The sequence below is a fragment of the Paenibacillus sp. 4624 genome (assembly GCF_050435065.1).
In the GTDB taxonomy this organism is placed as follows: Bacteria; Bacillota; Bacilli; order Paenibacillales; family Paenibacillaceae; genus Paenibacillus; species Paenibacillus amylolyticus_D.
On the sequence record NZ_JBNDJR010000020.1, the window covers coordinates 1 to 57,671 of the forward strand.

Annotated in this window: 54 protein-coding genes, 1 rRNA gene and 1 riboswitch (1 of these 56 running past the window's edge); of the genes, 52 read left to right on the forward strand and 3 right to left on the reverse strand. The window is 46.5% G+C overall.

The genetic code is table 11. The features are described from left to right. Together rrf and ABIE27_RS28685 are read left to right on the forward strand one after the other, a co-directional pair. Positions 1-91 (forward strand): 5S ribosomal RNA (gene rrf / locus ABIE27_RS28680); the annotation flags it as partial. A gap of 231 nt (positions 92-322) precedes the next feature. Beyond that, a complete protein-coding gene (locus ABIE27_RS28685; RefSeq protein WP_123067076.1) occupies positions 323-763 on the forward strand; it encodes a hypothetical protein in 441 nt (146 codons plus the stop codon). Between the two features lie 295 nt (positions 764-1,058). Here ABIE27_RS28685 and ABIE27_RS28690 read toward each other — a convergent pair whose 3' ends face one another. Then, positions 1,059-1,583: a hypothetical protein gene (locus ABIE27_RS28690; protein WP_123067075.1), complete on the reverse strand. Its 525-nt coding sequence runs from the start codon at positions 1,581-1,583 to the stop codon at positions 1,059-1,061. Positions 1,584-1,999: 416 nt separating this feature from the next. Between ABIE27_RS28690 and ABIE27_RS28695 the strand changes: the two genes are divergently transcribed. The 10 genes from ABIE27_RS28695 (at position 2,000) to rsmI (ending at position 10,505) form a co-directional block, all read left to right on the forward strand. Continuing rightward, positions 2,000-2,185, forward strand: a complete 186-nt coding sequence (locus ABIE27_RS28695) for a sigma factor G inhibitor Gin (protein WP_123067074.1) — start codon at positions 2,000-2,002, stop codon at positions 2,183-2,185. A 189-nt stretch (positions 2,186-2,374) separates the two neighbouring features. Then, on the forward strand, positions 2,375-4,153 hold the full coding sequence (locus ABIE27_RS28700) for an aminotransferase class I/II-fold pyridoxal phosphate-dependent enzyme (RefSeq protein WP_429352075.1): 1,779 nt from the start codon (positions 2,375-2,377) through the stop codon (positions 4,151-4,153). A gap of 479 nt (positions 4,154-4,632) precedes the next feature. Next, the gene (tmk, locus tag ABIE27_RS28705) at positions 4,633-5,280 is read left to right on the forward strand and encodes a dTMP kinase (protein ID WP_123067072.1); all 648 of its coding nucleotides are present in this window, start codon (positions 4,633-4,635) and stop codon (positions 5,278-5,280) included. Positions 5,281-5,342: 62 nt separating this feature from the next. Continuing rightward, a complete protein-coding gene (locus tag ABIE27_RS28710) occupies positions 5,343-5,672 on the forward strand; it encodes a cyclic-di-AMP receptor (RefSeq protein ID WP_047914178.1) in 330 nt (109 codons plus the stop codon). 356 nt (positions 5,673-6,028) lie between these two features. Then, positions 6,029-6,472: a YaaR family protein gene (locus tag ABIE27_RS28715; RefSeq protein WP_123067071.1), complete on the forward strand. Its 444-nt coding sequence runs from the start codon at positions 6,029-6,031 to the stop codon at positions 6,470-6,472. 9 nt (positions 6,473-6,481) lie between these two features. Beyond that, positions 6,482-7,453: a DNA polymerase III subunit delta' gene (gene holB, locus ABIE27_RS28720; RefSeq protein ID WP_123067070.1), complete on the forward strand. Its 972-nt coding sequence runs from the start codon at positions 6,482-6,484 to the stop codon at positions 7,451-7,453. A gap of 114 nt (positions 7,454-7,567) precedes the next feature. Further along, entirely contained in the window at positions 7,568-8,368 is an 801-nt protein-coding gene (locus tag ABIE27_RS28725) for a PSP1 domain-containing protein (RefSeq protein ID WP_123067069.1), read from the forward strand. Positions 8,369-8,396: 28 nt separating this feature from the next. Next, positions 8,397-8,765 carry a DNA replication initiation control protein YabA gene (yabA, locus tag ABIE27_RS28730; RefSeq protein WP_123067068.1) on the forward strand — a complete coding sequence of 123 codons (369 nt, stop codon included), beginning with the start codon at positions 8,397-8,399 and terminating at the stop codon, positions 8,763-8,765. A 75-nt stretch (positions 8,766-8,840) separates the two neighbouring features. Continuing rightward, complete coding sequence (locus tag ABIE27_RS28735) at positions 8,841-9,620, forward strand: tRNA1(Val) (adenine(37)-N6)-methyltransferase (protein ID WP_123067067.1); 780 nt, start codon at positions 8,841-8,843, stop codon at positions 9,618-9,620. Further along, the gene (rsmI, locus tag ABIE27_RS28740; protein WP_429352076.1) at positions 9,621-10,505 is read left to right on the forward strand and encodes a 16S rRNA (cytidine(1402)-2'-O)-methyltransferase; all 885 of its coding nucleotides are present in this window, start codon (positions 9,621-9,623) and stop codon (positions 10,503-10,505) included. Positions 10,506-10,741: 236 nt separating this feature from the next. On the opposite strand, the gene ABIE27_RS28745 is transcribed toward rsmI, so the two are convergent. After that, positions 10,742-10,996, reverse strand: a complete 255-nt coding sequence (locus tag ABIE27_RS28745; protein WP_017691383.1) for an AbrB/MazE/SpoVT family DNA-binding domain-containing protein — start codon at positions 10,994-10,996, stop codon at positions 10,742-10,744. A gap of 328 nt (positions 10,997-11,324) precedes the next feature. Between ABIE27_RS28745 and ABIE27_RS28750 the strand changes: the two genes are divergently transcribed. The 13 genes from ABIE27_RS28750 (at position 11,325) to ABIE27_RS28810 (ending at position 24,361) form a co-directional block, all read left to right on the forward strand. Further along, positions 11,325-12,602, forward strand: a complete 1,278-nt coding sequence (locus tag ABIE27_RS28750; RefSeq protein ID WP_123067065.1) for an HD domain-containing protein — start codon at positions 11,325-11,327, stop codon at positions 12,600-12,602. A gap of 376 nt (positions 12,603-12,978) precedes the next feature. Next, a complete protein-coding gene (locus ABIE27_RS28755; RefSeq protein ID WP_429352077.1) occupies positions 12,979-13,746 on the forward strand; it encodes a TatD family hydrolase in 768 nt (255 codons plus the stop codon). A gap of 242 nt (positions 13,747-13,988) precedes the next feature. Next, a riboswitch (cyclic di-AMP (ydaO/yuaA leader) is annotated at positions 13,989-14,242 on the forward strand. 269 nt (positions 14,243-14,511) lie between these two features. Next, a complete protein-coding gene (locus ABIE27_RS28760; RefSeq protein ID WP_123067063.1) occupies positions 14,512-15,696 on the forward strand; it encodes a 3D domain-containing protein in 1,185 nt (394 codons plus the stop codon). Between the two features lie 155 nt (positions 15,697-15,851). After that, positions 15,852-16,397, forward strand: coding sequence for a ribonuclease M5 (rnmV, locus tag ABIE27_RS28765; RefSeq protein ID WP_123067062.1), 546 nt, complete (start codon positions 15,852-15,854; stop codon positions 16,395-16,397). Between the two features lie 4 nt (positions 16,398-16,401). After that, the gene (rsmA, locus tag ABIE27_RS28770) at positions 16,402-17,304 is read left to right on the forward strand and encodes a 16S rRNA (adenine(1518)-N(6)/adenine(1519)-N(6))-dimethyltransferase RsmA (protein ID WP_429352078.1); all 903 of its coding nucleotides are present in this window, start codon (positions 16,402-16,404) and stop codon (positions 17,302-17,304) included. Between the two features lie 57 nt (positions 17,305-17,361). Continuing rightward, a complete protein-coding gene (gene yabG / locus ABIE27_RS28775; RefSeq protein ID WP_123067082.1) occupies positions 17,362-18,258 on the forward strand; it encodes a sporulation peptidase YabG in 897 nt (298 codons plus the stop codon). Between the two features lie 198 nt (positions 18,259-18,456). Continuing rightward, on the forward strand, positions 18,457-18,732 hold the full coding sequence (gene veg, locus ABIE27_RS28780; RefSeq protein WP_090924605.1) for a biofilm formation stimulator Veg: 276 nt from the start codon (positions 18,457-18,459) through the stop codon (positions 18,730-18,732). A 251-nt stretch (positions 18,733-18,983) separates the two neighbouring features. After that, on the forward strand, positions 18,984-19,160 hold the full coding sequence (locus ABIE27_RS28785; protein ID WP_090924606.1) for a small, acid-soluble spore protein, alpha/beta type: 177 nt from the start codon (positions 18,984-18,986) through the stop codon (positions 19,158-19,160). A gap of 148 nt (positions 19,161-19,308) precedes the next feature. After that, on the forward strand, positions 19,309-20,163 hold the full coding sequence (gene ispE, locus ABIE27_RS28790) for a 4-(cytidine 5'-diphospho)-2-C-methyl-D-erythritol kinase (RefSeq protein ID WP_123067081.1): 855 nt from the start codon (positions 19,309-19,311) through the stop codon (positions 20,161-20,163). Positions 20,164-20,260: 97 nt separating this feature from the next. Further along, positions 20,261-21,088: a pur operon repressor gene (purR, locus tag ABIE27_RS28795; protein ID WP_090924607.1), complete on the forward strand. Its 828-nt coding sequence runs from the start codon at positions 20,261-20,263 to the stop codon at positions 21,086-21,088. A gap of 188 nt (positions 21,089-21,276) precedes the next feature. Further along, positions 21,277-21,561 carry a septation regulator SpoVG gene (spoVG, locus tag ABIE27_RS28800; protein WP_017691372.1) on the forward strand — a complete coding sequence of 95 codons (285 nt, stop codon included), beginning with the start codon at positions 21,277-21,279 and terminating at the stop codon, positions 21,559-21,561. A gap of 355 nt (positions 21,562-21,916) precedes the next feature. Next, the gene (gene glmU / locus ABIE27_RS28805) at positions 21,917-23,308 is read left to right on the forward strand and encodes a bifunctional UDP-N-acetylglucosamine diphosphorylase/glucosamine-1-phosphate N-acetyltransferase GlmU (protein ID WP_429352085.1); all 1,392 of its coding nucleotides are present in this window, start codon (positions 21,917-21,919) and stop codon (positions 23,306-23,308) included. A gap of 99 nt (positions 23,309-23,407) precedes the next feature. Continuing rightward, the gene (locus ABIE27_RS28810; RefSeq protein ID WP_017691370.1) at positions 23,408-24,361 is read left to right on the forward strand and encodes a ribose-phosphate diphosphokinase; all 954 of its coding nucleotides are present in this window, start codon (positions 23,408-23,410) and stop codon (positions 24,359-24,361) included. Between the two features lie 107 nt (positions 24,362-24,468). Here the strand turns inward: ABIE27_RS28810 and ABIE27_RS28815 are convergent, their stop codons facing one another. Continuing rightward, positions 24,469-24,669, reverse strand: a complete 201-nt coding sequence (locus ABIE27_RS28815; protein ID WP_090924609.1) for a hypothetical protein — start codon at positions 24,667-24,669, stop codon at positions 24,469-24,471. Positions 24,670-24,785: 116 nt separating this feature from the next. Between ABIE27_RS28815 and pth the strand changes: the two genes are divergently transcribed. The 27 genes from pth to ABIE27_RS28950 form a co-directional block, all read left to right on the forward strand. Continuing rightward, positions 24,786-25,346, forward strand: a complete 561-nt coding sequence (gene pth, locus ABIE27_RS28820; protein WP_123067060.1) for an aminoacyl-tRNA hydrolase — start codon at positions 24,786-24,788, stop codon at positions 25,344-25,346. A 111-nt stretch (positions 25,347-25,457) separates the two neighbouring features. Next, positions 25,458-25,688, forward strand: a complete 231-nt coding sequence (locus ABIE27_RS28825; RefSeq protein WP_123067059.1) for an anti-sigma-F factor Fin family protein — start codon at positions 25,458-25,460, stop codon at positions 25,686-25,688. Between the two features lie 333 nt (positions 25,689-26,021). Continuing rightward, entirely contained in the window at positions 26,022-29,549 is a 3,528-nt protein-coding gene (gene mfd / locus ABIE27_RS28830; RefSeq protein ID WP_429352079.1) for a transcription-repair coupling factor, read from the forward strand. Beyond that, positions 29,533-30,678: a peptidylprolyl isomerase gene (locus ABIE27_RS28835; protein ID WP_123067057.1), complete on the forward strand. Its 1,146-nt coding sequence runs from the start codon at positions 29,533-29,535 to the stop codon at positions 30,676-30,678. The genes mfd and ABIE27_RS28835 overlap by 17 nt, the downstream gene beginning before the upstream one ends. 346 nt (positions 30,679-31,024) lie before the next feature. Beyond that, positions 31,025-31,567 carry a stage V sporulation protein T gene (gene spoVT / locus ABIE27_RS28840; RefSeq protein WP_123067056.1) on the forward strand — a complete coding sequence of 181 codons (543 nt, stop codon included), beginning with the start codon at positions 31,025-31,027 and terminating at the stop codon, positions 31,565-31,567. A 434-nt stretch (positions 31,568-32,001) separates the two neighbouring features. Next, positions 32,002-33,876: a putative polysaccharide biosynthesis protein gene (locus tag ABIE27_RS28845; RefSeq protein WP_429352086.1), complete on the forward strand. Its 1,875-nt coding sequence runs from the start codon at positions 32,002-32,004 to the stop codon at positions 33,874-33,876. A gap of 315 nt (positions 33,877-34,191) precedes the next feature. Then, positions 34,192-35,685, forward strand: coding sequence for a nucleoside triphosphate pyrophosphohydrolase (gene mazG, locus ABIE27_RS28850; protein WP_429352080.1), 1,494 nt, complete (start codon positions 34,192-34,194; stop codon positions 35,683-35,685). Between the two features lie 304 nt (positions 35,686-35,989). After that, positions 35,990-36,262 carry an HU family DNA-binding protein gene (locus ABIE27_RS28855; RefSeq protein ID WP_090924617.1) on the forward strand — a complete coding sequence of 91 codons (273 nt, stop codon included), beginning with the start codon at positions 35,990-35,992 and terminating at the stop codon, positions 36,260-36,262. Then, entirely contained in the window at positions 36,262-36,540 is a 279-nt protein-coding gene (locus ABIE27_RS28860) for an RNA-binding S4 domain-containing protein (RefSeq protein WP_090924618.1), read from the forward strand. Before ABIE27_RS28855 ends, ABIE27_RS28860 begins: the two co-directional genes overlap by 1 nt. 181 nt (positions 36,541-36,721) lie before the next feature. After that, positions 36,722-37,006 carry a sporulation protein YabP gene (yabP, locus tag ABIE27_RS28865; protein WP_123067054.1) on the forward strand — a complete coding sequence of 95 codons (285 nt, stop codon included), beginning with the start codon at positions 36,722-36,724 and terminating at the stop codon, positions 37,004-37,006. Then, positions 37,003-37,596: a spore cortex biosynthesis protein YabQ gene (gene yabQ / locus ABIE27_RS28870; protein WP_123067053.1), complete on the forward strand. Its 594-nt coding sequence runs from the start codon at positions 37,003-37,005 to the stop codon at positions 37,594-37,596. Before yabP ends, yabQ begins: the two co-directional genes overlap by 4 nt. Further along, on the forward strand, positions 37,589-37,924 hold the full coding sequence (locus ABIE27_RS28875) for an FtsB family cell division protein (protein WP_123067052.1): 336 nt from the start codon (positions 37,589-37,591) through the stop codon (positions 37,922-37,924). The genes yabQ and ABIE27_RS28875 overlap by 8 nt, the downstream gene beginning before the upstream one ends. 197 nt (positions 37,925-38,121) lie before the next feature. After that, positions 38,122-38,646, forward strand: coding sequence for a S1 domain-containing RNA-binding protein (locus tag ABIE27_RS28880; protein WP_056697430.1), 525 nt, complete (start codon positions 38,122-38,124; stop codon positions 38,644-38,646). Positions 38,647-39,146: 500 nt separating this feature from the next. Further along, on the forward strand, positions 39,147-41,654 hold the full coding sequence (gene spoIIE, locus ABIE27_RS28885) for a stage II sporulation protein E (RefSeq protein WP_192895165.1): 2,508 nt from the start codon (positions 39,147-39,149) through the stop codon (positions 41,652-41,654). A gap of 147 nt (positions 41,655-41,801) precedes the next feature. Beyond that, on the forward strand, positions 41,802-42,554 hold the full coding sequence (locus tag ABIE27_RS28890) for a VWA domain-containing protein (protein ID WP_123067051.1): 753 nt from the start codon (positions 41,802-41,804) through the stop codon (positions 42,552-42,554). Continuing rightward, entirely contained in the window at positions 42,538-43,485 is a 948-nt protein-coding gene (locus ABIE27_RS28895; RefSeq protein WP_123067050.1) for a protein kinase domain-containing protein, read from the forward strand. The genes ABIE27_RS28890 and ABIE27_RS28895 overlap by 17 nt, the downstream gene beginning before the upstream one ends. A 43-nt stretch (positions 43,486-43,528) precedes the next feature. Beyond that, positions 43,529-44,968 carry a tRNA lysidine(34) synthetase TilS gene (gene tilS / locus ABIE27_RS28900; protein WP_123067049.1) on the forward strand — a complete coding sequence of 480 codons (1,440 nt, stop codon included), beginning with the start codon at positions 43,529-43,531 and terminating at the stop codon, positions 44,966-44,968. A gap of 52 nt (positions 44,969-45,020) precedes the next feature. Continuing rightward, the gene (gene hpt / locus ABIE27_RS28905) at positions 45,021-45,560 is read left to right on the forward strand and encodes a hypoxanthine phosphoribosyltransferase (protein ID WP_123067048.1); all 540 of its coding nucleotides are present in this window, start codon (positions 45,021-45,023) and stop codon (positions 45,558-45,560) included. 100 nt (positions 45,561-45,660) lie between these two features. Next, positions 45,661-47,703, forward strand: coding sequence for an ATP-dependent zinc metalloprotease FtsH (gene ftsH, locus ABIE27_RS28910; protein WP_123067047.1), 2,043 nt, complete (start codon positions 45,661-45,663; stop codon positions 47,701-47,703). Positions 47,704-47,999: 296 nt separating this feature from the next. Continuing rightward, a complete protein-coding gene (nadA, locus tag ABIE27_RS28915) occupies positions 48,000-48,938 on the forward strand; it encodes a quinolinate synthase NadA (protein WP_123067046.1) in 939 nt (312 codons plus the stop codon). Positions 48,939-48,973: 35 nt separating this feature from the next. Next, on the forward strand, positions 48,974-50,611 hold the full coding sequence (gene nadB, locus ABIE27_RS28920) for an L-aspartate oxidase (protein WP_123067045.1): 1,638 nt from the start codon (positions 48,974-48,976) through the stop codon (positions 50,609-50,611). Next, positions 50,608-51,474 carry a carboxylating nicotinate-nucleotide diphosphorylase gene (nadC, locus tag ABIE27_RS28925; protein ID WP_429352081.1) on the forward strand — a complete coding sequence of 289 codons (867 nt, stop codon included), beginning with the start codon at positions 50,608-50,610 and terminating at the stop codon, positions 51,472-51,474. Before nadB ends, nadC begins: the two co-directional genes overlap by 4 nt. Positions 51,475-51,480: 6 nt before the next feature. After that, positions 51,481-52,251 (forward strand): type III pantothenate kinase, encoded by a 771-nt coding sequence (locus ABIE27_RS28930; RefSeq protein WP_123067043.1) that lies wholly within the window; start codon positions 51,481-51,483, stop codon positions 52,249-52,251. Positions 52,252-52,328: 77 nt separating this feature from the next. Beyond that, positions 52,329-53,246, forward strand: a complete 918-nt coding sequence (hslO, locus tag ABIE27_RS28935) for an Hsp33 family molecular chaperone HslO (RefSeq protein ID WP_123067042.1) — start codon at positions 52,329-52,331, stop codon at positions 53,244-53,246. A gap of 23 nt (positions 53,247-53,269) precedes the next feature. Then, entirely contained in the window at positions 53,270-54,220 is a 951-nt protein-coding gene (locus tag ABIE27_RS28940) for a peptidylprolyl isomerase (RefSeq protein WP_123067041.1), read from the forward strand. Positions 54,221-54,847: 627 nt separating this feature from the next. Further along, positions 54,848-55,786 (forward strand): cysteine synthase A, encoded by a 939-nt coding sequence (gene cysK, locus ABIE27_RS28945; protein ID WP_123067040.1) that lies wholly within the window; start codon positions 54,848-54,850, stop codon positions 55,784-55,786. A gap of 267 nt (positions 55,787-56,053) precedes the next feature. Further along, on the forward strand, positions 56,054-57,671 hold the 5' portion of the coding sequence (locus ABIE27_RS28950; protein WP_429352082.1) for an anthranilate synthase component I family protein. Its footprint extends 26 nt past the window's final position; 1,618 of the gene's 1,644 nt are visible here — the first part of the coding sequence; it begins with the start codon at positions 56,054-56,056; the stop codon falls past the right edge of the window.

Below are 57,671 nucleotides of genomic sequence, written 5' to 3' on the forward strand. Positions count from 1 at the left end.
ACACGTACCCATCCCGAACACGACCGTTAAGCCCTCTAGCGCCGATGGTACTTGGACCGCAGGGTCCTGGGAGAGTAGGACGCCGCCAAGCAAAGAACCACTGCCGATGATGTTCGGTGGTGGTTTTTATTTTTGTTCATTTATGTGAAATTGCTAAGAATAGCTCTTTTCAAATCATAAATCGCTGACAGCTTCGTTATGGGAAGGTAACATTTTTGTTACGGATGGCAGGGATAAAACCAGTATAATAGGACTATGTTAAATATGCTAAAAGTACCTGACCGAAGAGCTGGATTGTGCAGCTGTGAAAAGGAGGGTGTGTGTGTTAAGTTGGCGGAGATTTGGACTCCACTCACTTCTGTTGCTTTGTCTGGCGATTGTTCTCGCAGGATGTGGTGAAGCTTCAGGATCTGTATGGATCTCATATGAAGGTGCAGTTAACGAAAAAAGTTTCCCTGTACCCAAAGTAGCGAATAAATCTGACCAGTCCGAAAACAATTCGGATATGGATTATGTTCGATATACGTTGTCTGGAATCAGTGAAAGCACGAGTTTGCCTGAGGTATATCTTAACGAAATTAAAAGTTGGGGTTGGACAGAAAGGCAAGCAAAGCGTTCATCAAATGCCTCAAGTAATGTACATGTTTTCTCAAAGGATGGCCATATTGTTCAGTTGGCTGTGCATGATGGTTCGTTTACGTTGATGGTTCCCAGAAATGAAACGACCCAGACCACAGTAAAGTCACTAGAAGAAGATGATTAACGGATTGATGTGAAAGCGTACGAGTTAACATTGTGATGTTCTTATAAAGTGAAGTTCTCATCGATAGCGATGAGGGCTTTTTTTGTGTTACTGCAAGTTGAAAACGGCAGCACATGCAGTCTTCAATAGATATAAGATACATTGAAGGCTAGGGTAAGTTAGCGGAGCTTAGTAACCATTCAGAACGGAGAAGGGAGAATTCCCCTATATTTGTGGATAAAAGAAGGAGGAAGCAAAAAAAGGTTATCCACAGTGGATAACCTTTTTTTGGAGAAGGATAACGAAAAGAACGATTTTACTGTAAATAATAAGAGACATCTTGATCATTTAATTTAACAAGACCGTCTTTACGTTCACGGGATAGAATGAGTATTACGTATAAGCGAGGTCCGAGTAACCACAGATGCCAGAATATCAGCGAAAGTGTGAAGGATACTGGAGACCATAACAGGCACACAGTAATGATACACAATCCAATCCAGCTCATATTCAGATGAACTCGGACAAACATGCGATAACTAAAGTGTTGATCGGGTATATAGCCAAACCAAGGCATACGCAGGTTCCAGTGCCAACGCTTGGCATACGAAGTACGAACCAGTAACAATATAGTCCTCGCAATGACATAATGGATCCAGACAGTAATTGGCCCAGCCAGTAAAAAGAAGAAGAGGCCGTTCCAGGAGAAGGCAAGTAGATTAAAGATGAGCATGATAACAGGCAGACACAGGTAGCTATATATAACGCTACGAGCGATAGGTTTTTTTTTCAGAAGGCGATACTGATAAAAGGTTGCCTTATTCTCCGGTTCGGCGATCATACGATTTTAAATCCTCCTTCAAGTTACGAGTAAGTAGTAGAGTCGTGTGTACATATGTATGGAGAGATAAAGATGATAAAGAAATAATTAATGTGGCATGCCCGACGGACTTTGTTATCGTTATCATATCTTATATATCGGCTGAAATTCCAAGTTTTTTTAAGGTTATTATATCGTAGTTTAGATCAGCGTGAACCTGCATGGGGAAATCCTGTGTTGATTCATGAAAAAGAGTGAGGCTGAAGGTTCAAGAATAAACGTGACTCGGAACAGGACATTGTATATTTTCTGTACAGACACCTATTAAGGGAGGAGCGAATATATATATTTTATAGAAAGAAAGCACTATGAAAATGTTTAAAATAATAGAAACTGTGCAATACTGATAGTAAACGTAAAACAAGGTGGGATGGTTCATGGAAGAACATGCCGAACACACATGTATCATTTGCGAGCAACGGAAGAGAGAAGGCATATTTATTGTATCTGAATTCATATGTGATGCTTGTGAAGCAGAGATGGTTCACACCGATGCGAAGGATGCGAAGTATAACTTTTTTATTCATCAGATGAAACAGATTTGGGTGCAAAAGAACGCTTAAAGGACGTTATATGCTTCACTGTGAGGTTAGAAATTTACATGATCAATATTAATGATTATATAGGGGCCCGAGAGGCCTTTTTTTGTTGGAGAGGGGATTACCTTGTCTGACTTGTGCAGAAAGCGTATGCTGAAATAAAGAGTGAAGATGCATGTTTTACGAAAATAACAGTTACAGGATGGATATCTTATGAATGAACATAATACATCAGGTATAGGAAAAAATAGGGCTCCTTTATATGAAGCATTGCTCGCATATCGTGATTCGAAGCAGCGTTCATTTCATGTGCCAGGACATAAAAATGGACAAGTCTATCATCAATGGATGCAACCGTTTGAGGGAGCGGAAGATACTCTGCAAAAAGGGATAGAAAAAAAAGTAGAAACCGGAAATGTTTTAGGAGTAGAACAAACGAAACAGGAGAAAAGGGACAAAGAGGGAGAGCAGATTTCGGCTGCTTTAGATTATTCATTGAAGGATAAAGATCAATCCAAACATGTTGTACCCGTACATGCTTATCTGGACATGATGGAGATGGATGTTACGGAGATTACAGGTACGGATGATCTGCACCATCCTGAGGGAGTGATCAAGGAAGCACAGGAACTGGCAGCGGATTGTTTCGGTGCGGAGGAAAGTTTCTTCCTAGTGGGAGGAAGTACAGCAGGAAACTTGTCTTTATTACTCACAATCTGTGATGAGCCAGGTAGTATCGTGCTGGTGCAACGTAATGTACATAAATCGGTTATTCACGGACTGATGTTAGCGGGCGCAAGGGCGGTATTTCTGGAGCCATGGGTTGACCCTGGATCTGGACTTGCTGTCGTGCCGTCCATTGAGACGGTTCAGGCTGCTGTCCAGAGGTATCCTGAGGCAAAGGGTGTATTTGTCACGTTGCCCAATTATTATGGCATGGGAGCGGATCTGACACCCATTGCCGAAGTTTGCCACGAGGCTGGCATGCCACTACTCGTGGATGAAGCGCATGGCGCGCATTATGGGCAGCATCCGGAGCTGCCTGTCTCTGCACTGTCCTGCGGAGCAGACGGTGTAGTGCAGTCGACGCATAAGATGCTGGCCGCCTTTACCATGGGAGCCATGCTGCACATTCAGGGATCGCGATTGAATCGCTCCCTGCTTCGGCAGCGTCTGGCCATGGTGCAAAGCTCAAGCCCATCCTATCCGGTGATGGCTTCGCTTGATCTTTCGCGCCGGCTATTGCATGTGCACGGCGCAGATGCCTTCACGGCAGGGCTTACTGCCGTGAAAGCATTGAAGCGCGGCCTCGCGGAGTTGCCGCGCTTCCAGTTGCTGCAGCCTGCGGACTCGCTGCAGCAAGAGCCGGCCTACGGCAATGACAATCCGGCGGCGATGCCTGACCGCAAAGGATATACCGCACAGGACCCATTCAAGGTCGTCATATATGACGACACAGGGGGACTAAGCGGTTATGGGCTGCAGCAGCAGCTGGAGGCTTGCGGCTGTGTGCCAGAGATGAGCGACGAAAGGTACGTCGTCTTGCTCTTCAGTCTTGGCTCCACAATGCAGGATGCTGAGCATGTGTTGCAGGCTTTACGGCATATTAACGTTGCCTACAAGTTGGAGCATTCACTGGAATCCACAGCGTCTGTCAGGACGGCTGCTCAAACTCAGACTGACACTCCAATCTATGTTTCCACGTGGAACAATATAGAAGAACGTGAACGCTTATCTGAGCCAGTTGCCTTCTCCCTGCAACCTATCTTAGAGATGGATATGATTGGAGTTTCAATCGAAGACTGCACAGGATATCGATCGGCGGAGATGGTTATTCCATATCCTCCAGGCATTCCGTTGGTGTATCCCGGCGAACGAATAAGTTCAAAGGTTGCCGAGCAAATTCGAATTCTACGCGATGCAGGAGCCAAGTTTCAGGGGATCTCGGATCATACGTATCAGAAGTTAAATGTCATGAAACCTGAGTCATAGGAAAAGTACTCGTGCAGCTCCCAGCAAGCAGTGTCCTGTTTCATGACAAGGGTGGTTAGCCGTTCAAAAAATCTTGTATGTGGAAATCAGTAGCTTGAGGAATTTATATATGATATAGAAATAACTAAAATGATATTGGCCATCAGCATTGTCACTTCTCTACTTCTTGTTCAGGTTACGTCGGCTTCAGGAGTAGAATCAAGTAATTACAGAATCCAGAGTACTGTTAAGCGTTGAGTTCACTTTCAAAGATGATATCGTATGGTTGAAAAAGGACTAACGTTTCATGTTGGAGGAAAAGCCACCTTATAGTATGATAGAAAGAAAAACTAGCTTGTATTATTTTTGTGTTATTAAATGCAGTTGTTGAACAATACACCTCTGGGCGAAGGAAATCATATCTTGAAGCAAGAGGGTCTAGGCACATGCATAATAGCCATGAATGGATGCAGCAATGAATACAGAAAGCAGGGAAGCATATGCAGGGCAGAGGTAAATTCATTACGCTGGAAGGAGGAGAGGGTTCAGGGAAAACAACGATGATTGGCAGGATCGGTTCTTATTTTGAAGAACGGGGTATACCTTACGTAGTTACAAGAGAGCCTGGCGGGATTGAGATCGCAGAGAAAATACGTAACATCATCCTTGACCCTCTTCATACGGCGATGGATGCACGAACCGAAGCACTGCTCTATGCTGCAGCTCGCAGTCAGCATCTAGCAGAGAAGGTAGAGCCTGCACTGCAAGCTGGCAAAACCGTGATCTGTGATCGGTTTGTAGACAGCAGTCTTGCTTATCAAGGGTATGCGCGCGGACTCGGAATGGAGAATGTGTGGGCAATCAATCGTTTTGCGATTGGAGACCTGATGCCTGACATGACACTTTATCTGGACATTGAGCCAGAACAGGGACTTGGTCGAATTGAGGCTCATGATGGACGTGAAGTCAATCGTCTTGATCTGGAGAACCTGGAGTTCCATCGAAAAGTACGTGAAGCTTACTTTCTGCTTCAGAAACAGTTTCCAGAACGCATCAAAATTATTGATGCTTCACAGACACCAGATGAGGTGGAGAAAGCGATGATTTTGTCGCTGGAAACAGGTATTATGAAGGATTTTGACGAGTAATTGTCTAATATATAGACAGGGCATTTTGTTAAAAGTGCTTAATCTAAAGGAGGTTATGCAGGATGAAACTGATTGTTGCGATTATACAGGATAAAGACAGCAACCGATTATCCAGCGCATTGGTCAAAGCGAATTTTCGGGCAACCAAGCTTGCCAGTACGGGTGGATTTTTGAAGGCAGGCAACACGACGTTTATGATCGGTGTCGATGATAGTCAAGTCGAATCCGTTATGAATGTCATTCGCAGCAGCTGTAAGGTTCGTGAACAGCTCGTAACTCCAGTTACACCGATGAGCGGAACGACCGACTCTTACCTGCCGCTACCTGTTGAAGTCCAAGTCGGTGGAGCAACCGTGTTTGTTCTTCCGGTAGATCGTTTCGAGCATTTCTAATCCGTTTGTACAGATGAAATCCGTGAGTGTTTTTCATTTATCGATAGCATGACTGCATCTTGCATGATGGTAACGAACGATGTAAAAGAACGTATTCCATATGAATTACGTGGCACTTATGGGCGCCCTTGTTGATGGAAGGAAACGGCACTCTCTCCCAAAGAAGACTCTGCTTCGCAATGATGTACTTCTTTGGGGAGAGGCGACTTCGAACAGAATCGTAGATAAGATCATTTTTATCTACTATTATATATACAGTGTATTCAAGTATATAAGGCCCATCTTACGCACAGGCGCAATGCGCACTGTGCTGATGTGCGATTGGCCTAACGATGGTATAGAAAGCAGGCGTACCCATGAAAATCAATCCCGGATTCAGACCGCTGCAGAGTGGAATCAATACGAATGATTCAGGCTCCAAGCCGGTTCAATCCAAAAGTTTCTCTGATATGATGAATCACCAGGGGGAGCGGGCTTCCCAAGCAGAACTCAACCGCCGACTAAGCGAAATCCAGCTTCAGGGTGATCGATTGGCTCGATCCATGACAATTCGTGAACTGAAAGCATATAAACAGCTTGTCAAAAGGTTTCTGGAAGAGACAGTCCGCCGCGGTGTATCGATGAAAGAGACAAGGGGTTGGGATCGCCGCGGCAGAGGTAAACGATACAAACTTATCGATGAGATTGACTCGGCTCTGTTATCTATGGCGGATGAGTTATTGGATACAGAAGAAGGAAAAATCTCTCTGTTGCAACAAGTAGGAGAAATTCGGGGAATGCTTATTAACTTAAGCTTCTGAGGAGGAAGTATGTCCTTTCAACAAATTATGGGCCAACAGGCAGCCAAGCAATTGTTGCAAAGCAGTCTGAGACGCCAGGCGATCAGTCATGCGTATTTGTTCAGCGGTCCGTCTGGCAGTGGGCAGCTACAGACAGCCATGGCGTTTGCCAAGGCAATCTTCTGCACAGAGCTTGAGGACGACGCCTGTGGGCAATGTCTTGAATGCCGCAAAGTAGAACACAGAAACCATCCAGACCTGACGATGCTTGCGCCGGATGGCAATAACATTAAAATAGATCAGATTCGGGATTTGCAACGCATTTTCTCTTACCGTTCAGAGGCGGGGCATCCCAAAGTATATATTATAGAACAGGCTGAGAAAATGACCGTTCAGGCTGCAAACAGCTTGTTAAAATTTTTAGAAGAACCTCAAGTTCCGGCGGTTGGGATTCTGATTACAGATAATGGACAGGCCATGCTGCCTACCATTCGTTCACGTGCTCAGATGGTGCCTTTCAGTGCACTAAATCCGGAGGATATGCTTCAATCGTTGATTGAGGAAGGTTTTCCCGCCAATCTGGTGAGGCCTGCTGTCCATTTGACGTCAGGACTGGAAGCATGTAGAGAAATTCTCCAGCAGAATTGGTTTGCAGAAATTAGAAACGTAATGTTACAATTAGGGAAGGAGTCCCTGGGCAGAGGAAGTACATCTTTGATCTCGGCACAGCAGAAGCTTTTCAAAACAGGACTCTCGGAACACCTGGACATGCTGCTTAGTTTGTTCCATTTGTGGTTCAGGGACATGCTGTATGTTCAGTACGGTAGGCATGAACATATCGTTTTTATAGATCAGTTAGACATGCTGTCTCAGTTGGCACATACCCGCAGCACAGAGCAGTGGGTCTCCTATATGGATTTGGCCGCGGCATGCAGAAAAAAATTGCGTTTTAATGTCAATGGCCAGCTTTGTCTGGAGCAATTTTTGATCGGTTTGGCATAAGGCTGGAGGATCGCGTGAGACCCAATCCTATGCAAACGGTTATAACTTCGGCGGGTTCCCTAAGAAGTCAGGGCTTCAGACGAAGTGGGGTTGGCTTACAAGGGGGTTAATTTTTTGTACAGTGTAGTGGGTGTCCGTTTCAAAAAGGCGGGCAAAATTTATTACTTCGATCCCCTGGACCTTCCCATTGAGAAAGAAAACTGCGTGATCGTGGAAACGGCACGAGGGGTTGAGTATGGTAAGGTTGTCGTGGGCAAGAAGGAAGTGGGCGAGGCTGATGTGGTTTTGCCGCTCAAAAAGGTTATCCGCGTTGCAGGTGATACAGATGCCCGTGTGGTGGATGAGAACAAGCGTGCAGCCAAAGAAGCATTCGGTACTTGTTTAAATAAAATCAGAGACCATGGCCTCAAAATGAAGCTGGTCGATGTAGAATTCACGTTTGATCGCAATAAAATTATTTTTTATTTTACAGCAGAAGGTAGAGTCGATTTCCGCGAGCTGGTCAAGGACCTGGCAAGCATTTTCCGGACACGAATTGAACTGAGACAGATTGGTGTTCGTGATGAAGCAAAAATGCTTGGTGGAATAGGGCCTTGCGGCCGTGTGTTGTGTTGCTCCTCCTGGCTGGGAGATTTTGAGCCTGTGTCTATTAAGATGGCTAAAGATCAGAGCTTGTCACTGAATCCGACGAAAATTTCAGGGTTGTGCGGAAGACTTATGTGCTGTCTGAAATTTGAGCATGATAATTATGAGAGCGTGAGAGAAGAGCTGCCAGCTGTAGGCAAACTGGTCGTCACCTCATTGGGTGAAGGCAAAGTTGTCGGAATTAATGCCGGTAACCGCACGGTGCATGTTCAACTGTTCGACATCAGTAAAGTCAAAGAACTTCCGCTGGATGACGTCGTTATCAAGTAAACCATAAAGGTTGCTTCGGGGTGGAAACTTGGAAAAGAAAAATCTGTTTACGCACATTCATGAAATGGAAACCCAAATGGGTCAGTTGCACGGTGATTTAGCAGAATTAAAAATGATTGTCAAAGAGTTGCTGGAAGAAAATCAGCGGCTTACCATCGAAAATGAGCAGTTACGCAAACTGCTTAAGCGTGAAGCGCCGGCAGATCTGCCGATCTCATCTGCTCTTGCTCCTGTCGCAAGACCGGCGGGTCCAGCTGCAGGTGAAGATGTAGTGGGCGAAGGTTATGACAACTTGGCTCGGCTGTATCATGAAGGATTCCATATCTGCAACGTCTATTATGGACATTTGCGGACGGAAGGCGATTGTCTGTTCTGCCTGTCTTTTTTGAATAAATGAAGTGACCGTAGGGATTCCCTACGGTTTTTTTTCAAGGTTATAAACGTTTAACGTACCGGAGGATGAGAGTACCCTATGACAGACGAAGAAGTAATTTTACAGGAATCCGAGCGGATTGATGATCTGCTCTCTCATAATTTGCGAATCATCCAAAGTGATGAAGTGTTCAGTTTTTCTATGGATGCTGTCTTGCTGGCCCGATTTGCTTCTGTTCCGAAACGCGGGCGTGTTCTGGACTTGTGCACGGGAAATGGGGTCGTGCCTATTTTACTGACAACACGTACGCAGGCAAGTCTGGAAGGCATTGAGATTCAGCCACGACTTGCAGATATGGCACGCCGGAGTGTGCAGTTGAATGAATTGGATGAGTCCATCCATATTCGTGAGGGAGATTTGCGAGATTTGGTTAAAGAAACTGGACATGCGGTATATGATGCCATTACGGTAAATCCTCCGTACATGCCGTTGAATGGAAGTGACCTCAAGATGAACACCCATCAGGCCATGGCACGTCATGAAATCGGGTGTACTCTTGAGGAAGTCATTCAAGCATGCAATCGTCTTGTGCGTAATGGTGGGAAAGTATCTATGGTTCATAGACCGCAGCGTCTCGGCGAAATTATATCATTAATGCGCGAATACAAGCTGGAACCCAAGCGCATTCGTATGGTACACCCGCGTGCTCATCTGGAGGCGAACATGGTGTTGATTGAAGCGATGAAAGACGGCAAGCCAGAGGTACGCATGTTGCCGCCACTTATTGTCTACAATGAACAGGGTAGCTACTGCGATGAGATTATGGAGATCTACTATGGTCAGCAGGATGCCGAACGATCGAAGGAAGGAGGAAACTAGATGTCTTTACAAGTCCAAAAAAGCTTTAGGGAGCAGTCCGAACCTACAGGCAAGTTATATTTGGTTGGGACACCGATTGGAAACTTGGAGGATATGACCTTCCGGGCCATTAAGACATTGCAGGCCTGTGATATTATTGCTGCTGAAGATACTCGTCAGACGCGAAAGCTGCTCACTCATTTTGAGATTACACCTTCCATGCTGTTTAGCTATCATGAGCACAATAAGGGTGCGAGTGGCCCTGAACTGATACGCTATATAATAGAAGGAAAAAATTTGGCACTTGTCAGCGATGCCGGATTACCAGCCATTTCAGACCCAGGTTCTGATCTGGTAAAGCTTGCAATCGAAGCCGGAATTACGGTCATACCGATTCCTGGTCCGAATGCAGCATTATCCGCTCTGATCGTATCCGGATTACCAACAGAACGGTTTACCTTTGGTGGTTTTTTGCCACGAGAGAAAAAGGACATGCGTAAGGTACTGGAAGCTTTCAATGAGTCGAATGGTACGTTGCTTTTCTATGAGTCCCCTCACCGGATTCGCAAAACCTTGATGTATCTGGAAGAAATTCTGGGTGAACGTTCCATTGTACTGGCTCGTGAGTTGACCAAGCGGCACGAGGAATTTGTTAGAGGTAGTCTGAAGGAATGTATAGAATGGCTCGAAGAGCACCCGCCTCTAGGTGAATATTGTTTGTTGGTTGAAGGGATCAGGGAAGAGGAACGTAAGGCTGAACGGGAAGCATGGTGGCAGGTTTTGTCGCTGGAAGAACACGTGGAACACTATGAAAATGAAGGAAACAGTCGTAAAGATGCGATGAAAAAAACAGCAGCTGATCGAGGGTTGGCAAAACGGGACGTATATAATGCTTTGATTGGGTAGCCAAAATTTTAAAAATACCAAATTTAGTTGTAATTACCTTAAAGAGAGATTAAAACAAAGCTTAATATAACCTTAAAATGTAAAAAGAGCAGCACACCAAAATGTGAAAGATATGTGTCTGCTCTTAAGGGTGAAAAAAAAGACCCTCCAACGGTGAGATTACACCGGGAAGGCCATGAGGGAATATAAAAAGGTTAGAATTAACGATTTGGATAATTCCAGTATACTTGTTTTTCTTATTTTGCTACAGGTGCAGGGATTTCAGAAATACATTCGTTACAAACGATTTTACCTTTGAAGTAAGTTACGTTCTCAGCGTTACCACAGAAGATACAAGCTGGCTCGTATTTTTTGAGCATGATGCGCTCACCATCAACGTAGATTTCCAAAGCATCTTTTTCGCCAATACCGAGTGTACGACGCAATTCGATTGGAATAACTACCCGTCCCAGTTCATCCACTTTTCTTACAATACCTGTTGATTTCATCATTATAATCAGTGCTCCTCTCAGCTAACTATCATTGTCATTATTCGACATTATTTTATGTTTTATGATACTCATCATACCAACGATTCCCAAAACAGTCAACCTTAAAATTAGCTTAAAATAAAGGGTGTTTTTCTTAAGTTTACTGGTGGTAAGGGATTAAAAGCAATTTTTCGTATTTAAACATCCATGTCAGCTTTGTCGATTTGGAAAACGACAAAAGTGCTTTGTTCGACAAAATTCGTCATTTCATGTCGAATTGTTGGTGAAAATTGAAGCTGGACGCGTTATTCTTTATGGCAAGAGAACAATTTAAAAGGAGTGAATCGAAATGGAACACCGTCTGACGGAAGAGAAAGTATTTAAAGATCCGGTACATAATTATATTCATGTGCAAGAACCGATTATATGGCAATTGATCAATACACCTGAATTTCAGAGGCTACGCCGCATTCGTCAATTAGGGACATCTTATCTAACTTTTCACGGGGCAGAGCACAGTCGTTTCTCCCATTCGCTAGGTGTATATGAAATTACCCGAAAGATCATCTCTCAGTTTGAACGAAGCCATTATTCGGACTGGCCCAAGGAAGAAAAGCTGGTGACGTTGTGTGCTGCCTTACTTCATGATCTCGGACATGGACCATTCTCTCATTCCATTGAAGAGGCTTTTGACATGAATCATGAGGATTGGACATGCCGCATTATCAAGGGTGATACCGAAGTAGGGGCGATTCTAAGACGGTATGCTCCTGATTTTGATGAAAAAGTGGCTTCCGTTATCCAGAAGACGTATGATAAACCGATTGTTGTGAATCTGGTAACCAGTCCGCTTGATGCGGACCGAATGGATTACTTGCTCAGGGATGCCTACTTTACAGGGGTAAATTATGGCACGATCGACTTGGATCGCATTCTTCGCATGCTGCGTCCATTCCATGGACGAATTGTAGTTAAAGAGTCTGGTATGCATGCTGTGGAAGATTATCTGATGTCACGATACCAGATGTATTGGCAGATTTACTTCCATCCTGTGACGCGCAGCTCCGAGATTATATTGCGACAAATCTTTAAGCGGGCAAAACAACTTGTGAAGCAAGGCTTTCCATTCCGTTTCATGGTAGAGCCACTGCCCAAACTGTTTCATGGAGAAATTTCAGTTGATGAATATCTGCAGCTTGACGAATCGTTAATTCAAACAGCCTTTATGCAGTGGCGTAAGGAGGACGATTCTGTTCTGAGTGAGTTGTGCGAACGTTTTATGGATCGCAGGTTATATAAATATGTGGAACTCGAACAGATCGACTTGGACATCATTGAAGAGATTCGGGAAGCTTTTGTACAAGCAGGATTGAATCCCGAGTATGATCTTGAAATTGATTTTCCGACGGATAATCCGTATGATGTGTTTCGTCCAGATCAATCTACCGATAAGCAAATTCTACTGCTGGATCGGCAGGACAAGTTGCATGAGCTGTCAGAAGTTTCTGATATTGTGCGTTCGATCAGTGGACTTCATCTGGGCAAACATCATTTGTACTATCCGCAAAACAAGGTGGATGCCATTCTTCATGAATTACCGTCCCATATACGCCCCTATTTTCTGTAATCTTGAGTCGATGCAGCTGGGTGAAACATTTTGATATCAAAAGACTTTCTAAGAGAGCTATTTTACATGATACAGTAATCTGCTTTAATGGCGAGGATATGTAGATCGACATAATTTTGTAATCCGAGTGAGTAATTATACAGTTTCTAACGCCTTTTCTTGCAAGATGTTGATTTGACTTTTTATTTTCCTTCTATATATAGTAGCTTGAGTGCTAAAACTGAAAATACTGAAATTGATGCTTGTCCCAATCATTTAATGATGAAAAAAATAAATTTGAAATTCAAACGCAAGAATTCCTGTACAAGAATAAGAGGAGTTCCCATGAACAAATCAGCGGCATTTGACTTTCGACATGAAGGGAGAACGAGAAAGCATGTTATTCGACACACATACTCATCTGGATGCACCACAATTCGACGAAGACCGAGAGGACATAATTCAGCGGGCCATTGAGGCGGGAGTTACTCGCATGATTAATATCGGCTTTAATCGGGAGACGATTCCAACGACGATGAAACTGGCCGAAACGTATGATTTTATCTACGCAGCTGTAGGCTGGCACCCGGTGGATGCAATTACGATGCAAGAGGGTGATCTGGAATGGATTGCATCATTGTGCAAACATGAAAAAGTGGTAGCGATTGGCGAAATCGGTCTAGACTATCATTGGGACACTTCTCCTAAGGAGGTGCAGCACCGCGTATTACGACAACAAATTGCATTGGCACGGGAATTGAATATGCCCATTGTCATCCATAATCGGGATGCTCATGAGGACATTGTACGTATTTTACGCGAGGAGAAGGCTGGAGAGGTTGGAGGTGTGATGCATTCATTCTCAGGAAGCTGGGAAACGGCGAAAATGTGTCTGGATTTGGGGTTCCATCTGTCCTTTGGAGGACCGGTCACGTTCAAAAATGCCAAGCAACCGAAAGAGGTGCTTGCGAAGGTACCGATGGATCGATTTTTCTTGGAAACGGACTCCCCGTATCTTACACCTCATCCTTATCGTGGAAAACGAAATGAGACAGCGCATGTACGTCTGGTTGCTGAAGCAGCTGCGGAAATTAAAGGCATTTCGGTAGAGGAAATTGCTGCAATTACCACCAAAAATGCCATGGAACGATTTGGGATTCGATAAGAAAACGAGTAAATCAGGTGAAAAAGGGAGATACAGAGAGTTAATTTGCTCTTTGTTTCGAATTATTGCAGAATATTACAATATTTTAACCAAATATTTAGAAAAACGTACTTGATCCGTGCTTTACAACATGCATCAAAACAGGATATCATCTTTTCAGTGAATTGTTGCGCGGAAAATTGGACAGATGTTCGGGGGATGAACAAAGGGACACTTTCCGATGAGACAACATTACTTTTCATGAATCAATCTCGCTGAGTCTCCGTTAACGGAGAGCGGGGGAACCAATAGGGCTTAAACATCGGTGATTCTAGCCGATGCGCATCGTTCGCTGACCCAAAAGCAGCGGAATGTTCTGCGAAGCCGTATTTGATTTCTTCTTTGGGTCTCGGGGTGAATTCAAGGGCGTCCGCCATGAGCGGATGACCTAAGATAGGGCGGCTCTCTTTCGCCCGAACCCGACAGCTAACCTCGCAAGCGGAAAAAGAGAGGCAACCTCGTGCATGAATTTCCGATATTCAAAATCATTCGGAAGCCACGAAAGGGTCTCTTACACTCTTTCTTTGGCTTTTTTTGTTTTGAATAAAAGAAATATTGTCATCATACGGTAGGTATTCAGGAGGATGACATCATGTTGCGAAGAGGGGTTCATGGTGCAGAACCGGTCATTATCTCTGATCTGTGTTCTGTAGAAAAATTGTTATAGTCGCGTCAAAGACATCATGCATTACTTTAGACGGCGAGGCTATGAAGGAGGACGGAGAAGTGGGCATATTCCAACCAGAAGAGACCCATGAGTCACGATCATCCAGTAAGTCTTTCGCGTTGCGGTGGAAGCATGAGAACTTGCGTCAAATGGCACTGATCGCGATATTCTCAATTGCGCTTGCAATCATGATCTTGTTAGTCGTTTACGGTCAGGCCGGAAAGCAGGTTTCACTGGTTATTGACGGCAAAGCTCAAGTGGTAGAGACTCGTACAGGAATGCTTCAGGAAATGCTGGAGGAGCAGTCAATCACAGTCAGCCCTCACGACAAGGTATCCATGCCCATGAATGGGGCGATCACCGACGGAGACCGAATCGTTATTGAGCGGGCCGTTCCAGTTAACATTACGGCAGACGGAGACACCAAGACTCTTTATACAACCGATTCATCGGTACAGGGTGTAATTCAGCAATCAGGTATTGAAGTTGCAAATCATGATAAAGTGTACCCAGCGCTCGGAACCGCAATTAAGGCGGATATGAAGATTCGTGTAGTGCGTGTAACAAAGCATACAGTGGATGTGAAACAACCGATTGCTTACAAGGTTGTGAAAACGGCAGACCCTAGTTTGTTCCAAGGGGATAACCGTGTTGTAGTGAAAGGCAAGGAAGGCACAGTTGTGCAACATATCGAAAAGGTATTTCAAGATGGAGAACTCGTCTCCAAAAAAGTGGTAGGTAAAACGGTCGCCACCAACCGTGTAGATAAAGTGATTGCGGTAGGTACGAAGGCTAAACCGGTTGTGAAGGAACCTGAGGTTCAATTGGTATCGGCCAAAACTTCAACTACCAAAAAAGCTGTAACAACGAACTCGAAGAAAACATCTGCCTCGGGCAGCAAGGTGATTACGGTCTCCGGGAACTCTTTTAAATACTCTAAAGTTTTGAAAAATGTATCGATGACAGCCTACTCTTCGGAAGAGCCGGGTATTGGTACAAAAACAGCTTCCGGTACACGTGTAACGGAGGGGCGCACCATTGCAGTTGATCCCAAGGTCATTCCAATCGGCTGGTGGGTATACATTGAGGGCCTCGGCTTCCGTCGTGCGGAAGATACAGGCGGCGCTATTAAAGGCAACAAAATTGATGTTTATTATGACAGTGTGAAGCATGCCCTGAATTTTGGACGTAAAAAAGGCAAAACGGTCTATGTGATTGGTCCGGTTAAGCCGGAGGCGAACTAAAATCGTTTTACTTTGAAATGGGAATGCTATAAAATAGTTGCATGAATGATTCATGCGGAATATGCGGCGGAGGGGTCTGAATTCAGTCTCCTCCGCCGTTTGGCAGAGAAGAGGATATTCCTCTTCTTTTTGCGTTAGAAAGGAAGAAAAGGAACATGATAAAAGAAGTCATTGTTGTGGAGGGTCGTGACGACACGGTAGCGATTCGTCGGGCAGTTGAAGCGGATACGATTGAAACCGGAGGCTCTGCGATTAATCAGCGTATTCTGAAGAGAATTGCTCTTGCTCAAGAGAGACGTGGTGTCATTATCCTGACAGACCCAGATCATGCGGGAGAGCGTATCCGTAAAATTATTGCCAATAAGATTCCTGGTTGCAAACATGCCTTCATTCCAGAGGCGGATGCAACGCGCAAAGGAGATATCGGGGTAGAGAATGCTTCTCCGGAAGCGATTCGTCATGCACTGGCTCGCGTACACACGTCCTATGAGGGGGCACCGAGTCTAATCGATTGGGAGGACCTCATTGAAGCAGGATTGATCATACACCCGCAAGCAGCCGCACGTCGTATGGAGATGGGCAACCTGCTTGGTATCGGGTATTGTAACGGCAAGCAGTTCCACAAACGGCTAAGTGTATTTCAGATTACAAGAGAAGAGTTCTCCGCTGCATTAGCGCAAATCGAACGTGAAGGAATGTGAGCATATGAAGGATATGGAGCAAACCATTGAAATAGCGACACCCAAACGTACCAAAGAAATTATTCAAAAGCATGGATTCTCCTTCAAGAAAAGTCTGGGTCAGAACTTCTTGATCGATCAAAATATATTGAACAAAATCGTAGGCGCAGCTGACTTGGACGAGTCTAAGGGAGCGCTGGAGATTGGTCCGGGTATTGGAGCACTTACGGAGCGTCTTGCGCGTATAGCGGGCCCTGTTACAGCTGTTGAGATTGACCAGCGCCTGTTACCGATTCTTGGAGAAGTGATGGAACCGTACCCTAACGTGCGCGTTCACCATGGAGATGTACTCAAGCTGGATCTGGCAGAACTATTTGCCACGGACTTTGCCTCCGTTGATAAGGTAAGCGTAGTAGCGAACTTGCCCTATTATGTAACGACTCCGATCATGATGAAGCTTTTGGAAGAAAAGTTGCCAGTGGATAGCATTGTGGTCATGATACAGAAGGAAGTAGCCGAGCGAATGGCGGCTGCACCAGGTTCCAAAGATTATGGCAGCTTGAGCATCGCCGTGCAGTACTACAGTATGCCCGAAATGGTCTGTGTGGTGCCGCCTACGGTATTTATCCCACAGCCGAATGTAGAGTCTGCAGTAATTAAGCTGAAGGTGCGTGAGCAACCCCCAGTGCAGGTTCCGAACGAAGCACACTATTTTGAGGTGGTACAGGCTTCTTTTGCCCAGCGGAGAAAAACAATCTCCAATAATCTCAAAGCTCGCTTCTTCACTAAGGAGAACAGAGAACAGGCAGATCACCTATTAGAGCAGGCAGGCATTCAGCCTTCGCGGCGTGGTGAGACATTGAGTCTACAGGAGTATGCAACCCTTAGCACCGTGATGTGGGAAGCTGGGGTTCGCGGCGAGCTTTAATTTCAATGAACCAATCAGGGTCTCTGCCCATACGATGGGGTAGAGGTGATAATGGTGATGAATATCGGAGACTTGGTCGTTCGGAAGTCATACGGCGGCGATGTGACTTTCCGGGTAGAAGGACTCCAGTCGGATGCTGCGGTCATTAAAGGGACCGAGTTCCGGTTGCTGGCAGACTCCCCGGTGAACGATTTGATACAGGTTCCTTATGAACCACAGAGCGCAAAGACACGCCAGGCACATATCAAAGCTCATCAGACGCTCTCACGCTTGCAGCAGAACCGCATGGAGCAGGCTGAGCGTAACCGGGAAGGTCTGATGCAAGAATGGACTGCACAGCAAGAACCTGCCTATTTTGAAATGCCCGGCAAGGTACTGCATTTGGACGGTGACCCGAATTATCTGAAGAAAAGCATGAACCTGTATGAACAGCTTCGTGTTCCTGCAGAAGGACAGTATGTACATGAGTCAGCGATGGCTGATACGTTATATCGCCTGTTGCCCAAAGTCCGTCCAGACATCGTTGTGATTACTGGTCATGACGGTGTGTTAAGGACACGCCAGCCCTATGACCTCTACAGTCTGGGTAGCTATAAAAATTCACAAAACTTTGTCGCGGCTATTCAGGTTGCAAGGCAATACGAGCGTCATTTGGATGCACTGACGATTATTGCAGGAGCATGTCAGTCTCACTTTGAAGCACTGCTTCGTGCGGGTGCGAACTTTGCTAGTTCGCCAGGGCGAATTCTCATCCATGCACTTGATCCGGTCTACGTGGCTGCTAAGGCCTCTTTCACGTCTGTTCGTGATACCGTAAACATGAATGATGTGCTGCATAACACGATTAGCGGCATCCAAGGTGTTGGCGGTGTGGAAACGAAGGGAAGTTACCGGGTAGGGGTGCCGGGACTTAACGATTTATCTACACTAAAAGTGAATCCATCCGCAGTATGATTTAGTCCTGTGGCAACACAATAATGAAGTCATGTGAAATTCACATTGCGATTCGAAAAAGGCCCTGAAAAGGGCTTTTTTGTTTTGCGAAAAAATTCATTGACAACGACTTTTTAGTGCTGATATAATATTTAGTTTTGATTTGACATTGACTGTAAAATACAGTATAATGGACAAGAAAAGAGGTGGACGTCCACAATGGCTAAAAACACGCTGTTGGATATCAAACGCAATCTCGATGCACATATTGGTCAGAAAATTACGCTGCGGGCTAATGGTGGCCGCCGTAAGACGATTGAGCGTACGGGTGTATTGGAAGAAACGTACCCTTCTGTTTTTATTGTAAAGCTTGATGAGGAACAAGAAACCTTCAAGCGAGTATCATACAGCTATGCGGATATACTTACGGAGTCTGTGGAAGTCATGGTCTTTGACCCGGGCAGTGAGACTAGCTCTTACAACATGGAGACGTAAGCATTGGTTTACAGGCGATTCACCTATTAGGTGGGTCGCTTTTTTGTATTGTTTTAATACATATTCAGTTTCTCACAAGCATGGAACCATACATATGCAGGAATGACTACGGAATGCAGGCGGCATACTATGTGAACAAGTCAGGGGGAGGCTCACTGTCAAGGCAGGGAGTTGAACCAAGACTTGGGATGAACAATCTCGAATCGCCGGGACTCATAGTGTCTTGAATAAGATATGGAGGAGGATGGTTCATGAGTCGGAGAAGAAGAAGTGTCATGTCGGAGGAACTGAAGTATGAACTGGCTAAGGATTTGGGATTCTACGATACCGTTCAACAAGAAGGATGGGGCGGTATTAAAGCCAAGGATGCCGGTAACATGGTGAAACGAGCTATTCAAATGGCTGAGCAAGCAGCGCGTAAATCATAATCGGGTTCATCCAGATTGGAGAGCGGGGCAATTCTCAGGAATCACCCCGCTTTTTCCCCATAGATGTGGAATACAAATGACTTGACAGCCCCATTTTGATATAATATGTTAAGTTGTCTTAGGGAAAAGGTGAGGACGGGTGAACGTCTTGAAAATTTACGAAAAAGCGCCTGCTAAAATTAATTTGATGTTGGATGTTCTACATAAAAGAAGTGATGGATTTCATGAAGTTGAAATGATCATGACGATGGTTGATCTGGCTGATCGACTGGAGATGTCGGAACTTCCTCGAGATACGATTGTCATCTCTAGCCAGGCCGGTTATATCCCGCTGGATGAGAAGAATCTGGCTTTTCAGGCGGCAAGACTGATTAAGGAACGTTATAACGTACGCACAGGGGTCCACATTCATCTGGACAAAAAAATTCCGGTTGCTGCTGGCCTTGCTGGCGGAAGCAGTGATGCAGCCGCAACGTTGCGTGGACTAGACCGTCTATGGCAGCTTAATATACCGGATCAGGAGTTGCAAGAACTGGGTGCAGAACTGGGCTCGGATGTTCCGTTCTGTATTACAGGCGGCACTGCACTGGCAACCGGGCGTGGGGAGAAGTTAACCCCGATTCCGAACCCGCCTCAATGCTGGGTTATTTTAGCTAAACCTCCAATCAATGTGTCTACAGCAGATGTATATGGACGATTCCGCAGCGACAAGATTGTTCGGCATCCAAGTGCATCCCGAATGGAGCAGGCTATTCGCAGTCAATCCTTTACAGAGGTCTGCCGTCAGCTAGGCAATGTGCTGGAGGATGTGACGCTCAAGCTGTACCCGGAAGTGCAACATCTCAAGGAAGCGATGATTCGTCTTGGAGCAGACGGAGTGTTGATGTCTGGCAGTGGGCCAACGGTATTTGGACTTGTGTCCAAAGAAGCCAAAGTGGCACGTATTTATAACGGACTTCGGGGGTTCTGCAAAGAGGTATACGCTGTACGGTTGTTAACGTAAATTTACTATTTATAATGTACAAACACGTATAAAGGTGGTATATTTTTAAATAATTATTCGGATTTGGATGTTTCCGTGATCGTGAGGATGGATTTCTGTGAAGAAGTTAAAACGAAGCGCAAGGCTGGTTGAAATGACGCAATACTTGTTATCCAGACCACATACGGTGATTCCGCTCACCACATTTGCCGAACGTTATGGTGCTGCCAAGTCGTCCATCAGTGAAGACCTGGCTATTATCAAGGAAGTGTTCGAAGAAGGTGGGTCGGGAGAACTGCATACGCTGGCAGGGGCTGCTGGTGGAGTGAAGTGGATTCCGAAAGTATCGGAAGAACATGCTCTTGCTTTTGCTGAGCGGCTGTCTACACAGCTTGCGCAGCCGGATCGGATTTTACCAGGAGGGTATCTGTATATGTCAGATCTTCTTGGACAGCCGGCCCTGATGAATGAAGCTGGCAAAATCTTCGCAACGGCTTTTGGCGATATGAATATTGATGTAGTCATGACGGTGGAAACCAAAGGCATCCCGCTAGCCTATGCGACTGGAGCCCAGCTTAACCTTCCTGTTGTACTCGTTCGCAGGGACCATCAGGCTACGGAAGGATCGGCCGTAAGTATTAATTATGTATCGGGATCGCACAAAAGTCTGCATACCATGTCCCTATCTCGCCGGGCGATGAAAGAACATTCCCGTGTACTGATCGTGGATGATTTTATGAAAGCCGGGGGTACCGTTCAAGGCATGATTGATCTGCTTGCGGAGTTTAATGCAACGGTGGCGGGAGTTGGCGTGTTGGTGGAATCCGGTTCCGTAGATTCTGAGGAGCGTCTGCTGACGGATTATGTATCTCTCGCGAAGCTGACAGCGGTTGATGCCAAGAGCAGACACATTTCTGTCTCGCCGGGTAACTATTTTGACCTGTAGAATAATGACGAATTACATGTCGGGAAAGGTTCTTTTCCATCGACCTGGCACTAACGTTGTCGAATTGTGTATTAAATAAAAAAATTCCTGAAATTAGGATATTTTTATGGTCGTGAAAAGAAGGAGTTCGTATAGGCTGTGTGGAATTATACACCAAGTTCTGATGGAAAAAGGTGGTGAACACACACATGCAAATTACGGATGTCAGACTCCGCCGCGTTAACTCGGAAGGGAGAATGAAAGCTATCGCATCCATTACCATCGATAACGAATTCGTCGTTCATGACATTCGTGTCATCGATGGTAACAACGGAATGTTTGTTGCAATGCCGAGCAAGCGGACTCCTGACGGAGAGTTCCGTGATATCGCCCACCCGATCTCTTCTGGTACGCGTGAGAAGATTCAGGCAGCAGTATTAACTGAGTACGATCGTGCAGCTACTGAGGAAGAAGTCATTGAAGAAGGTGCCTGAGAACATTATTGGGGTTCGAAGGAAAAGAGAGCCATGTCTTATGGCTCTCTTTTCTTTTTGATCGGAATAAGATATATTCAGTATTGAGTTTATTCAAAAGAGAACCGGAGCGCATCCTGCGTTCGGTAGCAGAGCGGCATCTTAGGAATCGTTGGGATTCAGTTAAGCTCGCAGGTACACGGCGTTACTTAAGAGGTCATGATACACTCGTGACTATGTTGTTACGCGTGATTACAAGAGACAGCAGGCGATGAACAAGACCGGCTTGAAGCCGGCTGAATGATTCTCATTGGAGATGAATGTGTAAGGTATTCAATGGGGTTTTCAGAACAGGAGGTCGTTAATTTTGAAACGCATGGCAATTGTTCTAGCCGCAGGGCAGGGCAAACGAATGAAATCCAAATTGTACAAAGTACTGCATCCCGTATGCGGTAAACCGATGGTCGGACATGTGCTGGATGCAGCACTTCGCGCAGGCGTTGAACGCAGCGTAGTTGTTGTCGGACATGGGGCCGAAGCGGTGCAGTCATTTTTAGGTTCCAGAGCAGAGTACGCACTTCAAGCGGAACAGCTCGGTACAGGTCATGCCGTGAAACAGGTCAAATCCCTGCTCGGCAATGAACATGGGTCAACGATTGTAGTCTGTGGCGATACACCTCTCGTTACCAGCGAAACGTTGGAAGGCCTGATGAAGCTGCATGAGGAAAGCGGCGCAGCTGCTACAGTACTTACAGCTGAGCTCGATAATCCTAAGGGATACGGACGCGTGATCCGCGGGGAAGATGGTTCTGTACAGCGAATCGTTGAACAAAAGGATTGCACACCGCAAGAGGATGCCGTAAAGGAAATTAATACAGGCACGTATTGCTTTGATAATGCAAAGCTGTTTGCGGCACTGGAGAAGGTAACAAACCAGAACGCTCAGGGCGAGTATTATCTGACAGACGTTGTTGGCATTTTCAAGAGCGAGGGTGAAGTCGTCGAAGCTTATATGTCTGACGATATCGCGGAATCCATCGGAGTTAATGACAGACTTGCCCTTTCACAAGCAGAAGCATATATGCGCGAACGTCTGGCTGTCCGCCATATGTTGAATGGGGTAACGATTATTGATCCTTCATCGACATATATCGGAGCAGATGTTACGATTGGATCAGATACCGTACTGTATCCGGGAACCGTTCTTAAAGGCACTACTTCCATTGGCGAAGCATGTCATATCGGTCCTCATGCAGATATTGAAGACAGTATCATCCAAGATGGTGCCGCGATTAAACATTCGGTGCTTTCCAAGGCAGAAGTTGGCCCTGATGCAACCGTAGGTCCTTTTGCCAATCTGCGCCCTGGCACCAAGTTAGGTCGTAACGTAAAAATTGGTGACTTTGTTGAAGTGAAAAATGCTACAATTGATGAAGGATCTAAAGTGTCACATCTCAGTTATATCGGGGATGCACAGGTAGGTAAGAACGTAAATGTTGGTTGCGGGGCAATAACGGTCAATTATGATGGATATAATAAGGCTGTAACAACCATTGAAGATGATGCTTTTGTAGGTAGCAACGTTAATTTGATTGCACCGATCACGGTTGGAAAAGGCGCTTATGTCGTTGCAGGCTCCACCGTAACACATTCAGTTCCTGAGAATGATCTGGCGATTGCTCGTCCACGTCAGGAAAACAAAGCAGGTTATGCGGAGAAAATCCGCGGACGTGCAAAAGCTAAGAAACAAAACGCTAAACCCGAATAAGGGGTTTTGATAACCAATTGCCTCCCGCTACCAGGGAGGTGCCGACATGTCGCAGACGCTTATAGATTCCAATGAACCAGCACGGAGGGTTTTTATTTTATGACTTATTTTGACTCGAAATTAAAAATATTTACTTGCAATTCTAACCCCAAGCTTGCTCATCAAATTGCTGATTATATCGGGATTCCTATGGGTGAATCTCATACAACCAGCTTTAGTGATGGCGAGATTCAAGTGAAACTCTCCGAGAGTGTTCGTGGTTGCCACGTATATATCGTGCAGTCAACTTGCTTGCCGGTTAATGACAATCTGATGGAAATGCTGGTCATGATTGATGCATTGAAACGTGCATCGGCCAAAACAATTAACGTTGTTATTCCGTATTACGGCTATGCTCGCCAAGATCGCAAAGCGCGTTCACGTGACCCGATTACGGCCAAGCTTGTTGCCAACCTGATTGAAAAAGCAGGCGCAACACGTGTAATCGCCATGGATTTGCATGCGATGCAGATTCAGGGATTCTTCGACATTCCAGTCGATCATCTGCTGGGCGTACCGATTCTGGCTCAATATTTCCGCTCGAAACAGATTGAAAACCCGGTTGTGGTGTCACCTGACCACGGTGGTGTGGTTCGTGCGCGTAAACTGGCTGACTTCCTGAATGCACCGCTTGCGATCATCGACAAACGTCGTCCTGAGCCGAACGTCAGCGAAGTTATGAATATTATCGGTAATATCGAAGGCAAAACAGCGATTCTGATTGATGACATCATTGATACTGCCGGAACAATTGTACTGGGAGCGAATGCTCTGATGGAAGGCGGCGTGAAGGAAGTATATGCATGCTGTACTCACCCGGTATTGTCTGGCCCTGCGATGGAACGTTTGGAAAACGCACCGCTGAAGGAAGTCATTGTGACGGATACCATTCCAATTACACATGCAAATCCAACAAGCAAGCTTAAAGTGCTCTCAGTAGCACCATTGCTTGGAGAAGCGATCATCCGGGTTCATGAGGAATTGTCAATCAGCAAGCTGTTTGAAATTGAATAGGATGTCTGCATAAAGTAGTAGAGGGGTTACGTCTTCCGGTTAAACGGAAAATGTAACCCCTGTCGGCGTGCCGTTTTTAATGTGCGGTAAAAAAGCGCGCTGGCGCATTAATATCCCGGGCGGGAAATAAAGCGGAAGCGTCGTCTGTGAAAGAGTGTATCGGCAATTTCGACAAATTGACTATCGAAACGGGTAATCACTCCAATCTCGATATGGGTGTCACGGTCGTACACCTGTACAGGCACGTGGTGTTCCAGATGATAAATAAAGTCACTATGTTGAGTCAGTTGTCCGTTATCTTCGCGCAAAACCCGCTCACCTTCCTGGGTGGATAAATGTTCGATACGTACTTTCCTGATATTATATGAAATATAACATTCGAAGTCTATGCCTCACCGAATGGATGCTTGAAGGAGGGAACAAGATGAAGTGGATTGTCGGACTTGGAAATCCCGGCTCAAACTATGCCAAAACCCGGCATAATATCGGTTTTATGGCACTCGATCGATTGGCAAGTCGCCATAACATTTCGATTACACAGAACAAGTGTAAAGCACTGATCGGAGAAGGCAACATTGGCGGCGTCAAAACGGTGCTAATCAAACCGATGACCTATATGAACCTTTCGGGGGAATCGGTACGAGCATACATGGATTTTTATAAAGTGAATCTGGAAGACCTCATCGTTGTATACGACGATATGGATACAGAGATCGGCAAGGTGCGATTGCGTTATCAAGGCAGTGCCGGTGGACATAATGGAATCAAATCCATTATTCAGCACACAGGTACACAGCAGTTTAACCGGGTTCGTATGGGGATATCAAGACCTGATCCGGGACATGCCATCGTCGACTATGTACTGTCTACGTTCATGAAAAAGGAAAAAGAAGCGCTGGAGCAGACGATTGAGCAAACGTGCGATGCGCTAGAATATAGTTTGACGAATACGTTCGAGCAAACGATGGCCAAATTCAACGGCTGAGACACTACAGTAACAAGGCTAGTAACACTGGAAAAAAGATTGAAGTGACCGACTTCGAATCAGACAACCTGGGCATACTGGATGTATAAACCATGTTCAGGAGGCATAATTATGTCAGTGAATTATGTATGTCGGCATTGCCGTACCTTTATTGGCCAGATTGATTCGTCTAAAATCACAGAAGCGCAGCTCGGTTTTCATTTCTTGACCCCCGACGAGCGGAGGGATATAATAGCGTATAATTCCGGTGGTGACATTACTGTCCGGATTACATGTGATTACTGCAAGGAAGCCCTGGAACATAATCCCGAGCTGAGTCTGCTTGCGAATCCGCTTCAGTAGTATTAGCCTGCATCGATTGTATTGAAGATATGAATGAACGTTGAAAAATGACAGAGAGACTGGCCGCGGTTAAAGCGGTTCGCCTTTTTATAGCCTTGGCAGCCTGCTGAGGCTTCTTTTCAGTTGGGACGGAATTATAGGTATTCAAGCCTTGTAATTGAATCCGGAGTGGTCCCTACAGGAACAGATGTGGAAATGTTTGGAGTAATCCTTTATGATGAAACAGGAGAAAAAGGAATAAGTATCCAATTTTAAAAATTACAATGACCGAAGATGCTGCACATCTATGTGCAATAATCAATAATCAAGAAAGTTATAAGAGAGGTGCCCCTTTTGTTACAAGCACTCATACAGGCTTTTTCCAAAGATCCGGACTTTGCGTCCATTACAGCCGGGGTCAATTCCGGCATGAAGGAGCAATTGGTTTCGGGCCTATCCGGTTCGGCTCGTCAGATTATGCTGGCTGCGCTGCACCAAGAGATGGATCGACCATTGCTCGTCGTGACACATAATATGTTTGCTGCACAAAAAATAGCGGAAGATTTACAGGAAGCGCTTTCACCAGATCGGGTTTTGATCTATCCCGCGAATGAACTTGTAGCTGCTGAAGCGGCTGTATCTAGTCCAGAGACACTCGCTCAACGGATTGAAGTTTTGGTTCGCTGCGCCCAGGGATTCAGGGGTATTGTTGTCATTCCCTTTTCTGGCGTAAGACGTTATGTTCCACTGCCGGAGGTTATGGCTAATGCACATATCCAGATTAAGCAAGGAAGCACGCTTCAACTGGATTCGTTCCTGCTTGAGATGGTAACGCTTGGCTATGAACGTGTAGAGCGGGTTGAATCTCGCGGAGAGATGAGTGTACGTGGAGGCATTATCGACTTCTATCCAGTAACTTCATCGATTGCATATCGGGTGGAGTTATTTGACGACGAAATCGATTCCATCCGTACATTTGACCCTGCGGATCAGCGTTCCATTGAACGGATAGAGGAAATTACTGTTTTGCCATGTAAAGAATTAATCGCTGATCGGGAGCGTATGGAGAAGGCAGCGGATACGGCGGCAATATTGCTCGAGCAGCAGCTGGAGAAAATGACGGATCGCCAAGCAAAGTTGCGTCTTCGGGAAGAGATGCACCGGGAGATTGAGTTGTTGCGCCAGCATGTCTATTTTTCGGAAATGTACAAATACATCTCCCCGCTTTATCCTGAAAATAAAACGATTTATGACTATATGCCAGAAGATACGATTCTCGTTATGGATGAGCCTGCAAGGCTGTCAGAGACAGCGAAACAGCTGGATCGGGATGAGTCTGAGTGGAATTTGCACTTGATGCAAAATGGAAAAACGCTGCCGGATCTGCCGTTATCGGCAGATGGGGATGATTTGCTCTATGAGCGTCCATTCCAGACCATCTTTATGTCAATCTTTTTGCGGCAGGTTCCGCATACCCAGCCACAGAATATTCTGAATTTTATAAGCCGGGGCATGCAAGATTTCCACGGACAGATGAACGTGCTGAAGGCAGAGATGGAACGCTGGCAGAAGGCCGGGGTTCAGGTCTTAATGCTAGCTAATGGTGAGGAACGGATGGATCGGATGCGCCGGGTGCTACAGGATTATGACATTCTTGAGCCGGAGATGTTGAATGGTAACTTGCAAACTGGTTTCGAGATGCCATCCATTCACCTAGCAGTCATTACAGAAGGTGAGATGTTCTCGCAGAAACAGCGTAAAGCCCGCAAGCCAATTCGCAACATTGATAATGCGGAGCGCATTAAATCCTATAGCGAACTCAAAGTGGGCGATTATGTCGTTCACCAAAATCACGGGATTGGTAAATACCTTGGAATTGGTACGCTTGAAGTTGCCGGTATTCACAAAGACTACATGCACATTCTGTATGCAGGCGGCGACAAATTGTCTGTTCCGATTGAACAGATTGATCTTATTCAAAAGTATGTGGGTTCCGAAGAGAAGGAGCCGAAGATATACAAGCTGGGTGGTAACGAATGGACACGGGTTAAAAATAAAGTTCGTTCATCCGTTCAGGATATCGCCGATGATCTGATCAAATTGTACGCAGAACGTCAAACATCTAAAGGCTACGGGTTCGACAAGGACTCTGCGGAGCAGCAAGAATTCGAAGACATGTTCCCTTACGATGAGACACGTGATCAGGTGCGCGCAATTGAAGAAATCAAAAAAGATATGGAACAAAACCGTCCCATGGATCGTTTATTGTGTGGAGACGTTGGATACGGCAAGACCGAGGTGGCTATTCGGGCTGCATTCAAGGCGGCAATCGAGGGCAAACAGGTGGCTGTGCTTGTTCCGACAACGATTTTGGCCCAGCAACATTATGAAACGTTCCGTGAGCGATTCTCCGGTTATCCGTTTAACATTCATGTCCTCAGCCGATTCCGTTCCCGCAAGGAACAGAATGAAACAGCCAAGGGAATCAAAGCCGGTACAGTCGATATTGTGATCGGTACCCACCGCTTGTTATCGCAGGATCTGGTGTTTAAAGATCTGGGACTGCTTATTGTCGATGAGGAGCAACGCTTTGGTGTAACACACAAGGAGAAGCTGAAGAAGCTTAAAACAAATGTGGACGTATTGACCCTCACGGCAACCCCGATTCCGCGTACTTTACACATGTCCATGTTGGGTGTGCGCGACTTGTCCGTTATTGAGACACCGCCGGAGAACCGTTTTCCGGTTCAGACCTATGTGGTAGAGCATAGTCAGGCGCTTGTTCGTGAAGCGATTGAGCGTGAGCTGGCCCGTGGTGGTCAGGTGTACTATCTCTATAACCGGGTGCAAGGCATTCAGGAAATGGCTGCCGAAATCTCGGATCTGGTACCAGAAGCCAAAGTGGGTGTTGGACATGGTCAGATGACGGAAACCGAGCTGGAGAAGACGATTCTCGACTTCCTGGACGGAGAGTATGATGTACTGGTGAGCACGAGTATCATTGAAACAGGTGTGGACATTCCGAATGTAAATACACTAATTGTGCATGATGCAGACAAAATGGGACTCTCCCAACTGTATCAGTTGCGCGGGCGGGTAGGACGGTCTAACCGGATTGCCTATGCGTATTTCACATACCAACGGGACAAAGTGCTTACCGAAGTTGCCGAGAAGCGTCTGCAATCGATCAAGGAATTCACAGAGCTTGGTTCAGGCTTCAAAATTGCAATGCGCGACTTGTCCATCCGTGGAGCTGGTAACCTGCTTGGAGCGGAGCAACATGGCTTTATCGCCTCCGTCGGGTTCGATCTGTACTCACAAATGCTGGCGGAAGAGATTAACAAACGCAAAGTCACCATGCTTGGTGAAGAGCCGGTTCCTTCCGATCAGTGGAATACAACGCTCGACCTCAGTATTGATGCCTACTTGCCATCTGATTATATTTATGACAGTATTCAGAAGATTGAGATCTATAAAAAGGTGGCTGTTATTGCTTCCTTTGATGACGCGATGGAACTTGAAGACGAATTGGTTGACCGATTCGGTGATCTGCCAGAGGCTGTAATCAATTTGATGGCGGTGGCCCGTCTCAAAGTGTATGGCAGAATCTATGGCATTGAGTCTATCACGCAGCGTGGTGATGATCTTACAGTCAAGTTTTATGAAGGGCGTGAACATGCCTTCGAGTTGTCAAAAATCGCACACATTGGAAATCAGTTCGAAAGACGTGTACAATTTGAACAAGGACCCCATATGCTGATTCATGTCAAAGGCAAGGGGCTTGGGGATAAGCAACTGATGGAGCTGGTAGAAAAGTTTCTGGAGTCCATGAAGACTGCTTTTAAATCAAAGGGGGAACTAAAAGATGTTAGCAAAGTATAAAAAAGTGGGAAAAGTGCTGTCCGTAGGTATGGTAGCAGTACTGTCCCTGTCCTTGCTTGCTGCATGTGGCAAGAAGGAAGAAGCAAAAGCACCGGAATCGACAGATAAGAGCGCTGTGGTAGCTACTTATGATGGTGGCACAATTACTGCGAATGAATTTGACATGGAACAACGTGTTATGAAATTCCTCTATCCGGAGTATGCACAAATGATGGATATGGATGATTTTAAGGAATACTTGGTGAAGCAAGAGATTGCTTATGAATATTTGAGTGGCAAAGCAAGTGAAGAAGCCAAAACGGCTGGAGCCAAAACAGCATCCGAACAATTCGACAAAATGAAGGCTTCCGTTAAGGCAGAGCAATGGACTGAAATGTTGAAGAATCAAAATTTGACAGACCAGAATATCAAAGATTACATGACCCGGATCATGACGGTAATCAAAGATAAAGAAACAGGCGTAACCGAAGATGCGATCAAGGCAGAGTTTGAGAAAAACAAAGATCAGTTCACAACGGCTTCTGTACGTCACGTATTGATCGGATTCACGGATTCAAAAACGCAGAAAGAACGTAAGAAAGAAGATGCATTAAAGTTAGCGAAAGAAGTAAAAGCGAAACTTGAAGGCGGAACTGATTTTGCTGAAATAGTGAAAAAATATTCGGATGACAGTGCCTCTGTACCCGATGGTGGATTGTATAAAGATACACCTGTTTCAACTTGGGTAGAAGCTTTCAAAGAAGCTGCGAAAACACTGCCATTGAACAAAATCAGTGATCCTGTTGAAACAGAGTACGGTTACCACGTTATGAAAGTGGAAGCTCGCACAGAAGCAGATTTCTCCAAGTTGACAGCGGAGCAGAAAGACACACTGAAAAGTCAGCTGGCTGCTGCAGAAATCGATACGTTTATGCAAAAAGAGCTGGATAAAATCGTTAAAGAAGTGAAGCTTCCTAAGACCGAGAAGAAAGAAGAAGGTACAACAGGAGGTACGACGGGAACAGGTACGGAAGGTACGAAAACAGATGAATCCAAAACGGATTCCAAAGGTACGGATGCCAAAACGGATCAAGGTACAACAGGAACGGACAAAGATGCAAAAACCGAAGAAGGTACAAGCAGTAAATAATTTCATTTACAGTGATCCTGACCTGCATTTCAGAGAAGCCTAAGAAGCTCACTGAGACGGGTTATACTCACCGTAATATGGACAACCTATAACAAAGCAAGGAGAGAACGACGGTTCATTCTCCTGCTTTGTTTTTTTGTTTATATGGAGTGTAAAACGAGTAGAGATTCCATTTTTATCATTATATAAAAAAGTAAATTCACGATATTCGGCAAAGCATGTATAAGGATATGGGAACAGATGAATACTATGGTCAAGAAATCACACTAAACGTTCTGGGACTTTCCTCTACCCATTAAGGAACAGTAGTTGAAAAATCTTCTCGAGAAAGTGGGGCAACATGTAAATGAAAGCTACTGGTATTGTCCGCCGTATAGATGACCTGGGTCGTGTGGTCATTCCAAAAGAAATCCGTCGTACGTTACGTATTCGTGAAGGGGACCCGCTTGAAATTTTTGTGGATCGCGACGGGGAAGTTATCCTTAAAAAATATTCGCCGATTGGCGAGCTTGGTGATTTTGCCAAAGAATATGCTGAATCCCTGTATGAGAGTACAGGTCATGTAACGATGATTTCTGACCGGGATACCATTATCACGGTGGCCGGCGGTTCCAAGAAGGAGTATTTGGATAAACAGGTAGGAAGCCTTGTCGAAAGTTGCATGGAGAATCGCAAAACGATCATGGAAGCAACAAGCGGCACTTATGAGCTTAGCAAAGATCATGACGAGACGTTATCCTCTTTTGTTATTGCGCCAATTATCTCTGGTGGTGATCCCATCGGAACCGTTATTATGTTCAACAAGGATGAATCCGTGAAGATGTCTCAGATGGAAACCAAAATGGCTGAGACGGCGGCAGGTTTCCTTGGCAAGCAGATGGAACAATAAACAGCAGATGGACTCCTGTGAGCCTGAACCGGGCATACGGGAGTTTTTGCTTTTTACATATAAGTTGAACTACAGGTGTTTACACAGGTACTCCGATGACAGAATAACCTGGAGAGTAGCGGTTATCCCCAGATTTTTTGGATTCCCTTTTCCAATGGGTAAAATCCGGTGATAAGCGTATGCTTCCGATGTAGCTTTCTTGCAGAAAGCTTTTAGGCCACCGCTTCGCTTTTCAGGTTTTTTCTGTCCTCTCCGTTAACGTGTAAAAAACAGTCCAACTTACATTGGGTGGGGTATATAGGAAGAGGTTTTGATCTGATCACAGGTTGTTGATCAAAGGATGTTCGTGTGTACCTTCTGGCAGGTATAATAGCAAAGGGAGTCTTACGCTTCGTTTGAATGCCAGAATACACATGGAAGGAACGGGGAAATTGATGAAACAGCCATCTTCAGGCACGAGGCTGCTACAGGGAGCTTTTATCCTTGGGCTTGCCGCCATTATCTCCAAAATTATTGGTGCTTTTCAAAAGATTCCTCTTCAAAATCTAGGGGGAGACGGTGTCTTTGGTATCTACAATACGGTCTATCCGTTATATATGCTCATTATTACGCTGGCTGCGGCTGGATTGCCCTTGGCTGTATCCAAATTCGTAGCCGAACAGAATGCCCTCGGCAGACCAGACGAGAGCCGAAGAATTAACCGATTATCTTCGATGTTGCTCGGCGGATTAGGCATAATTACCGCGGTGGTGATGTATGGAAGTGCATCGTGGATTGCAAGTCTAATCGGGAATCAGCATGTGGTTCCTTCCATTCGTGCAGCATCCTTAGCCTTGTTATGTGTTCCACTAATGACGGGTTTACGTGGATACTTTCAGGGGATGCAGCAGATGGTGCCAACAGCTGTGTCTCAGGTAGTTGAACAGACGGTGCGGGTCACGGTCATGATTGTGGTGTTACTGTGGCTGATCCGCGAGGATGCTTCGATTGAAACGGTTGCTTCAGGGGCAATGTTAGGCTCTGTAGCAGGAGGATGTGCGGGGCTCATCGTCATGTTGGGATTCATATACAGGCATCGGCGGAAAGAGCAGGCAGTGCGTTTCACAGATGGGGAGACGATGTTCGCAGAAGATCGCAAGAAAAAAGGCGAGGCAGTATGTGAAGAGTCTTTGGATTCAGGAGCAGATCGGGATATCCAAGGTAAGATGGTAGAGGGAGATGCATTTTATGCGGAGTCAGAGTGCCCGAGGGAAATTAGTCAGACTAAACTGTCCGCAAATGCTTCCCGAGAATGCTCAAAACCCGGAGTAGTGGACCATGACGTTACAGTAGTGGGAGAAAGCGGTCAAGCTCGGGAGATCAGGCGCTCAAATGCCGAATGGATACGTACTTTGCTTATTTATGCCATTCCGGTTTGTCTCGGATCACTGGCAGTGCCCCTGATGAATCTGGTGGACACCTTTACCGTTCCGCGTCTGCTACGCGGTGAAGGGCTAGATGACGTGCAAACGATGGTATCGTTCGGCATCTACAACCGCGGATTGCCGCTGGTGCAACTGGTGACGATGCTTGCCACGTCACTCTCGGTGCTGTTTATTCCGGCAATGGCCGAAGCGCGTCTCAAGGGCGGGCCAGAAGCCGTTAGACAGCAAGCAGGCATGGCACTGCGCTGGTTCTGGCTGATCGGTCTGGCAGCTTCCGCAGGACTTGCGGTGCTGGCAGATCCGATTAACCGCATGCTGTACGGGGATGCCGCAGGCACCGAAGCATTGCGGTATATGGCGCTGACGGCAGCAGGCAGCACCGTCAGCATCATCGCGGCGGCGCTGCTGCAAGGCCTCGGCGCCGTGCGTGCTCCCGCGTTCAGCATGCTGGCCGCCGCAGGCGTCAAGGTGCTGCTGAACGTCATGCTTGTGCCAGCGCTGGGCATCAGCGGCGCGGCGCTTGCGGGCGCAGCCGCCTACATGCTGGCGGCTGGCCTGAATGTGGCGCTGCTGGCGCGGCTCACCGCCATGCGCCCTGCCCCTGGCGCCGTCTTGGCGAAGCCGGCGCTGGTGATCGCCGCCATGAGTCTGGCGGCGCTAGGCATGGCCTGGGCCGCCGAAGCAGTGCTCGGCGGCTTGGGCATCGCAGCCACGCATCGGCTGGCTGCGATGGGCATGAGCCTGCTGGGCATTGCCGCAGGCGCAGCCGTGTTTGTGCTCGGCGCGGCCCGGACAGGGCTGCTGACCGCCGCAGAGCTGGCGGCCATGCCGAAGCTGGGGCCGCGTATGGCGAAGTTGCTGCGCAGGCTGCGTGTACTGCACTAGCCAAATCATAGCTACTATGGTGTTTAGCTGCACGCTACACCTCTTATGCTATCGCTCTGCCTGTGAGCAATTCCGTAGCGCATTATTATCGTTCGCATAAGTGAATGGAGCGCCACAAAATACGAACAGTAAGAAACACGCAGATGTCATTGCAGATGCAATTATAGGATATCGACAGATTCTGGTATAATACGTTTAATTATTGAGCGCCATCCTGTTCATTTGAGAAGAGAGAGGCTTATGGGCGCTGATATGCCATATGTTCTATAAGTAGCCCGCAAAGGACAGGATGGTTCGGATGGAGGTTTAAGCGCAATGAGTGCAGCTTTAACAGTGGTAGGTCTAGGATCTGGAGATGCAGACCAACTGACGTTAGGTATTATTAAAAAAATGAAACATGCAGCTACGCTGTATGTACGCACACTGGATCATCCAGTGTTGAATGATTTACAGCAGGAAGGGCTAGAGATGACATCGTTTGATGCCATCTATGAGTCCAAATCTTCCTTCCCGGAGGTTTACGATGAGATTGCGAACCAATTAATCGACGCGGCTCGCAGCGGCGATGCAGGCACCGAGATTGTCTATGCTGTACCAGGCCATCCAATGGTAGCCGAAGCCAGTGTACGATTTTTGAAAGAACGTTGTCCGCAGCAGGGCATTTCGTTACGTATTATGGGGGGAGAGAGTTTCCTGGATGAAGCCTTTATTCGGCTTGGATTTGATCCTATTGAAGGCTTTCAACTGCTCGATGCTAGCAGCCTGAGTCCCGAACTGATACAACCTCAGCTACATACGTTGATTGGACAAGTCTATGACGGTTTTACTGCATCTGATGTGAAGCTATGTCTAATGGAGGTATACCCGGATGATTATCCAGTGTTTGTGGGTCACGCACTTGGCGTACAGGGTCAGGAAGTCATCCATAAAGTACCACTGCATGAGTTGGATCGCACCCCCGGTTATGGTAACCTGTCGCTGATCTATGTGCCGAAAAATACAGATGATGCACTACGCCGCCGTTCTTTCGCGCGATTGCATGAGATTGTAAACATTCTTCGCAGTCCGGGTGGATGCCCATGGGATCAGGAGCAAACACATCAGTCGATTCGTAAAAACCTGATTGAAGAGACATACGAAGTGATTGAAACCATTGATGAGGATGACCCGGATCATATGAAAGAAGAACTGGGTGATCTGCTGTTGCAAATTATGCTGCATTCTCAGATGGAGGAAGAGGTCGGCACATTCAACGTATACGACGTTATAGAAGGACTGAATGACAAGTTGATTTTCCGTCATCCGCACGTATTTGGCGATAATCAAGCGGAAGACGCGAATGAAGCCCTGCAAAACTGGGAACAGATGAAAGCAGAGGAGAAAAAACGTAAAGGCCAAGATGTACAAAATAGTTCCGTACTGGACGGTATACCGCCTGATCTGCCTGCCCTTATGAAAGGATATAAGCTTCAGAAGAAAGCAGCCAAAGTTGGCTTCGACTGGGATGATGTGGAGGGCGTTTTTGCCAAGATCGAAGAAGAACTGGCTGAACTCAGAGAAGCGGTGCATCAAGGGCATGATGCAGAAGCACGCAAGCTTGAGCTCGGTGACGTTTTATTTGCCACGGCGAATGTGGCACGCTTTATTGATACAGATCCGGAAGAGGCTCTTGCCGCCACGAACCGCAAGTTTGTTGCCAGGTTCCAGTATATCGAGGATCGGTTGCGTGAACAGGGCAAAACACCTGCGGACAGTACAGTAGACGAGATGGAGCAATTTTGGCAGATGGCAAAGAAGGCCGGACTCTGATTTTAACAAGATAAAAAAATACCCAAACACCTTATTCCATCAGGCTGGACAGTGTGTTATGATGATACGAACATGTGTTCAACATTATATTGAGTCTGGTGTTTGAAGAGACATCATTTCGGGTACTGGACTTAGACGATTCTCTGTCATGCAACGGCAAAAGCTAAAAAAAGTCGTTGGTAAGGCAGGAATTCAGCATGAAAGCCAGAATACATGTGTAGTAACCGTGCGAGAATCGACTTGGTTATCTTAAAAACGGCCAAGGCTCGCAGATACTTTTTTTTTAATTTGGGAGGCTTTTAACATGAACAAAACAGACCTGATCAACAACATTTCAAACAAAAGCGGTTTGACAAAGAAAGATGTCGAGTCCGTATTGAACGGCTTTTTAGGAGAAATTACAGATGCACTTGCCAGCGGAGACAAAGTACAATTGATCGGCTTTGGCACTTTTGAGACCCGCAAACGTTCTGGTCGTACGGGACGTAACCCACAAACAGGGAATGAGATTGTGATTCCCGAGTCCACTGTTCCTGCATTCAAAGCAGGTAACAAACTTAAAGAAGCTGTAAAATAATGCGTCTTGATAAATTCCTGAAGGTATCTCGGCTGATCAAACGCCGCACCGTAGCCAAGGACGTTTCTGAGCAGGGGCGTGTTCTGGTGAATGGACGGGAAGCTAAGCCCAGCGCTGCTGTAAAGGTAGGCGATGAGCTGACGGTTCAGTTTGGTCAGAAGCTAGTCACTGTGAAGGTGGAGCGTCTTGCTGAGAGTACCAAGAAGGATGAGGCGAGCAGCCTCTATACCTTGGTTAAGGAAGAGCCGATTGCCAAGGATAACGGGATGGACTGGTAACAGGACTCCTGACAATATTTGAATTTTAGCTCATATTACTTGAATGTAACGCCCTCCCGGTAACGGGAGGGCGTTTTTTTATGTTACACCCTGAATGCAATAAGAAGGATCGGTTAGAAGATAGTTCTAATCTCGGTTTCTCATCCATAAGCTAGGTACTAAAGAAGGAGGGGTACATGCCATGGTTGAGCACGGAAAAGCTAAACAACACTATCTAAACATGCAAAATCGGAAACTGCTGGATTTAACAGGGGTTTCGAATGTGGAGAGCTTTGATAGTGAGGAATTCTTGCTTCAGACCGAACTTGGGCATCTGACGATCCGGGGGCACAATTTACATATCAAAAACCTGAGCCTGGAGGAAGGTCTTTTATCTATTGAGGGTACGGTTAGCTCGCTTCAGTATCTTGATCCCGGTTCCCAGTCCAAAAATAGTAAAGGCCTGTTTGGCAAGATGTTCCGATGATTCTGGATGCGCAGTGGATCACACTGACTTGGATGCTGCTGTCGGGAGTTGTGATGGGTGTGGCTTATGACAGTTACCGGGTACTGTCAGGACAGCTGCGATTTCCGAGATGGAGCATCCATACGTTGGACCTGTTGTATTGGGTCGCTTCCGCACTGTTCGTTTTCCGGATGTTGTATGCCGGAAACCACGGACAGTTGCGGTTTTATGTCTTTTTAGGGCTGATTATCGGAGTTTGCTTCTATTTTTGGCTTTTAAGTGTTACAACCCAGCATTTTGTGGTAATGTTAATTAAACTCGCGAGAACACTGATTCAGTGGTGTGGACATATCCTTAACATCCTGATTGTTGTGCCAGCGAAGGGAGTATACAGATTGTTTCGCGTATTATTTGGTTTCGTCATCGCGATCCTTCTATTCCTGGGCAAGCTGGTGTTGCAATGTTTAATCCCTTTCGGCAAGTTGTTCCGCTGGATGTTTAGGCCGCTCCTGAGATATTGGGTAACGCCTGGGTGGATGATCCAAGCGGGTACAAGAATTGCAGCGATATGGAAACGCTGGTTTCAAGGAGGTCGTCCGGGGAATGAGTAGAACACCTGTGGGTAGTAAGAAGAGCCCAGCTAACCAGGGGAAATCTGCTGGTGCACGAAGACGTCTGATGCTGTGGCTAACATTTGTAGCTGTGTTTGCAATCTGGGCAGGATATACGTTTCTTGTACAGAATGCGCAAATTTCGGACAAGAGTGCTTACTTGGCCACACAGCAAACTTCGCAGCAGGATACGCAGAAACAGCTGGAACAGCTGAAGTATGAGGTCAGTCGGTTGAAGGACCCTGAATACATAGGACAGCTGGCACGAAAAAAAGGATACTACCTCCCTGAAGAAACACCAATTCAGGTTGAGGAGTCAGGAAACTAATGGAATTCAGACTTTTGCTGAGCATGGTTTGTTTTCCATGAGTCTTATAAGCGTAAACCGGAAAAAATAGGCTCTATAATGAGCTAGTGCTCAGTTGACCTTGGTTTATGGCATAAGGTATAATTACAAGTAGCACAGCATGATTTTGGCATTCAAAAATCGGGTTGTATATTTTTAAGGGAGGATCATTTTATTCTATGGCAATTGAAGTGGGCACCAAGTTAGAGGGCAAGGTGACAGGAATCACGCATTTTGGAGCATTTGTGGATCTGTCAGGAGGTGTCACGGGTCTCGTTCACATCTCGGAAATCGCCGACAATTACGTCAAAGATGTCAACGACCACCTGAAGCTGAATGACCAAGTCACAGTAAAGGTTATTAACGTTGACAAAGACGGCAAGATCGGACTTTCCATTAAACAGGCTGTTGACAAACCGGTAGAGCAACAAACTCAATCCAGACCCCCGAGAGCTCCTAGACCGGAACGCAGTGGAGGAGATCGCGAACGATTCAGCGGCGGCGGCCCAAGTGGTGGCCAAGGTCGTGGTGGTGGCGGTGGATTTAACCGTGACCGTGGAGGCCGTTCTTTCAAGCCCGCAGCAGGCAAACCTTCATTTGAGGATAAAATGTCACGCTTCCTGAAAGATAGCGAAGAACGGATCTCTTCGCTTAAGAAGAATACAGAGGGCAAACGCGGTGGCCGTGGCGCCAAGCGTGTTTAATCTGTTTCAACCTGATATGAATATATAAGTAAAACCGTTAGCCTATTGGCTAACGGTTTTTTTGTGCTTCTTTTTTTATAATCTGATGACCATTTCGTATTTTGATGAAACATTAGAGAAGAGTGGATTTTCAGGTATGACGCGACACGATTTCTTCATGATTTGCATTATACAGGGGAGAATAAGAACATTTGTCGCCTTCCATTTTTTACCGACATGTTTCCGTGGCATTCTCCAGTTATTCTGCTCAGATCATGACGACACCTTCTAACTTCTCGTTCAAAATCAGACATGCCACCGTTCAACCGACTGCTCAAAAATGCTGGAAAGCACAATAAGGCCGAGGGTTAAACACCATCGCGCCACAGCGGTTTCTTTTGTCGTAAACTTTTTGAAGCTCGTCCAGCTATTCTGACAAACTACGTCTTCTATTCTATTTATAATCAGAACCATCGAGAGTGAAACAAGAAATCAAATTAATCGAATGGGGTGCCTTGAGCATGATGGAGAAGTGGAATGTCATTCAATTTCCGGGGATGAAAACAGGCAAAGGAGGTGCTACAGCTCGGGAGGAGCTGTCAGTACGTCTGAAACAATGGCTGGGTTCCCGCAAGGCTGTCCAGGCTATGGTATCTCGTAAGTGGCTTTTGCTACTTACATTTATGGGATTCTTACTGGGAAAGGCGATGATCCTGAATGAATTATCTCCTTTTGCCATTGCATACTTTGCAGTCATTGCTTTTATGCGCAGGGATTATATCATACCCGTTGGTGCGGCATTACTCGCAGGGAGTCTGTTTGCACCATTTCCGGTTTCGCTGATTGTGGCTTCTGAGCTTGCCATCTTTTATCTGTTGTTTCGAGGGCTCGAGTCTTACGATCGTTCTGAATTATCTTATGCACCAACGATGGTGTTTACGACAACTTTTATGGTGAAACTATTCGCCGTTGTGATTGGGCCTTCATTCAGTTGGTATGCGATGATGATGCTCACCATGGATTCCGTGCTAAGTTTCGTATTAACCCTGGTGTTCATTCAGGCCATTCCCATTTTTACGTATCGCAAAAAAAAGTTCAGCCTAAAGAACGAGGAAATCCTGTGCCTGATCATTCTTCTGGCTTCCGTGATGACCGGGGCAGTTGGGTGGACGATTCAGTCCCTTTCGGTGGAGCATATGCTTTCCAGGTATCTTATTCTCGTCTTTGCGCTAGTGGGAGGAGCCCCCCTCGGTGCATCGGTTGGAGTGATTACAGGGTTAATTCTGAGCCTAGCCGATATGTCTGCCGTGTATCAGATGAGTTTGCTTGCTTTTGCCGGGATGTTGGCAGGTATGCTTCGTGAGGGGAAACGTATGGGGGTTGCCCTAGGGATGTTGCTGGGTTCATCTATTCTATCGATTTATTTGGGTGGCCCAAGCGACGTGGTGAATTCCTTGTGGGAAACGTGTGCAGCTATCGTCCTGTTTATGCTAACACCAAAAAGCATGTTCACAGCCATCTCCAAATACGTACCCGGCACACAGGATCATACCAAATCCCAGCATGAATATGCGAAACGTATTCGGGATATTACGGCGGAGCGAGTAACGCGCTTCTCACAGGTATTCCGTCAGTTGTCACGCAGCTTCGATCAGATGTCCGGTACGGGGGAGCCGGCACATAAAGAAGGCGGGATGGATCACTTCATGAACGCAGTTGCTGAGGGTACTTGTGCAGGGTGCTTCAAGCGTGCGCAATGCTGGGATGCGAAGTTTATTCAAACGTATAGTTACATGACCGATGTGATGAGTTCCATTGAGGCAAACCCGGAGATGTCAGGGGACCAAATTCCGGTGGAATGGAACCGGGTGTGTGCCAAGCCGGAGGAGGTACTTGAAGTGATGCGCGCCCAATATGGCCTGCATCAACATAATATGCAATGGAAACGCCAAATTATGGACAGTCGTCAGCTGGTTGCTGAGCAATTGTCGGGAGTATCACAGGTGATGGAGGACCTGGCCAAAGAAATTCAACGTGAAAGTGAGGAGATGGTACAGCAGGAAGAACAAATTCGGGATGCACTGGAGTCATTGGGACTATCTATTCATTCTATAGAGATTATTAATCTGGAAGCTGGCAATGTGGAGATTGAGATTGTACATGCATATACAAGAGGATTCGATGAATGCCGTAAAATGATCGCTCCGCTGATCTCTAACGTGCTGGACGAGCATATTGCTGTGTTGCATGAGACCATGACTGATCCTCGTCAGGGGCTGGCGACCGTAACCTTCGGTTCAGCGAAGACATTCGAGATTACAACAGGTGTAGCAGCCGCCGCCAAAGGAGGCGATGTGATGTCAGGAGATAGCTTCAGTACTGTGGAACTCGGCAATGGTACGTTTGCAGTGGCACTTAGTGACGGAATGGGCAACGGGGAAAGGGCTCGCATGGAGAGCAGTGCTGCATTAAATATTTTGGAGCAACTGCTTCAATCGGGAATGGACGAGAAATTAGCAATCAAATCTGTAAATTCTGTGCTGATGCTACGTTCTCCAGAGGAGATGTATGCCACAGTTGATATGGCACTGATCGATGAATATACGGCAGAGACAACGTTTATGAAAATTGGTTCAACACCAAGCTTTATCAAACGTGGACAGGAGGTTATTCAAGTTTCAGCGAGCAATTTGCCAATTGGTATCATTAAAGATATTGAAGTGGATCTGGTCACTCTTCAGTTACAGCCGGGTGATATCTTGATCATGATGACAGACGGCATCTATGATGCTCCAGGATATGCGGTTAATAAAGAGATGTGGATGAAACGACTTATTCAGGAGATTCATACAGATGACCCGCAGGAACTCGCAGATTGCTTGCTTGAGAGTGTTATCCGCTATCAGCAGCAAGAGATTTTGGATGACATGACTGTCGTAGTTGGCAAAGTTGAACATTATCGCCCGGAGTGGGCCACCTTACGTGTGCCTGGTATTAATCGGATGGAGCGTCCTCGCACCGTAAGTTAAGTGCTCGGGTGCAGATGCGCATGATCAGGGATTGGATCCATAGTCTAACCCATTCCATGACCCAAACAACTCGATCCGTTTGAACTCTCTTCAATCTGGCAATGCTAGTCATAGAGTTGGAGAGTACGAAAAACGGAGGGATATCGGATGAAACAAATTTTGTTAATCACCGACGGTTGTTCCAATGTGGGGGTAAGCCCGGTACTGGCAGCGGCCGAGGCACGCGAAGAGGGTATTACAGTCAATGTTGTAGGTGTAATTGATTATGGTACGATTGGCGAGTTAGGTAGTCGGGAGATCGAGGATATCGCTAGAGCTGGTGGGGGTATTAGCCAAATTGTAGGCACACGACAGCTTGCCCACACGATGCAGATGATGACGAGAAAAACAGTGGTTCAGACCATCCAACAGGCGGTTAATAGAGAGTTAACACAAATTTTGGGAGAGAAGGGCACCAAGACAGTAACGGATTTGGAGCCATCCCAGCGCTCGCAAGTGGTGGAAGTGATTGACAACCTGACGGAAAATGCTGCCCTGCAGGTTACGCTTCTGATTGACGTCAGTGCTAGTATGAAACCGAAATTGGCAGCAGTAGAAGAAGGGATTCGGGATTTGATGTTAAGCCTGCAGGCTCGAGTAGGACAAAGTCGGTTATCTGTATTTCATTTTCCAGGCCGCCACAGCGGAGAGGATGCGGTAATGGACATCGACTGGACGGATGATCCCGGGCGTGTTCGTTCCTTGTTTGGACGGTTGCAGACAAAGGGGGCAACGCCGACAGGCCCTGCAATTCAGAAGGTGATTGATTTTTACCGTTATGGTACACTGGAGGAACAGCAGGAAATAGAAGGGAACTATCGCATTGAAAGAGAAGGGATGCTCGGTGACAACGTTGTCTGATGCCTCTTTCCCGCCGGGAACGGTCATTACGGGAAAATGGAACCGAAGCCGGTATACGATTCGAAAGTTGCTGGGCAGAGGCGCCAATGGGGTTGTTTTCCTCGTCCAGCTTGGAGAGAATGGCAAACATTATGCGCTTAAAATGGGATTTGATCCGGTTGATTTGCAATCGGAGATTAATGTACTCAAATCATTTCAGTTACAGCGTCATCATGAAGCCCTTCGGCAGAGCGGCATTCCTTCCTATCTTAAAGATGTGGATGACTATGCCGTTCATGGACGGGACATTCCTTTTTATGTGATGCGCTACGTTCGGGGCGAGGCTCTTCATCATTTTATTCGGCGTCAGGGAACGGACTGGACACTGCTGGTTGGATTAAGATTGTTACAGAGACTCGCTCAATTACATCAGGCAGGCTGGGTGTTTGGCGATCTTAAACCTCAGAATGTACTCGTGTCCGATTACGGGTATGTCGAACTGATTGATTATGGCGGAGTAACGTCCATTGGACGAAGTGTTAAACAATTCACGGAATGGTATGACCGGGGATTTTGGAATGCTGGTAGCCGAACCGCAGATGCAACGTACGACGTGTTTGCCTATGCGCTGCTGATGATTCATATCTTAGAAGCGGATGCGTTGAAATCTTTGGCTGCAAATGGGCTCCCGCAATTGCGGAATGTGAATCAACTCGTGATGTTGGTGGAGAAAAGCGAACGGCTGGTCCCTTTTCGTGGGTGGATCATTGATGCGCTCCGGGGACAATTCCCGAATGCAGACCATGCTGCAAAATCGTGGAAGGAATTGATGGCACGCCCCGCACAGGTGCGTCGTCGTTCCAGAAGCAACACACCGCGATGGCTGAAAAATGCATTTGCTCTATCGGTAATTCTACTTATCGGTGTACTTATCTATGCACTGCGTTTTTGATGTTGGGGGTGCATATACATAACGCAAGGAATGAGGAACAGGTATGGAAGCTTTACGCTGGGAGACACTGGTGAATAACGTACTGGATGCAGCGGAAGAGCATCAGTTATGGGTTCCCGGAGATCGGATTGTCGTCGCTGTATCGGGCGGGCCGGATTCGGTAGCTTTTTTGCATATCATGCATGAGATTAGCAAGCAACATGTGCCGATTGAATTAATCTGTGCCCACGTACATCATGGGTTTCGGGCTGAGTCGGATGAAGAAGCCCGTCAGATGATGGATATGGCACGTCAGCTTGGTCTTGCCTTTGAGTGGGTCAAAGCCGACATACCCTCCTATATGAAACAAACAGGTCAGGGTCCACAGGAGGCGGCGCGTAATCGGCGTTATGCCTTCTTGCATGAAGTGGCTGATAAGTATGGTGCAGCAAGCATTGCTTTGGCTCATCATGCTGATGATCAGGCCGAGACGGTTATGCTTCATTTGCTACGGGGCAGCGGGCTTTCGGGACTGGCAGGCATGAAGTTCAAACGCCGCGAAAAAAATGTGGAACTTATCCGTCCATGCCTTCGTATAAACAAGACGGACCTTGTAGAAGCTTGTAATACACAGGGTTTTACCTATTTTCGTGATAAGAGCAATGATGAACGAAAATATCGGCGTAATGCGATTCGTCTGGATGTGCTTCCTTTTTTGGGGCAATATAATGGACAACTCACGCCGTCACTGAATCGACTTGCCGAAATTGTGGGTGACGAAGACGATTTCATGGAGCAGAGTACTCATGACACATACAGGTGTCTAGTACAGGTGAACGGCGGAAGGCAGACCTTTGAGGTGCCTTCCTTCTTGAAGTTACATGTCGCTTTACAACGAAGGTTGATTAAACTAATATTGAATTATCTGCCTTTGGACAGTGATTTTGTCGACTTTACCCGTATTGAAACTATTCGGCGCAAGGTCATGGAGATCGAAGGGACAACTTGGAGTCTGGATATAGGACAGACACTTACTTGTACCCGGGAGTATGATCGGATCTCTTTTGGCCAACGAACAAGCGTAAAGGGTCAATCTTACGAGTATCGTCTTGCACAATGGAGCGGAACTTACGAGCTTTCACTCACCGAAATTAACCGATATATTCGGTTGACGCCGATGAGTCCCGAAAACTATCATGTACCGGAATCGGCTGATCAAGCCGCATTTGATGCGGATGGGCTTCAGATGCCGTTGGTCGTACGTTCACGGTTACCTGGAGATACCATGAAGGTAATGGGATTAAACGGAAGCAAAAAGGTGAAAAATATTTTCATCGACGAGAAAATTCCCCCATCTGTCAGACCACGCATTCCTGTGGTGTGTGATGGAGCAGGCAATGTCATCTGGTTACCGGGTGTTCGCCGGTCCGATATGGCTCCTGTCAGGGAGAGCACTTCCGCAATCCTGTACATGACTGTAGGCGATTCAGCGATTCAGGGGTAGTGGTTATGGTTCAAGTAAGGCTTTCATAGTATAACTTAGGAGGTTCGCACAGTTGCAGAACGACATTCAGGAAGTATTGATCAGTGAAGAAGAAATTCAGAGTAAGGTTAAGGAATTAGGCGCAACACTTAGTGCCGATTATGCTAACCGGAACCCTTTGGTCATTTGCGTGCTCAAAGGTGCGTTTATATTTATGGCTGATTTGGTTAAAAACATAACGGTACCGGTTGAGATGGATTTTATGGCCGTATCCAGTTATGGTGCGTCGACCAAGTCATCCGGTGTTGTCAAAATCATCAAGGATCTGGATGTATCCGTTGAAGGACGTGAAGTTCTGATTGTCGAAGATATTATCGACAGTGGACTTACGCTCAGCTATTTAATTGAACTTTTGGAAAACCGCGGTGCTGAAACTGTCCGTGTGGTTACACTGTTCGATAAACCATCCGGCCGCAAAGTGGAACTGGAAGCTCATTACACTGGCTTTGATATCCCTGATGCCTTCATCGTGGGATACGGTTTGGATTATGCCGAGCACTATCGGAATCTGCCTTATATCGGGATTTTGAAACCAGAAATCTACACAAGCTAATATCCTGTAAGGCCCAAGCCTTGAGCTGTTCTTGGCTTCTATTGAGAAGCCATGTCGGGCTATGTTAAAATAATTAAAGTGTCTCGAGAGGAGGTAGGGGATGAATCGGTTCATCCGGAATTCTGGTTTTTATTTGATTCTTTTTTTAGTTGTGGTGGGTTTAGTTAGATTTATCACAGATGGAAACGATGTTATAGAAAACCCTAGATATGATCAGTTTCGTGCTGAGGTTAAAGCCAATAATATCGCCGAAGTGACTGTTCAATTCAACGGTCAGACATATCTCGTGACCGGCCGATACAAACAAGCACCTGATGGGGCCAAATCAGAAAATTTCTCAACGTATATTCCTCCTACGGATGAGGCAATTAACGAACTTGTAGCTGCAAGTGAAGCTAACAAATTTGAATATCATCAGGAACCAATGAAAGGTGACAGCATCTGGTTGACGTTGCTGACTTCCTTTATTCCTTTGATCATTATGTTCCTGCTGTTCTTCTTCCTGTTTAATCAGGCTCAAGGCGGCGGCGGTAAAGTAATGAACTTTGGTAAAAGTCGTGCTCGCCTCTACAATGAAGAGAAGAAGCGCGTTACTTTTGAAGATGTGGCGGGTGCAGACGAGGAGAAACAAGAGCTTGTTGAAGTCGTAGACTTCCTCAAGGACCCTCGGAAGTTCGCAGCCGTTGGGGCACGTATTCCGAAGGGGGTATTGCTCGTAGGTCCTCCAGGTACAGGTAAGACATTGCTCGCTCGTGCTGTAGCTGGTGAAGCAGGGGTACCTTTCTTCAGCATTTCCGGTTCTGACTTCGTCGAAATGTTTGTCGGTGTCGGTGCATCACGTGTCCGTGACTTGTTCGAAAATGCAAAGAAAAATGCACCTTGTATCATCTTTATTGATGAGATTGATGCAGTGGGACGTCAGCGTGGTGCTGGTCTTGGCGGCGGACACGATGAACGTGAACAAACCCTTAACCAATTGCTCGTTGAGATGGACGGATTCGGTGCAAACGAAGGTATTATCATCGTTGCTGCAACGAACCGTGCAGACATTCTGGACCCTGCATTGTTGCGTCCAGGCCGTTTTGACCGTCAAATCACAGTGGATCGTCCAGACGTTAAAGGCCGTGAAGCTGTTCTGAAAGTACACTCCCGTAACAAACCACTCACGAAAGATGTGAAACTGGACATTATTGCGAAGCGTACAACAGGTTTCTCGGGTGCAGATCTGGAGAACTTGCTGAATGAAGCGGCATTGCTCGCAGCACGCCGTAACAGAAAAGATATTTCCATGCGTGAAGTGGATGAGGCGATTGACCGTGTCATCGTTGGTACGGAGAAGAAAAGCCGTGTCATCAGTGATCGAGAGAAACGCATCGTTGCTTATCACGAAGCAGGCCATACCATTGTAGGATACTTCCTGGAACATGCTGATATGGTACATAAAGTGACCATCATTCCGCGCGGACGTGCGGGTGGATATGTAATCATGTTGCCAAAAGAAGACCGCATGCTCGTTACCAAACAGGAGTTGCTGGATAAGGTAACTGGACTTCTCGGGGGTCGCGTGGCGGAAGAACTATTTATCGGTGAGATCGGTACCGGTGCGTATAGTGACTTCCAGCAAGCGACAGGTATCGTGCGCAGCATGGTTATGGAATACGGTATGAGTGAGAAACTGGGTCCAATGCAATTCGGAAGTTCACAAGGACAGGTATTCCTTGGACGGGATATCGGTCATGAACAGAATTACTCGGATTCCATTGCATATGAGATCGACCAAGAGATGCAGCGTTTTATTAACGACTGTTATGAGAAGTGTAAAGCTCTCCTTACAAAACATACGAGAGAGATGCATCTGATCGCAGAAACACTGCTTGAAGTGGAGACACTGGAAATGGATCAGATCAAGCAATTGATCGAAACAGGTTCCCTGACACCAAAAGCAGACGAAGACAATTCGGGAGAAGGTACGCCAAATGAAGGCGGCGAGCCAATCGTGGATAACATCGGCGATGTTCGCGTACGCATTCAGGGTAAAGATGAAACGTCTGAGCCACCGGCTGGAGATATTCCAAACGAAGCTCCTGACTTGGATAAAGGGAACAACGATCCTAATGATGGCGGTACAAAGCCGACATCTTAATATGTCAGGTCCCCGGTCATGTTATCGGAAAGAAAAGAGAGCCCATGCGGCTCTCTTTTTTTGTAGTTTTTATTCATGTGGAGAAGAAACAGATAATCAAGAGCTAAATGGCGAACCAGATAGCATAAGGGGGATAGAGCAGTATATCCTGCCTTTTTTCATTTATTGACAGAGTCGTGAACGTTGTGTACATTAGTTGTTAAACCGCTTGTGATTCGTTTCACCAGCGAACATTATGACATAGGTTAGCCCATGAAACAGTGCTTGGCGCTGTCCCGATAAGGAGAGGATCACAGGTGGAAGCTCTGGCTTTAGAGCGCAAGGCTGAGATGAATCGTGAGCTGCGTGAGCGGCTGATGGAACTCAAGAAGGAACGTAATGCCATTATTCTTGCTCATTATTATCAACGTGATGAAGTACAGGAAGTCGCAGATTTCCGTGGAGATTCTTTCCTGCTGGCCCAAAAGGCGGCACAGACAGATGCGGATGTTATTGTATTCTGTGGTGTTCATTTTATGGGTGAAAGCGCTAAAATTCTGGCTCCTAGCAAAACCGTTTTGATCCCTGATGAACGTGCGGGCTGCCCAATGGCAGATATGGTGAACGTGGATGGATTACGTAAGCTGAAGGCAAAGCATCCGAACGCCAAGGTAGTCACCTATATTAATTCCTCGGCTGAGATCAAAGCAGAAACAGATATTTGCTGTACATCAGCGAATGCTGTTCGTGTAATCCAGTCCGTAGATTCAGAGGAAATCATCTGGGTACCGGACAAAAACCTAGGACATTATGTGCAGCAGCACACCGACAAAAAGATGATCATCTGGGAAGGTTACTGCAATACACACGATATGCTCACGGTAAAAGATGTTGTTGAGATGAAGGCTAAGTATCCAAATGCTGAGTTTGTGGTGCACCCGGAATGTCGCCCTGAAGTTGTAGAGATGGGTGACTTTGTAGGCAGTACAACAGCGATCTTGGAATATTGCAAGAAATCCTCCACTAAGGAATTCATTGTCGGCACGGAGGATGGCACAGGATATCAGCTTCGCCTTGACAGTCCGGATAAACAGTTCCATTTTGCAACCAAGTTTCTGGTATGTCCAAACATGAAGGTCAACAACCTGAAGAAGCTGGTTAAATGTCTGGAAACGATGAAACCGCAGATTTATGTTCCACCGGCTGTTGCTGATAAAGCCAGAGAATCACTAGAGCGCATGTTACTGGTGAAGTAACATGCGTTACTCTTGCTCCGAGACAGGTGAATAAGATGATACCGCAATATATATATAATTTTGACCTCTCTGCGCTGCCGATGGTGGAGACCGATGTGCTGGTGATCGGTTCAGGCATTGCTGGCCTGTTTACCGCAATTAAGGCTAGCGAACAGCATCTTGTACTGATGATTACGAAGAAGTCTTTACTTGAGAGTAACACCAGATATGCGCAGGGCGGGATTGCGGCTGTTATTGCTGAGGATGATTCTCCTGCGTACCACTTGCAAGATACTCTTGTTGCAGGAGCAGGTTTATGCCGATCCGAAGCAGTTGAAGTATTGGTGAATGAGGGCCCGGACGGTGTCAGAGAACTGATTCGTCTGGGGACATTGTTTGATCTGGAGAACGGCGAGTTGGCGTTGACGCAGGAAGGTGCGCACAGCCACCGCCGTATTTTACATGCCAATGGGGATGCAACTGGATATGAGATCGTAAGAGCGCTCGCTGTTGAGGTTCACGAGCATCCGGGCATTGACGTTTGGGATGAGCACTTTGTGGTGGATTTGATTACGGATCGAGGAGAATGTATCGGCGCTCTGATTCTGAAAGAAGACGGATCAAAGGTGTTTGTCAAAGCAAAAGCAACAGTGCTTTGCTCAGGCGGGGCAGGACAGTTGTACCGCTATACGACGAATCCGGATGTAGCTACAGCTGATGGGGTAGCTATGGCATACCGTGCGGGGGCTATAGTTCGTGATATGGAATTTATCCAGTTCCACCCGACATCCTTATGTTACCCGGGAGCTCCACGCTTCCTGGTGTCTGAAGCAGTACGCGGGGAAGGTGCTTACCTTCGCAACGTGAAGGGTGAGCGATTCATGGAGAAATATCATCCCCAGCTTGAACTGGCGCCTCGTGATATTGTAGCTAGAGCAATCGTCAGCGAGATGGAACTGACAAACAGTATCTTTGTTTACCTCGACATTACCCATGAGCGACCGGAGATGGTGAAACATCGTTTTCCTACCATTTACGAAACTTGCATGCGATACGGTCTCGACATGACTACAGATTGGATTCCAGTTGCACCTGCGGCACATTATATGATGGGCGGAGTAAAGACGGATTTGAGTGGTGAGAGCAGTATCCCCCGTTTATTTGCCTGTGGTGAGGTATCCTCTACCGGAGTGCACGGGGCCAATCGACTAGCGAGCAATTCCTTATCTGAAGCGATTGTATTTGGCCGCAGAATCGTGGATCGTATCCATTCGTTACCGGCACTCGAAGGTTCACTTGGAAGAGATGTGAAATCTCTGGGTAAGGAAAGTAAGAATACTAACCGTGCAAAAGAACAACAACATTCCAAGCCGGTATCCGAAAGACGTTTACGTCTGCAAAAGATGATGGTTCGTCAAGTGGGACTGCGAAGAAATGGAACCAGTCTAAGGCAGGCTATAGATAAATTGCAACAGGAGTTATCTTTTTTTGATCAGAAGCTTACACAAAGGGAAGAACTGGAGTATGCCAATCTTTTGACTTGTGCATGGCTCGTAACCAGCGGAGCGCTGCACCGTGAGGAAAGTCGTGGAGCACACTACCGTGAGGACTTCCCGGCAAGGGACGATAAAATATGGCAGAAGCATAGTCTGCAGCAGCGAGAACAAGCGATTGTGGAGGAATGGATGTCATGATACTGAACGGATACAATGAGGAACTTATTGAGACGATTAAAGGCTGGCTACGTGAAGATGTAGGTGCAGGGGATGTCACAACGAATGTGACCATTCCGGCAAACAGCCAATCTAAGGCAGTGATTCATGCCAAAGATCATGGGGTCATTGCAGGCATGACGGTTGCTGAGCTTGTTTTTCAAGTCGTAGATCCAGAGCTTCGTTATACGGCAAAAGTTAATGACGGTGATGTAGTTACTCCTGGCACCATACTGGCTGAAGTGGAAGGGAGTACACATTCGCTTCTGACAGGGGAACGGCTCGCACTTAATCTGTTACAGCGCATGTCGGGTGTTGCTACCCGAACACGTTCCTACGTGGATGCCCTTGAAGGATTGAAGACCAGACTTGTCGATACACGCAAAACAACACCAGGTCATCGCTTGCTAGAAAAGTATGCTGTACGTGTAGGTGGTGGAGCCAATCATCGGTTTGGACTGTATGATGCCGTTATGATCAAAGACAATCATATTAAAGGTGCAGGCAGTATTACCGAGGCTGTTCAGCGAGCACGGGCAGTTATTCCGCATACGATGACGATTGAAGTTGAAACGGAAAATATAACTCAGGTACAGGAAGCCTTGCAAGCTGGAGCAGATATCATTATGCTGGATAACATGCGACCTGATCGGATGCGAGAAGCAGTCGCCCTGATCCGTGAGCAGGCTCCGCATGTGAAGGTAGAAGCATCCGGTAATGTATCGCTTGAAACGATTCGCGGAATTGCGGAAACGGGTGTGGATGTAATTTCGGTTGGCAGGTTAACCTATTCTTTTGAGAGCTTGGATATCAGCCTGGATTTAAACGAAAAGAAAGAGGGGTGAACCTCTTTGATTCTAGTCGTAGACGTGGGCAATAGTAACATCGTACTTGGGGTATACCAGGGCCGTGAACTATTGCATCATTTTCGTCTGAGCACATCTCGTCAGTCCACAGTGGATGAATACGGCGTATTGATTTATAATTTATTTCATATGTCCGGTATCTCTGTTCGCGACATCGAGGGTGTCATAATTTCATCTGTGGTTCCACCACTGGTGAGTGTCATCGAAACGATGTGTGTGAAATATGTGGGCAAAAAACCATTGCTGGTTGGGCCTGGTATCAAAACTGGCCTGAATCTACGATATGAGAATCCGCGCGAAGTAGGGGCGGATCGGATCGTAAATGCCGTGGCGGCCGTGGAAAAATACGGCGGCCCCCTTGTGGTCGTTGATTTTGGTACAGCCACGACGTTCGACTGTATTGATGAGAAGGGCCATTACCTGGGCGGCGCGATTGTACCCGGTATTCACATTGCTACCGAAGCTCTTTATGAGCGGGCGGCGAAACTACCCCGAATTGAGCTGGAGAAGCCGAAGAAGGTTATTGGACGCAATACCGTGCATGCCATGCAGGCAGGTATCATCTATGGTTATGCCGGCCAAGTGGACGGCATCGTTGAACGAATCCGTGAAGAGATGAAGGCTGAGCCTATGGTCATTGCCACAGGAGGTCTCGCTACGCTGATTGCAGAAGAAACCCGTAGCATTGAGAAAGTTGATCCACTGCTTACGCTTGAGGGGCTACGTGTCATCTATGAGCGGAATCGGGAAAGGTAGACATATAAAGGGCGGCATACAGCAGGCTGGGATTACAGCTTAAATGTTGAGCCGTTTTTTTCTGTTAGGATATTAAAATGACACGCCAAAGGAGGCTGAATGACTTGGAAAACAACAACAAACAAGACCGGTTGATCCGTGGTACAGCAATGAATGGAAAGGTAAGAGCGTTTGCCGTTCAGACCACAGACCTGGTAGAAGAACTGCGCAGAAGACATGATACGTTTCCCACGGCTACAGCAGCTATGGGGCGTACAGTAACAACAGCTGCCATTATGGGTGCGATGCTTAAAGGTGATGAAAAACTAACCATACAAGTGAACGGAGATGGCCCAATCGGTCAGATCGTAGCTGATGCCAACGCCAAAGGCGAGGTGCGCGGTTATGTTTCCAATCCGCATGTGCACTTGCCGAGCAATCGTTTTGGCAAATTGGATGTAGCGGGAGCAGTAGGAACAGAAGGTTTCATTAATATCACGAAGGATCTAGGAATGAAAGACCCATACCGTGGCAGTATTCCGATTATCTCGGGCGAACTGGGCGAGGACTTTACGTATTATTTTGCACAGTCGGAACAGACGCCTTCGGCGGTTGGAGTGGGCGTACTCGTCGATACGGATAACTCGGTTATCGTTTCGGGCGGATTTATTATTCAGCTTCTCCCAGGCCTCACTGATCCCGAGATTACAGAAATCGAGAATGCTATTGGTGCCTTGCCTCCGGTGACAACCTTGTTGAACGAAGGACTCGAGCTAGAGGAATTGTTACGCCGTCTCTTGCCCGATGTGCAGGTCATGGGTGAACTGGATATTCGTTTTAGCTGCAGTTGTTCTCGTGAACGTCTGGAACAAACCTTAATCAGTCTTGGTCAGTCCGAGTTGGAGCAATTAATTGAAGAAGAGGGACAGGCCGAAGTAGTCTGCCAATTCTGTAATGAAGCTTATGATTTTAACAAAGAGCAGCTAGAGGCCATCCTAGAACAAGCTAAGAATTGATCGATGCGGGGACGGGATGAGGTATGACCAGACAGGAAAAAGGATTATGGACAGCCGTTGTGATTCTGACACTTGGTGTGCTCGTGATGGGTACAGTTATGGCGATGCAGGTACTTCATCAGGGAAAAGAAGACGCAGAGAAACCTCTTGATGCCAATAAGGAAGAGGGAAGTACGGTTGCAACGATTAACGGTGAAGTGATCACAGATAAAGATTGGACGGATGCATTAAAACGACGTTATGGTAGTGAAATCCTGCTACAGATGCTGAATCGGAAAGCGGTATTTGCTGAGGCCCTTCAACGCAATTTGGTGGTTACTCCCAAAGAGATCGCAAGAGAAATGGCTGAGGCGATGGATGGGTATGATTCAGAGAAGTCATATTATGATGCGATGAAATCACAACTCGGCCTGTCGAAGCAGGATCTCGAATTAGAGGCAGGTTACCGTCTACTGCTCGAGAAGATTGCTACCGCAGGTATACAGGTAAAAGATGACGATATTCAACAATACTGGGTAGAGCATCGAGAAGACTATATAACCCCTGAGAAATATGATCTGTCCATTATTGTGGTGAAAGAAAAGTCTGATTCAGAGGCTATGTTGACGGAGCTTCGGAACGGGAAAGATTTCGAAGAAATGGCTCGCTCCGAATCAGAGGATAGTTACTCCCGAGATGCGGGAGGTAAGCTAGGGTGGATCGATCAGAACGACCCGTTCCAACCTAAATCCATTTTGCAACGGGCAGCCAATATGAAAATCGGTGATATTGCTGGTCCGGTAAAGGTTGAGAATGGTTATGCAATCATCAAGCTGAATGACAAAGCGGAACGCCAGGAGCAGTCAGCAAAGGAAGTACATGAAGAGATTCGTATGGAGCTGGCATTAAGTCAGGCTGATCCACTTCCACAGGTAGAGCAGATGCTGCGCGATAAATACGAGGCTGTGATCATCTCCGAAATTCCTGCCTCCTGAAACGATAAATGATAACTATCCTGTCTTATAGAACTTGCATCTTGATAAAAATACTTTGTCTACGGTCTAAGGACCCAAGGCAAAGTATTTTTTTGAGTACTCATATTGACAATGACGTGTAACGTTGATAAGATGAAAATAATCAAATACCTACTCGTTTACTCGGATATAAATGGATCAAGACATGACATGCAAGAAATTAGATGTTTTCAATGTGATAAAGATACTTTCGGAAAACTCGGCGCTACCTACACCTGTATGCGTGGTTCTTTATGCAGAAAGGAACGGATAATCACCGGATTTCCGCAGTTCTTCATAAACATCCAGAGGCTTATCGGCACAGATCGCATAATGTTACAGGAAACTATATAAGTTGAACGTTTTTTCACACAATAACGGAGAGGACAGAAAAAACCTGAAGAAGCGAAGCTAAAAGCTTTCTGCAAGAAAGCTGCATCGGAAGCATAGGCTTCGCCTTTATCACCGGATTTCCCCCTTTTTTAAAGGGAATCAAAAAATCTGGGGATAACAGCGATTGGAAGGTTATTCTGTCATTGGAGCGTAAGGTGTAAAATCTTTAGTTTAACTTATATAAGTATTATTCATCCCACTAAGGAGGGCATTCATATGGCTAAAGTAGTTAATAACGTAACTGAACTCATCGGAGGTACTCCGCTTGTCCGTTTGAACAATATTGTACCTGAAGGCAGTGCTGAAATATTTGTGAAGCTGGAATACCAGAACCCAGGATCAAGTGTTAAAGATCGGATCGCAATTAGCATTGTTGAAGAAGCGGAAAAAGAAGGAAAGCTGAAACCGGGTGGTACGATCATTGAAGCAACAAGCGGTAACACGGGGATCGGCCTCGCGATGGTTGCTGCTGCTAAAGGCTACAAGGCTGTTATTGTAATGCCTGAGACGATGAGCTTGGAGCGTCGTAACCTGCTTCGTGCTTATGGTGCTGAGCTTGTACTTACACCTGGAGCAGAAGGAATGAATGGTGCAGTCAAAAAAGCGGAAGAATTGTTGAAAGAAAATCCATCCTACTTCATGGCGGAGCAGTTCAAAAACAAAGCAAATGTGAAGATACACCGTGAAACGACAGGGCCTGAAATCGTTGAAGCGATTCAGTCTGTTGGTGGTACACTTGATGCATTTGTTGCGGGTATTGGTACTGGTGGAACAATTACAGGTACGGGTGAAGTGTTGAAAGAAGCATTTCCTGGGATCAAAATTGTGGCCGTAGAGCCGGCAGCATCACCAATTCTGGCTGGCGGTAAACCTGGTCCTCACAAAATTCAGGGAATTGGAGCAAACTTTATTCCTGAAATTTTGGATCAAGAAGTATATGACGAAATCATTCACATCGAGAATGATGATGCATTTGAAACGGCTCGTGCTGTTGCGAAAGAAGAGGGTATTCTATCCGGTATTTCATCCGGTGCGGCGATTCGCGCTGGACTTCAAGTAGCGAAACAATTGGGTGCAGGTAAACGCGTTGTCGTTATTGTGCCAAGTAATGGCGAACGTTATCTGAGCACACCGCTTTACAATTTCGAAGGGTAATTTAGGCACAGAACTTATCTTTTACCGGATAAGCTTGATGTTTCTGAACAGTTTATATCAATCCTTCCTGCCCTGACGGGTAGGGAGGATTTTTTGCGTAATGCTTTTAAAAGCAACGGCGCTTTAGTATACTATCAAACAATAAGAACTATATAAGTTGAACACTTGTTTGCACAGCTTATTCTGCCATTGGGGTGACTGTGTGACTTACATAGTCAACTTATATAGTGACACACGAAAGGGCGGCGGGCCGCAGTGACACACCTGATGACAACATACGCCGACTGGGAAGTATGGGCTGGACAAGGCTGGACAATGTTACCATATATAACGAAGTCGGACGAGGGACCGTATCATGGCGGTTTACCGCTAACGTGGGAGGCAGCATGGCAACAAGCATCTCCTAATGCAATTGTGCTGGAGAATGGCAAAGGCGGAAGGTATACATTCCTCGGCTTAAATCCGGTATCTATCGTTTCCGGCAAAGGGCAGGAAGCTACAATTCATGACTTGTTTCAAGGAACAAGTAGAACAGATCAGGGCAAACCGCTGGATGTGTTAAAACGGTGGATGTCACCCTACCGAGCACCCAAGGTTGACGGATCACCAGATTTTGCAGGCGGTTGCGCTGGATACCTCAGCTACGATGTAGCCAGATCACTGGAGAAACTGCCAACGATTGCTGAGGATAATCCTGCACTTCCAGATTACTGGTGGATGCGCTTTGAGGAAATATGGGCATACGACCATGAGCAGCAGGCACTTTTCTGTATGGTGCATGTGGAAGTGAGTGCTGAGAAGCAGGAGCAGACCGATCTGCAGCGTCTCTATGCTGCGGCTGGGAAACGTGCTGTAGCCATGCAGCAGCGCTGGCTTCATATTATGGGTTTCGCTCAGGCAGAAGAGCAACAGCAAGCGTTGGAACTCCGCCACAGGCAGGTTCATCTTGCCCTCCGAAGAGAAGAATCCGAGCGCGAAACAGAGGGATGGCATACGTCCTTTCCGCAAGAGGATTTTGAAAAAGCTGTTCTTCAGGTACAAGAATATATCAGGCAGGGCGATGTATTTCAGGTTAATCTGTCCCTTAGGCATGAAAAGCAGCTCCAATCCAGTAGCGAGCATATCTATGAATGGCTACGTGTTGTAAACCCCTCACCCTATATGGGGATGCTTCGCAGTCCCGAATTCCAACTGGTCAGTGGATCGCCAGAATTGCTAGTCAAAGTGGAGAACGGCAAAGTCAGTGCGCGGCCCATCGCTGGAACAAGAAGAAGAGGACGAGATGAAGCAGAGGATCAGGCGATGGCGGATGAGTTGCTTGGCAGTGAGAAGGAGCGGGCCGAGCATATTATGCTCGTTGATCTGGAGCGCAATGATATCGGGCGAATTGCTGCGTATGGATCAGTTCATGTGTCTGAATTAATGACGATCGAGAAATATTCGCATGTTATGCACTTGGTTTCACAGGTGGAAGGCAGGCTGGCCGAAGGATTAACTGTGTTTGATGTCATTGCTGCAACGTTTCCTGGTGGAACGATAACGGGTGCTCCAAAAGTACGCACGATGGAGATTATCGAAGAGCTTGAGCCGGTTCGACGTGGGCCATATACAGGGTCTATTGGATGGATAGACTACAGTGGCAATATGGAGCTGAATATCGTCATACGCACTCTTGCCATTAAGGATGGAACGGGTTATGTGCAGGCTGGTGCAGGTATTGTCATTGATTCTGATCCATATCGCGAGTACAAGGAGTGTTCCAACAAGGCCCGAGCAATGATGAGAGCTGTGAACTATAGTGAACGAGCGGAGGCTGACACAGCGCAGGCATCGGCAGGAGTAACCAAAACGAGAGCAGGAAATACCCGAAGAGAACGGAATGAAG

Coding starts and splice junctions, on each gene's coding strand:
- rnmV (WP_123067062.1), top strand. CDS start 15,852: ATGATAAAAGAAGTCATTGTTGTGGAGGGTCGTGACGACACGGTAGCG.
- ABIE27_RS28940 (WP_123067041.1), top strand. CDS start 53,270: ATGACCAGACAGGAAAAAGGATTATGGACAGCCGTTGTGATTCTGACA.
- ABIE27_RS28755 (WP_429352077.1), top strand. CDS start 12,979: ATGTTATTCGACACACATACTCATCTGGATGCACCACAATTCGACGAA.
- rsmI (WP_429352076.1), top strand. CDS start 9,621: ATGTCTTTACAAGTCCAAAAAAGCTTTAGGGAGCAGTCCGAACCTACA.
- nadC (WP_429352081.1), top strand. CDS start 50,608: ATGATACTGAACGGATACAATGAGGAACTTATTGAGACGATTAAAGGC.
- hslO (WP_123067042.1), top strand. CDS start 52,329: ATGACACGCCAAAGGAGGCTGAATGACTTGGAAAACAACAACAAACAA.
- yabQ (WP_123067053.1), top strand. CDS start 37,003: ATGATTCTGGATGCGCAGTGGATCACACTGACTTGGATGCTGCTGTCG.
- mazG (WP_429352080.1), top strand. CDS start 34,192: ATGAGTGCAGCTTTAACAGTGGTAGGTCTAGGATCTGGAGATGCAGAC.
- ABIE27_RS28690 (WP_123067075.1), bottom strand. CDS start 1,583: ATGATCGCCGAACCGGAGAATAAGGCAACCTTTTATCAGTATCGCCTT.
- ABIE27_RS28710 (WP_047914178.1), top strand. CDS start 5,343: ATGAAACTGATTGTTGCGATTATACAGGATAAAGACAGCAACCGATTA.
- ABIE27_RS28745 (WP_017691383.1), bottom strand. CDS start 10,996: ATGATGAAATCAACAGGTATTGTAAGAAAAGTGGATGAACTGGGACGG.
- holB (WP_123067070.1), top strand. CDS start 6,482: ATGTCCTTTCAACAAATTATGGGCCAACAGGCAGCCAAGCAATTGTTG.
- tilS (WP_123067049.1), top strand. CDS start 43,529: ATGGAAGCTTTACGCTGGGAGACACTGGTGAATAACGTACTGGATGCA.
- spoVT (WP_123067056.1), top strand. CDS start 31,025: ATGAAAGCTACTGGTATTGTCCGCCGTATAGATGACCTGGGTCGTGTG.
- ftsH (WP_123067047.1), top strand. CDS start 45,661: ATGAATCGGTTCATCCGGAATTCTGGTTTTTATTTGATTCTTTTTTTA.
- ABIE27_RS28855 (WP_090924617.1), top strand. CDS start 35,990: ATGAACAAAACAGACCTGATCAACAACATTTCAAACAAAAGCGGTTTG.
- cysK (WP_123067040.1), top strand. CDS start 54,848: ATGGCTAAAGTAGTTAATAACGTAACTGAACTCATCGGAGGTACTCCG.
- ABIE27_RS28750 (WP_123067065.1), top strand. CDS start 11,325: ATGGAACACCGTCTGACGGAAGAGAAAGTATTTAAAGATCCGGTACAT.
- yabG (WP_123067082.1), top strand. CDS start 17,362: ATGAATATCGGAGACTTGGTCGTTCGGAAGTCATACGGCGGCGATGTG.
- spoIIE (WP_192895165.1), top strand. CDS start 39,147: ATGATGGAGAAGTGGAATGTCATTCAATTTCCGGGGATGAAAACAGGC.
- ABIE27_RS28825 (WP_123067059.1), top strand. CDS start 25,458: ATGTCAGTGAATTATGTATGTCGGCATTGCCGTACCTTTATTGGCCAG.
- ABIE27_RS28785 (WP_090924606.1), top strand. CDS start 18,984: ATGAGTCGGAGAAGAAGAAGTGTCATGTCGGAGGAACTGAAGTATGAA.
- ABIE27_RS28875 (WP_123067052.1), top strand. CDS start 37,589: ATGAGTAGAACACCTGTGGGTAGTAAGAAGAGCCCAGCTAACCAGGGG.
- ABIE27_RS28860 (WP_090924618.1), top strand. CDS start 36,262: ATGCGTCTTGATAAATTCCTGAAGGTATCTCGGCTGATCAAACGCCGC.
- rsmA (WP_429352078.1), top strand. CDS start 16,402: ATGAAGGATATGGAGCAAACCATTGAAATAGCGACACCCAAACGTACC.
- ABIE27_RS28695 (WP_123067074.1), top strand. CDS start 2,000: ATGGAAGAACATGCCGAACACACATGTATCATTTGCGAGCAACGGAAG.
- pth (WP_123067060.1), top strand. CDS start 24,786: ATGAAGTGGATTGTCGGACTTGGAAATCCCGGCTCAAACTATGCCAAA.
- nadB (WP_123067045.1), top strand. CDS start 48,974: ATGATACCGCAATATATATATAATTTTGACCTCTCTGCGCTGCCGATG.
- tmk (WP_123067072.1), top strand. CDS start 4,633: ATGCAGGGCAGAGGTAAATTCATTACGCTGGAAGGAGGAGAGGGTTCA.
- ABIE27_RS28890 (WP_123067051.1), top strand. CDS start 41,802: ATGAAACAAATTTTGTTAATCACCGACGGTTGTTCCAATGTGGGGGTA.
- spoVG (WP_017691372.1), top strand. CDS start 21,277: ATGCAAATTACGGATGTCAGACTCCGCCGCGTTAACTCGGAAGGGAGA.
- yabP (WP_123067054.1), top strand. CDS start 36,722: ATGGTTGAGCACGGAAAAGCTAAACAACACTATCTAAACATGCAAAAT.
- glmU (WP_429352085.1), top strand. CDS start 21,917: ATGGCAATTGTTCTAGCCGCAGGGCAGGGCAAACGAATGAAATCCAAA.
- ABIE27_RS28880 (WP_056697430.1), top strand. CDS start 38,122: ATGGCAATTGAAGTGGGCACCAAGTTAGAGGGCAAGGTGACAGGAATC.
- ABIE27_RS28715 (WP_123067071.1), top strand. CDS start 6,029: ATGAAAATCAATCCCGGATTCAGACCGCTGCAGAGTGGAATCAATACG.
- ABIE27_RS28845 (WP_429352086.1), top strand. CDS start 32,002: ATGAAACAGCCATCTTCAGGCACGAGGCTGCTACAGGGAGCTTTTATC.
- ABIE27_RS28810 (WP_017691370.1), top strand. CDS start 23,408: ATGACTTATTTTGACTCGAAATTAAAAATATTTACTTGCAATTCTAAC.
- ABIE27_RS28700 (WP_429352075.1), top strand. CDS start 2,375: ATGAATGAACATAATACATCAGGTATAGGAAAAAATAGGGCTCCTTTA.
- ABIE27_RS28735 (WP_123067067.1), top strand. CDS start 8,841: ATGACAGACGAAGAAGTAATTTTACAGGAATCCGAGCGGATTGATGAT.
- veg (WP_090924605.1), top strand. CDS start 18,457: ATGGCTAAAAACACGCTGTTGGATATCAAACGCAATCTCGATGCACAT.
- ABIE27_RS28835 (WP_123067057.1), top strand. CDS start 29,533: ATGTTAGCAAAGTATAAAAAAGTGGGAAAAGTGCTGTCCGTAGGTATG.